Annotated in this window: 57 protein-coding genes, 1 tRNA gene and 1 other RNA gene (2 of these 59 cut by a window edge); 38 read left to right on the top strand and 21 right to left on the bottom strand. The window is 38.4% G+C overall.

The annotated features are described in order from the left end of the window. Together PKC55_RS05530 and PKC55_RS05525 are read right to left on the bottom strand one after the other, a co-directional pair. Nucleotides 1–1,484, bottom strand: the 5' portion of a protein-coding gene (locus PKC55_RS05530; protein ID WP_324372196.1) for an aminopeptidase P family protein. 289 nt of this gene lie to the left of the window's left edge; only the first 1,484 of its 1,773 coding nucleotides appear in the window; it begins with the start codon at nt 1,482–1,484; its stop codon lies off the left edge, out of view. 23 nt (nt 1,485–1,507) lie between these two features. Further along, nucleotides 1,508–1,888: a bactofilin family protein gene (locus PKC55_RS05525; protein WP_245530986.1), complete on the bottom strand. Its 381-nt coding sequence runs from the start codon at nt 1,886–1,888 to the stop codon at nt 1,508–1,510. A 104-nt stretch (nt 1,889–1,992) separates the two neighbouring features. Between PKC55_RS05525 and folB the strand changes: the two genes are divergently transcribed. The 5 genes from folB to PKC55_RS05500 all read left to right on the top strand — a co-directional run bounded on the left by folB (nt 1,993) and on the right by PKC55_RS05500 (nt 7,647). Continuing rightward, entirely contained in the window at nt 1,993–2,346 is a 354-nt protein-coding gene (folB, locus tag PKC55_RS05520) for a dihydroneopterin aldolase (protein WP_135103664.1), read from the top strand. A 4-nt stretch (nt 2,347–2,350) separates the two neighbouring features. Beyond that, the gene (locus PKC55_RS05515) at nt 2,351–2,878 is read left to right on the top strand and encodes an RNA methyltransferase (protein ID WP_291029242.1); all 528 of its coding nucleotides are present in this window, start codon (nt 2,351–2,353) and stop codon (nt 2,876–2,878) included. A gap of 54 nt (nt 2,879–2,932) precedes the next feature. Continuing rightward, on the top strand, nt 2,933–4,453 hold the full coding sequence (locus PKC55_RS05510; RefSeq protein ID WP_291124199.1) for a DUF4301 family protein: 1,521 nt from the start codon (nt 2,933–2,935) through the stop codon (nt 4,451–4,453). Nucleotides 4,454–4,681: 228 nt separating this feature from the next. After that, nucleotides 4,682–7,204: a T9SS type A sorting domain-containing protein gene (locus tag PKC55_RS05505; RefSeq protein WP_291124197.1), complete on the top strand. Its 2,523-nt coding sequence runs from the start codon at nt 4,682–4,684 to the stop codon at nt 7,202–7,204. A gap of 35 nt (nt 7,205–7,239) precedes the next feature. Then, nucleotides 7,240–7,647, top strand: coding sequence for a hypothetical protein (locus PKC55_RS05500; RefSeq protein ID WP_283686807.1), 408 nt, complete (start codon nt 7,240–7,242; stop codon nt 7,645–7,647). A gap of 123 nt (nt 7,648–7,770) precedes the next feature. Here PKC55_RS05500 and PKC55_RS05495 read toward each other — a convergent pair whose 3' ends face one another. Next, nucleotides 7,771–8,307, bottom strand: a complete 537-nt coding sequence (locus PKC55_RS05495; protein ID WP_291124195.1) for a glutathione peroxidase — start codon at nt 8,305–8,307, stop codon at nt 7,771–7,773. Nucleotides 8,308–8,479: 172 nt separating this feature from the next. Between PKC55_RS05495 and PKC55_RS05490 the strand changes: the two genes are divergently transcribed. The 4 genes from PKC55_RS05490 to PKC55_RS05475 are packed head-to-tail and all read left to right on the top strand — an operon-like array spanning nt 8,480 to nt 11,709. Continuing rightward, entirely contained in the window at nt 8,480–9,328 is an 849-nt protein-coding gene (locus PKC55_RS05490) for a sulfite exporter TauE/SafE family protein (protein WP_135103670.1), read from the top strand. Between the two features lie 4 nt (nt 9,329–9,332). After that, on the top strand, nt 9,333–9,749 hold the full coding sequence (locus PKC55_RS05485; protein ID WP_006842252.1) for a DUF1634 domain-containing protein: 417 nt from the start codon (nt 9,333–9,335) through the stop codon (nt 9,747–9,749). A gap of 1 nt (nt 9,750) precedes the next feature. Next, nucleotides 9,751–10,752 carry a M28 family metallopeptidase gene (locus PKC55_RS05480; protein ID WP_291124193.1) on the top strand — a complete coding sequence of 334 codons (1,002 nt, stop codon included), beginning with the start codon at nt 9,751–9,753 and terminating at the stop codon, nt 10,750–10,752. Nucleotides 10,753–10,755: 3 nt separating this feature from the next. Then, a complete protein-coding gene (locus PKC55_RS05475) occupies nt 10,756–11,709 on the top strand; it encodes a M28 family metallopeptidase (RefSeq protein WP_291124190.1) in 954 nt (317 codons plus the stop codon). On the opposite strand, the gene dprA is transcribed toward PKC55_RS05475, so the two are convergent. Genes dprA through PKC55_RS05460 form a run of 3 tightly spaced genes read right to left on the bottom strand, consistent with a single transcriptional unit; the run spans nt 11,710 to nt 14,831 of the window. Then, on the bottom strand, nt 11,710–12,831 hold the full coding sequence (gene dprA / locus PKC55_RS05470; RefSeq protein WP_291124188.1) for a DNA-processing protein DprA: 1,122 nt from the start codon (nt 12,829–12,831) through the stop codon (nt 11,710–11,712). Nucleotides 12,832–12,834: 3 nt separating this feature from the next. Then, nucleotides 12,835–13,506, bottom strand: a complete 672-nt coding sequence (locus tag PKC55_RS05465) for an ABC transporter ATP-binding protein (RefSeq protein ID WP_291124186.1) — start codon at nt 13,504–13,506, stop codon at nt 12,835–12,837. Between the two features lie 5 nt (nt 13,507–13,511). Further along, nucleotides 13,512–14,831, bottom strand: coding sequence for a UDP-glucose dehydrogenase family protein (locus tag PKC55_RS05460; protein WP_291124184.1), 1,320 nt, complete (start codon nt 14,829–14,831; stop codon nt 13,512–13,514). A 553-nt stretch (nt 14,832–15,384) separates the two neighbouring features. Between PKC55_RS05460 and purL the strand changes: the two genes are divergently transcribed. From purL to PKC55_RS05435, 5 genes are all read left to right on the top strand, one after another. Further along, the gene (gene purL, locus PKC55_RS05455; RefSeq protein ID WP_324372184.1) at nt 15,385–19,074 is read left to right on the top strand and encodes a phosphoribosylformylglycinamidine synthase; all 3,690 of its coding nucleotides are present in this window, start codon (nt 15,385–15,387) and stop codon (nt 19,072–19,074) included. Nucleotides 19,075–19,229: 155 nt separating this feature from the next. Further along, nucleotides 19,230–20,372 (top strand): ChaN family lipoprotein, encoded by a 1,143-nt coding sequence (locus PKC55_RS05450; protein WP_291124178.1) that lies wholly within the window; start codon nt 19,230–19,232, stop codon nt 20,370–20,372. A 66-nt stretch (nt 20,373–20,438) separates the two neighbouring features. Further along, entirely contained in the window at nt 20,439–20,858 is a 420-nt protein-coding gene (locus PKC55_RS05445) for an acyl-CoA thioesterase (protein ID WP_291124176.1), read from the top strand. Nucleotides 20,859–20,884: 26 nt separating this feature from the next. Next, the gene (locus PKC55_RS05440) at nt 20,885–21,292 is read left to right on the top strand and encodes an acyl-CoA thioesterase (protein ID WP_291124174.1); all 408 of its coding nucleotides are present in this window, start codon (nt 20,885–20,887) and stop codon (nt 21,290–21,292) included. 6 nt (nt 21,293–21,298) lie between these two features. Then, complete coding sequence (locus PKC55_RS05435; protein WP_291124172.1) at nt 21,299–22,012, top strand: histidine phosphatase family protein; 714 nt, start codon at nt 21,299–21,301, stop codon at nt 22,010–22,012. Between the two features lie 6 nt (nt 22,013–22,018). On the opposite strand, the gene PKC55_RS05430 is transcribed toward PKC55_RS05435, so the two are convergent. The 3 genes from PKC55_RS05430 to epsC all read right to left on the bottom strand — a co-directional run bounded on the left by PKC55_RS05430 (nt 22,019) and on the right by epsC (nt 24,880). Beyond that, on the bottom strand, nt 22,019–22,471 hold the full coding sequence (locus tag PKC55_RS05430; protein ID WP_135103681.1) for a hypothetical protein: 453 nt from the start codon (nt 22,469–22,471) through the stop codon (nt 22,019–22,021). A gap of 84 nt (nt 22,472–22,555) precedes the next feature. After that, entirely contained in the window at nt 22,556–24,037 is a 1,482-nt protein-coding gene (locus PKC55_RS05425) for a TlpA family protein disulfide reductase (protein WP_291124170.1), read from the bottom strand. Nucleotides 24,038–24,061: 24 nt separating this feature from the next. Continuing rightward, entirely contained in the window at nt 24,062–24,880 is an 819-nt protein-coding gene (epsC, locus tag PKC55_RS05420) for a serine O-acetyltransferase EpsC (protein WP_135103682.1), read from the bottom strand. Nucleotides 24,881–25,066: 186 nt separating this feature from the next. Here epsC and gdhA point away from each other — a divergent pair, with 186 nt between their 5' ends. The 3 genes from gdhA (at nt 25,067) to PKC55_RS05405 (ending at nt 27,949) form a co-directional block, all read left to right on the top strand. Next, on the top strand, nt 25,067–26,404 hold the full coding sequence (gdhA, locus tag PKC55_RS05415; RefSeq protein ID WP_324372180.1) for an NADP-specific glutamate dehydrogenase: 1,338 nt from the start codon (nt 25,067–25,069) through the stop codon (nt 26,402–26,404). A gap of 258 nt (nt 26,405–26,662) precedes the next feature. After that, nucleotides 26,663–27,394 (top strand): monofunctional biosynthetic peptidoglycan transglycosylase, encoded by a 732-nt coding sequence (gene mtgA, locus PKC55_RS05410; protein ID WP_324372179.1) that lies wholly within the window; start codon nt 26,663–26,665, stop codon nt 27,392–27,394. A 12-nt stretch (nt 27,395–27,406) separates the two neighbouring features. Next, on the top strand, nt 27,407–27,949 hold the full coding sequence (locus PKC55_RS05405) for a hypothetical protein (RefSeq protein WP_291129330.1): 543 nt from the start codon (nt 27,407–27,409) through the stop codon (nt 27,947–27,949). A gap of 97 nt (nt 27,950–28,046) precedes the next feature. On the opposite strand, the gene PKC55_RS05400 is transcribed toward PKC55_RS05405, so the two are convergent. After that, complete coding sequence (locus tag PKC55_RS05400) at nt 28,047–29,192, bottom strand: aldose epimerase family protein (protein WP_291129334.1); 1,146 nt, start codon at nt 29,190–29,192, stop codon at nt 28,047–28,049. A 16-nt stretch (nt 29,193–29,208) separates the two neighbouring features. Then, a complete protein-coding gene (locus PKC55_RS05395; RefSeq protein WP_252639192.1) occupies nt 29,209–30,201 on the bottom strand; it encodes a glycoside hydrolase family 43 protein in 993 nt (330 codons plus the stop codon). Between the two features lie 178 nt (nt 30,202–30,379). Here PKC55_RS05395 and PKC55_RS05390 point away from each other — a divergent pair, with 178 nt between their 5' ends. The 3 genes from PKC55_RS05390 to PKC55_RS05380 are packed head-to-tail and all read left to right on the top strand — an operon-like array spanning nt 30,380 to nt 32,857. Then, on the top strand, nt 30,380–31,357 hold the full coding sequence (locus tag PKC55_RS05390; RefSeq protein ID WP_324372175.1) for a polyprenyl synthetase family protein: 978 nt from the start codon (nt 30,380–30,382) through the stop codon (nt 31,355–31,357). A gap of 17 nt (nt 31,358–31,374) precedes the next feature. Further along, nucleotides 31,375–32,097: a hypothetical protein gene (locus PKC55_RS05385; RefSeq protein WP_283686790.1), complete on the top strand. Its 723-nt coding sequence runs from the start codon at nt 31,375–31,377 to the stop codon at nt 32,095–32,097. Then, a complete protein-coding gene (locus PKC55_RS05380; RefSeq protein ID WP_291127579.1) occupies nt 32,084–32,857 on the top strand; it encodes a TatD family hydrolase in 774 nt (257 codons plus the stop codon). Before PKC55_RS05385 ends, PKC55_RS05380 begins: the two co-directional genes overlap by 14 nt. A 92-nt stretch (nt 32,858–32,949) precedes the next feature. Here the strand turns inward: PKC55_RS05380 and PKC55_RS05375 are convergent, their stop codons facing one another. Beyond that, nucleotides 32,950–34,143: a saccharopine dehydrogenase family protein gene (locus PKC55_RS05375; protein ID WP_291127582.1), complete on the bottom strand. Its 1,194-nt coding sequence runs from the start codon at nt 34,141–34,143 to the stop codon at nt 32,950–32,952. A gap of 567 nt (nt 34,144–34,710) precedes the next feature. On the opposite strand from PKC55_RS05375, the gene atpD reads away from it, so the two are divergent. The 12 genes from atpD (at nt 34,711) to PKC55_RS05315 (ending at nt 44,348) form a co-directional block, all read left to right on the top strand. Beyond that, nucleotides 34,711–36,225 carry a F0F1 ATP synthase subunit beta gene (atpD, locus tag PKC55_RS05370; protein ID WP_291127585.1) on the top strand — a complete coding sequence of 505 codons (1,515 nt, stop codon included), beginning with the start codon at nt 34,711–34,713 and terminating at the stop codon, nt 36,223–36,225. Between the two features lie 11 nt (nt 36,226–36,236). Then, nucleotides 36,237–36,485: an ATP synthase F1 subunit epsilon gene (atpC, locus tag PKC55_RS05365; RefSeq protein WP_006842277.1), complete on the top strand. Its 249-nt coding sequence runs from the start codon at nt 36,237–36,239 to the stop codon at nt 36,483–36,485. Between the two features lie 4 nt (nt 36,486–36,489). After that, nucleotides 36,490–36,888, top strand: coding sequence for a hypothetical protein (locus tag PKC55_RS05360; RefSeq protein WP_291127588.1), 399 nt, complete (start codon nt 36,490–36,492; stop codon nt 36,886–36,888). A gap of 1 nt (nt 36,889) precedes the next feature. Further along, nucleotides 36,890–37,990 carry a F0F1 ATP synthase subunit A gene (gene atpB, locus PKC55_RS05355; protein WP_324372172.1) on the top strand — a complete coding sequence of 367 codons (1,101 nt, stop codon included), beginning with the start codon at nt 36,890–36,892 and terminating at the stop codon, nt 37,988–37,990. A gap of 45 nt (nt 37,991–38,035) precedes the next feature. Continuing rightward, nucleotides 38,036–38,287, top strand: coding sequence for an ATP synthase F0 subunit C (gene atpE / locus PKC55_RS05350; RefSeq protein ID WP_006842280.1), 252 nt, complete (start codon nt 38,036–38,038; stop codon nt 38,285–38,287). Nucleotides 38,288–38,301: 14 nt separating this feature from the next. Further along, on the top strand, nt 38,302–38,802 hold the full coding sequence (gene atpF, locus PKC55_RS05345) for a F0F1 ATP synthase subunit B (protein ID WP_006842281.1): 501 nt from the start codon (nt 38,302–38,304) through the stop codon (nt 38,800–38,802). A gap of 9 nt (nt 38,803–38,811) precedes the next feature. After that, a complete protein-coding gene (locus PKC55_RS05340) occupies nt 38,812–39,366 on the top strand; it encodes a F0F1 ATP synthase subunit delta (protein WP_006842282.1) in 555 nt (184 codons plus the stop codon). Between the two features lie 70 nt (nt 39,367–39,436). Further along, entirely contained in the window at nt 39,437–41,023 is a 1,587-nt protein-coding gene (atpA, locus tag PKC55_RS05335; RefSeq protein ID WP_291105516.1) for a F0F1 ATP synthase subunit alpha, read from the top strand. 6 nt (nt 41,024–41,029) lie between these two features. After that, nucleotides 41,030–41,914, top strand: a complete 885-nt coding sequence (locus tag PKC55_RS05330; RefSeq protein WP_135103697.1) for a F0F1 ATP synthase subunit gamma — start codon at nt 41,030–41,032, stop codon at nt 41,912–41,914. Nucleotides 41,915–42,381: 467 nt separating this feature from the next. Continuing rightward, nucleotides 42,382–43,299, top strand: coding sequence for an aspartate carbamoyltransferase (gene pyrB / locus PKC55_RS05325; protein WP_252639172.1), 918 nt, complete (start codon nt 42,382–42,384; stop codon nt 43,297–43,299). A gap of 15 nt (nt 43,300–43,314) precedes the next feature. Next, nucleotides 43,315–43,776: an aspartate carbamoyltransferase regulatory subunit gene (locus PKC55_RS05320; RefSeq protein ID WP_006842286.1), complete on the top strand. Its 462-nt coding sequence runs from the start codon at nt 43,315–43,317 to the stop codon at nt 43,774–43,776. Then, on the top strand, nt 43,773–44,348 hold the full coding sequence (locus tag PKC55_RS05315) for a flavin reductase family protein (protein ID WP_135103698.1): 576 nt from the start codon (nt 43,773–43,775) through the stop codon (nt 44,346–44,348). The genes PKC55_RS05320 and PKC55_RS05315 overlap by 4 nt, the downstream gene beginning before the upstream one ends. A 2-nt stretch (nt 44,349–44,350) precedes the next feature. Here the strand turns inward: PKC55_RS05315 and PKC55_RS05310 are convergent, their stop codons facing one another. Beyond that, complete coding sequence (locus PKC55_RS05310) at nt 44,351–44,857, bottom strand: thermonuclease family protein (protein ID WP_283686786.1); 507 nt, start codon at nt 44,855–44,857, stop codon at nt 44,351–44,353. Nucleotides 44,858–45,129: 272 nt separating this feature from the next. On the opposite strand from PKC55_RS05310, the gene PKC55_RS05305 reads away from it, so the two are divergent. Beyond that, nucleotides 45,130–45,522 carry a hypothetical protein gene (locus PKC55_RS05305; protein ID WP_291127594.1) on the top strand — a complete coding sequence of 131 codons (393 nt, stop codon included), beginning with the start codon at nt 45,130–45,132 and terminating at the stop codon, nt 45,520–45,522. 77 nt (nt 45,523–45,599) lie between these two features. On the opposite strand, the gene PKC55_RS05300 is transcribed toward PKC55_RS05305, so the two are convergent. Beyond that, nucleotides 45,600–45,687 (bottom strand) — tRNA-Ser (locus PKC55_RS05300). Between the two features lie 307 nt (nt 45,688–45,994). Here PKC55_RS05300 and ssrA point away from each other — a divergent pair. After that, nucleotides 45,995–46,391: a transfer-messenger RNA gene (gene ssrA, locus PKC55_RS05295) on the top strand. Between the two features lie 236 nt (nt 46,392–46,627). On the opposite strand, the gene PKC55_RS05290 is transcribed toward ssrA, so the two are convergent. After that, nucleotides 46,628–47,017, bottom strand: coding sequence for a hypothetical protein (locus PKC55_RS05290; RefSeq protein WP_291127597.1), 390 nt, complete (start codon nt 47,015–47,017; stop codon nt 46,628–46,630). 727 nt (nt 47,018–47,744) lie between these two features. Between PKC55_RS05290 and PKC55_RS05285 the strand changes: the two genes are divergently transcribed. Both PKC55_RS05285 and PKC55_RS05280 read left to right on the top strand, forming a co-directional pair. Beyond that, nucleotides 47,745–48,020, top strand: coding sequence for a hypothetical protein (locus PKC55_RS05285; RefSeq protein ID WP_324372161.1), 276 nt, complete (start codon nt 47,745–47,747; stop codon nt 48,018–48,020). Next, complete coding sequence (locus PKC55_RS05280) at nt 47,959–48,360, top strand: glycosyltransferase (RefSeq protein ID WP_291127602.1); 402 nt, start codon at nt 47,959–47,961, stop codon at nt 48,358–48,360. The genes PKC55_RS05285 and PKC55_RS05280 overlap by 62 nt, the downstream gene beginning before the upstream one ends. Before the next feature lie 126 nt (nt 48,361–48,486). Here the strand turns inward: PKC55_RS05280 and PKC55_RS05275 are convergent, their stop codons facing one another. From PKC55_RS05275 to gap, 6 genes are all read right to left on the bottom strand, one after another. Then, nucleotides 48,487–48,993 carry a flavodoxin gene (locus tag PKC55_RS05275; protein ID WP_135103702.1) on the bottom strand — a complete coding sequence of 169 codons (507 nt, stop codon included), beginning with the start codon at nt 48,991–48,993 and terminating at the stop codon, nt 48,487–48,489. Between the two features lie 26 nt (nt 48,994–49,019). Further along, on the bottom strand, nt 49,020–51,050 hold the full coding sequence (locus PKC55_RS05270) for an alpha-ketoacid dehydrogenase subunit alpha/beta (RefSeq protein WP_283686188.1): 2,031 nt from the start codon (nt 51,048–51,050) through the stop codon (nt 49,020–49,022). A 25-nt stretch (nt 51,051–51,075) separates the two neighbouring features. Continuing rightward, complete coding sequence (locus tag PKC55_RS05265; protein ID WP_291127605.1) at nt 51,076–52,413, bottom strand: dihydrolipoamide acetyltransferase family protein; 1,338 nt, start codon at nt 52,411–52,413, stop codon at nt 51,076–51,078. Between the two features lie 35 nt (nt 52,414–52,448). After that, nucleotides 52,449–53,219 carry a lipoate--protein ligase family protein gene (locus tag PKC55_RS05260; protein WP_135103705.1) on the bottom strand — a complete coding sequence of 257 codons (771 nt, stop codon included), beginning with the start codon at nt 53,217–53,219 and terminating at the stop codon, nt 52,449–52,451. Nucleotides 53,220–53,223: 4 nt separating this feature from the next. Continuing rightward, nucleotides 53,224–54,573 (bottom strand): dihydrolipoyl dehydrogenase, encoded by a 1,350-nt coding sequence (gene lpdA, locus PKC55_RS05255; RefSeq protein ID WP_324372157.1) that lies wholly within the window; start codon nt 54,571–54,573, stop codon nt 53,224–53,226. 379 nt (nt 54,574–54,952) lie between these two features. Continuing rightward, nucleotides 54,953–55,963 (bottom strand): type I glyceraldehyde-3-phosphate dehydrogenase, encoded by a 1,011-nt coding sequence (gap, locus tag PKC55_RS05250; RefSeq protein ID WP_291127613.1) that lies wholly within the window; start codon nt 55,961–55,963, stop codon nt 54,953–54,955. Nucleotides 55,964–56,124: 161 nt separating this feature from the next. On the opposite strand from gap, the gene PKC55_RS05245 reads away from it, so the two are divergent. After that, complete coding sequence (locus tag PKC55_RS05245) at nt 56,125–57,138, top strand: GlxA family transcriptional regulator (RefSeq protein WP_291029300.1); 1,014 nt, start codon at nt 56,125–56,127, stop codon at nt 57,136–57,138. Between the two features lie 351 nt (nt 57,139–57,489). Further along, nucleotides 57,490–57,671 carry the start of a Gfo/Idh/MocA family oxidoreductase gene (locus PKC55_RS05240; RefSeq protein ID WP_291127615.1) on the top strand. Its footprint extends 1,075 nt past the window's final position, so the window shows 182 of its 1,257 coding nt (coding positions 1–182); it begins with the start codon at nt 57,490–57,492; its stop codon lies beyond the right edge, outside the window.

Raw genomic sequence — 57,671 nt, 5'->3', positions numbered from 1 at the left:
CCTGGTTGCAGAGTTGTAGGGTTCTCATTCATTCTTATGTTTTGAGGGCCTTCGTGTACATTCAGGAAATGTCCGATACCATGCCCTGTTCCGTGCAGGTAGTTTAGTCCTTCATCCCACAGCGCCTTGCGAGCCAAGATATCTAACTGGCTTCCTCTTGTACCTTGAGGATATATAGCTGTTGCCAGATTGATATGTCCTTTCAGTACCATGGTGTAGTCCTTTTTCATCTGGTCGGTAAGCGGGCCTACTGCCAGTGTACGGGTTATATCAGTCGTGCCGTCGAAATACTGAGCACCGGAGTCTACAAGCAGCAAACCTTCGGGTTTAACCGGTAGTGAGCTTTCATTGCTTACATGATAGTGAACGATTGCCCCGTTCGGACCATAGCCCGAGATTGTATCAAAGCTTTCTCCTACAAAGTTTTTCTGTTGACTTCTGTATTCCACCAGTTTTTCGGGTATCATAATTTCCGTCACATTTCCACCGGGTACTGCTTTTTCGAGCCACATAAAGAAGCGTACCAATGCAACACCATCGCGCTCCATTGCATTGCGGATACCTTGAACCTCTGTATCGTTTTTGATACTCTTCATCAGGTCTGCCGGAGATGGCATATCGATAATGCGGCATCCATCGGGTATCGTATTATATAGCTTGAAAGTTACTTTGTTCGCATCCAAACAAACAGGAGTGTTTAGTTTCGATACATAATCAAATACCTTATCGTATTCGGCAATTGTAACCCCTTCTGCTTTCAGGTAATCGGAAATTTCCGATGTTAGTTTTTTAGGATTGATAAACAATACTGTTTCTTCTTTCGAAACATAGGCGTAACTAACAGCTACAGGGTTGCACTTTACGTCGTTACCTCTGATATTGAAAATCCAGGCGATTGTATCTAATGATGCCACAAGCAAAGATTCTGCTCCATTTTTCTCTACAGCATCGCAAATACGTGCTATTTTTTTATGTGCCGCTTCGCCCGCATATTTTTCAGGTAGTACGAAGATTGTATTCGTAGGTATTTCGGGTCTGTCGTTCCATATTTTGCTGAACGGATCGTAATCACTAATAAGGTGCAATCCTTTCATGTTTAATTTGTGGGTAAGGTTCATGGCTTCCTTAGCTGCATACACAGTGCCATCTATACCAACGTATTCTCCTTTTCCCAGTTCGGTGGTTAGCCACTCTTCTATACTTGGGGTAGAAGGAAGTCCTTCTTTGAATAATTCGATATCAGCTCCTTCCAGTTCTTTTGCCCCTTGCAGAAAATAGCGGGAGTCTGTCCACAGCCCTGCTTTTTCGCGAGTGACTACAACTGTTCCGGCCGACCCTGTGAATCCACTGATCCATTCGCGCGAAGCCCAGTGCGAAGCCGGGTATTCACTTAGATGGGAGTCGGTGCTGGGGATGATAAAAGCATGTAAGCCTTTTTCTCCCATAAATTCGCGTAGTGCCGCAAGTCTTTTATTTATATTCATAACTATATTGTTTTGGTATTATCTTACTCATCCAAAGATCCAGTTGCGCTATTATTTAACATCGAACAGGTTCCTTCAAAATTGGCTCCGGGCTCTATCTCAATCGTACGTGTTTTAATCTCGCCGGTAAGAAGGGAACTCGCCTTCAGAACAATATTTTCGGAACATATAATGTTTCCTTTTACTTTGCCGAATAAGTCTATATTCGAACAATTTATATTGCCGATAACGCAGCCGCTCTGACCTACGATAATTTTACCACGACACTGGATATTGCCTTCTATTGCGCCGTCGATACGGAAATCTTCCTCCGAAGATATATCTCCTTTTAGTTGTGTGCCCGACGCTAAAATGTTGTGTGTGCCGGATGTTGTGTAAGGTGTTGTTTCTCTTGATTTACTCATAATTTTCATTCTCTGTTTTCACAAGGTTTTATATCTTTGTAAACTCAATAACGAACAAATATAGATAAAAAACTTAGCTTTGTGCCGTTTTATTTTGACTCTTTATGAAAAGTTTTATTTTGCTTGAGAATGTTGTTTTTTATGCTTATCACGGCGTACAGCCTCATGAAACCACGGTTGGAAATGAGTTTGTGATCAATCTGAAATTAGAAGTAAACCTAACAGATGCTGCTCAATCCGATTCGTTGGAAGATACGGTCAGCTATGCAGATATATACAATGATGTGAAGGAGCAAATGCAAATTCCGTCCAAGTTATTAGAGCATGTTGCATATCGGATCGTTCGATGCCTGAAGCAGAAGTATAAAAAAATCGAACATGTGGAAATTAAGCTTTCGAAACGAAATCCACCGATGGGAGCTCAGTTGGATTGTGCCAGTGTTGTTTTAATAGATTAAGCGGATGAGAGTAAAAAAAATAACAGAGTTGAATAGGCTTTCGGTCGAAGAGTTTAAGTCTGAACCTAAAATCCCGCTTATCATTGTATTGGATAACGTAAGAAGTCTTAATAATATTGGATCTGTGTTTCGCACTTCGGATGCATTTCTTGTAGAGGCTGTTTATCTATGCGGAATTACGGCAACTCCGCCCAATGTGGAAATCCATAAAACAGCTTTGGGAGCTGAAAATTCGGTTGCATGGGCATATTACTCAGATACAGATCAGGCTGTAGAAGAGCTGAAGAAAAATGGCTACACCCTTTGTGCTGTGGAGCAAGCTCAAAATAGCATAATGCTGGATGAATTGCAACTGGATTCTAAAAAGAAATATGCTGTTGTTTTAGGAAATGAGGTAAAGGGTGTACAGCAGGATGTTGTGAGCCGTTGCGACTGCTGTGTTGAAATCCCTCAATATGGAACAAAGCATTCCCTTAATGTTTCGGTTGCTGCCGGGATGGTAATATGGGAATTTTCTAAACAATTGAAGTAAGTTACCAATATTTTTCCTAGTTTTGCATATAAGACGTATATAACACACTATGCTATGATAACCGAATCAGATAAAAACCATCTCGCAGAAAAAGGTATTACCGAAGACCAACTGAACAAACAATTGGATGACTTTAAACAAGGATTTCCTTTCTTGGGTATTGCCGCTGCAGCGTCAGTAGAAAAAGGTATTAAGGTGATATCTCCTGAACAAGAAAAAGAATATCTGGCGGACTGGGATGAATACAAAGCGTCATCGGGAAAACAAATTGTTAAATTTGTTCCTGCCTCGGGAGCCGCAAGCAGGATGTTCAAAGACTTGTTCGAGTTTCTCGATGCGCCTTATTCCGTACCGACTTCAGGCTTTGAAAAGAAATTCTTTGAAGACATAGAGAAGTTTGCGTTTTATAATGATCTGGATGCCATGTGTCTGAAAAATGAAGGGCAAACTCTTGCTGCTTTGCTTTCGGAAGGAAAATATAAATCAATTGTTGAGAATTTGCTGAAGCCAAAAGGGCTTAACTACGGAAATCTGCCAAAGGGACTTCTTAAGTTTCATAAATATAGTGATACATCCCGTACTCCGGTCGAAGAGCATTTGATGGAGGGGTATCTTTATGCAAAGAATGATAAAGAAGAAGTGAATATTCACTTTACTGTATCGCCTGAGCATAGAATATTGTTTGATGACCTGATAAAGGCAAGAAAACAAAAGTTTGAAAACGAACTGCATGTAAAATATGACGTTACGTTCAGCGAACAAAAATCGAGTACAGATACAATTGCGGTGGATGCCGATAATGAGCCGTTTAGGGAAAATGGAAAATTATTGTTTCGCCCGGGAGGACATGGCGCACTGATAGAAAATCTGAATGACTTAAATGCGGATATCGTTTTTATAAAAAATATAGATAATACTGTCCCCGATAAATATAAGCAGACAGAGACCAAATATAAAAAGATACTAGCGGGTGTATTGGTTGATACTCAGAGAAAAATATTTGAATATTTGAAACTTCTCGATAGCGGGAAATATACACATGATCAACTAATAGAAATTCTTTATTTTCTACAAAAAGAATTAAATATAAAAAATCCCGATACAAAATTGCTGGAAGATGCAGAGCTTGTGCTTTATCTGAAAAGAAAACTCGATCGCCCTTGCCGTGTCTGTGGTATGGTGAAAAATGTAGGAGAACCGGGAGGTGGCCCTTTTCTAGCCGTAAATTCAGATGGAACGATCTCTCCTCAAATCTTGGAAAGCTCGCAAATTGATATGTCCGATCCTGCGAAACAGGAGATGTTTAAAAAAGGGACTCACTTCAATCCTGTTGATTTAGTTTGTGGGATTAAAGACTACAGAGGTAATCATTTCAATCTGAAAGACTATGTAGACTATAATACCGGATTTATATCAATCAAATCAAAAAGCGGAAAGGAACTTAAAGCTTTAGAACTTCCCGGCTTATGGAATGGTGCGATGTCTGATTGGAACACAATATTTGTTGAAGTTCCGGTCGAAACTTTCAATCCTGTAAAAACTGTAAATGATTTGTTAAGAGATTGCCATTTGTGATTTTTTTTGTCATTTATTCTGTTTTTTCAAATGTAAAAGATTGTGTATGTAATTCTTAAAAAAATATAGCCAAAGTTTTTATTTAAAGAAAAAAGGATTATCTTTGCTCGGGAATAAGAATTTTTACATTATTACAATATAGCTTTTCCTAAAGCTAGGATCGAGTATAACTGCTTGACCATTACAGACTTTTATTAGACTATTACTGACTTTATTAAAACTACAATAATGAAATTTCGATTAGGATTAGTTGTACTACTCTTCTTGCCTTTACTTATAAAAGGGCAATCTACTTCGCCAGATGTCGTGTTTTACTCGAAGGGTAAAATGTACGTTAAGTACGGAAGTGAGACTGATGGAACGCAGTCTAAGTCAACAACTTTGTATGTTAAAGGTTCTGCTGAGTTTGCTGATGGTTCAGGCATAATTCAGAATGGCCGTACAGAGTTGACCGGGGATTTTATTAATGGAAAAGATCCCGGAGTTCAAGGTAATGGTGCTGATGTTGGCGGTGAGTATGCGCATCTGTTTAAAGACCCCAATACGAGCAGCGGTGTGGTTGCTTTTGTTGGTAAGGATAATAAACAAACGATTAAAAGGTCTCCAAGTCTTTTAGCTAACAAAGGTTCTCAAAAAAAATACAATTATATAGCTTTCCCGACGTTGCATGTTGATAAAACAGTAACAGATATTAATGCTGCTGATCCTCGATTGGTAGGGTTTGTGGCTGTTGATACATCTGCTGCCGTTGTCGTGAATAAATTATTATCACCACTCAATGGTTCTAATGTTTTGGGAGGTAATAGATTTGTTGTAGAGGGAGGCTATGATGCGACGATTACGCAAAAAATGAATCTGGGGCAGGCACTTATCGTAAGTGATACCGGTTCAGACCTTCCCGGATATAGTCAGGTAAATTTAACATATTACAAATATAATGGTACCAGTGAGGATGATGGAGCTATAAATTCTTCGACTCATGAGGCTGCTACCGGAGCTAATACACTCCGTAAGACAGTAAATGGGAAAGTATGGAATTACTTGACAGGGTTTACTCCACCATTTGAAGAAATGGGTACAGACTATTTGTTTTATCATGTATTTATGAAACCAAACAAAAATAGTCTGACTTCTAATCAAGGAACTATCCTTGATCCTCTATACAAGATGAAAGCCGGATACGGGTACTTTATGAGTATGGATGTGACGGATTACGGAAGTAAGAATGTTGATGACAGATGGGCTGCTTTGAATGTCAAATCTGCCAATAGAGCAAGAGGAGGTTTTGAATTCAATCGTCGATTGATGAGATATCATTTCACTAAAATAAGTGGTAATACAATTACCGGTGGAGTTCCTAATCCAGAATCTACCGATTATTTAATGGGCTTTGCTCGCTTTTCACCGGATTTGGCAGGTACAAAATCAGGAGGTTGGAAGGGTTTAGGGGATTGGCCTGATTTTGGAAGAGATAGGATCGAATTGCTCGAGACTGAAAAGTTTAAAACGGATGCTGTAACGGTGACTCTGGAGCAAGGACTTAACTTCTTAGGGAACCCCTTCATGGCGCCAATCAGTTTGAATCCGTTATTAGGATATGATATCAAAGGAACTTCACTTGGCACAGATTTAAGTGACGGCGTTTTGGATGTGTCGCAATACTTTGGGCAAGATGTAAATACATCTGTTAAAAATGAAACTACAAAAAATGTGTTGAGGTCTAAATATTGGATTGTAAATAATGGGTTGATCAGATATGACAATAGTGACAAGCTATATCATATGCAGGTTAGCTATGATTATATCAGTACAGATGGAGTTACTGTAACAGGTGGACCGGTAGATCCGGCTGATCTAGGCAGGAATATTGTAGATCCTCTACAATTCTTAATTGCCCCTATGCAAATGTTTATTGTACAGGCTAACAAAAGTTTTGATATTTCTTTAAGCCCTGCTTTAAGAACATTTGGAACAACACGATATTTGAAAAGTGGTGCTACATCGAATCTATTATCAGACTTCTTTGTGGTTGAAGTTGCCAGCTCTGCGGATAAGGCGGCAGATAGAACTGCAATCGTACTGCGTGATAACGCAAAAATGACAAGTGATGATAATCTGGATACGCCGAAGAATTTCTCTAAGTCGATTACTGTACCAAATGAAAGTGATAAAATATATCCTGAAGAAGGTTCTACTTTTATCTACACAAAATCGAGTGACGGTGTAAATATGTTAGGGAATGTAGTTCCGCTAAATATTAAAGAGTTAGCATTGTACGTAACTCCTCCGGCTACACAACAGACAATGTCTTTGAATTTTTACAACTTGGAGAATGTTACATCTGTTCAGGATGTTTGGTTGATAGACCGTTACCAGAATAATAAAACAGTGAAATTGACACCTGGCACATCTTACAATTATTCTTCTGGGCCGTCTGATCTGAAAAGTGTAGACGAAAATCGATTTATATTACGCTTTTTCGAAACTAAAGATATTCTAGAAGACGAAACTACCGAAATAACCTGCTATTACAATGAACCGGTATTGCATATTTCCGGCTTGAATGAGAAAGATGTGAATAGCGATGTGTTGATTTATGATATGCAAGGACGATTGATGGGAAAAACCAGAGTAGGTAAAAATGACTATCCATCAATGGAATATTCTAAAACATTAAACTTAGGAACATACATAGTAAAAATAGCAGGAAACAGAACTTTTACAACAAAAGTTGTGAACTTACACAACTAGCTTTTTAGAACACAGACGTACGAAAAATATAACAAATGAAAACAAAACTAGTGATATTTGTGTTTTTGATAACATGCTTTGGGCTCTCTATACCAACGATTTCAATAAATGCTGCAGAGACGGATGCGATGGATGCGCAAGTAATATCCAGCAAGTCTCCTTCTGCCGTAACTTTATCAAAGATTGAGAATTTATCAATTGCAAGCAGGACAGATAATTCTTCGATGGCTACAACACTAAATAAAGTAGGTGGTACAAGAGCTCTTACAGACTGGGGGACAGATCCGGACTTGCCAGGACAAGGAGGTGAAGTAACAGACCCGGGTCAAGTGGGAGAAGCAGCTCCGATAGGAGATATTACACTTCCTATAATTCTATTTGCGTTAGTTATTTATTTCGCTTATAGAGGAGTTACGACTTCAAAAAGAAGAAACAATCTTTAATGCAATACAAGTCTATAAAGATAAAATAGGAGAGTGCTAATCAATACTCTCCTATACTAATATCATGAAAGTCCCATTTATCATACGACAAATGGGACTTTTGTATGTTTACATCAATAAAAATTACTTTTCTATCCAATTTATGATTTTATCACAAAAAGGGTCTTCTCGTGGAGTAACAAAATCTACAAGTTTGCCATTCTCATCAATCATAAATTTCTGAAAATTCCATTGTACCTCTGCATCCATTTTCCCGTTCTGTGATTTTTCTGTCAGCCATTTGTAGAGTGGTGCTTTTTTGTCGCCTACTACGTCTATTTTGCTCATCATAGGGAACGATACATTATAATTTAGTGTACAGAATGTTTTTATTTCTTCATTTGTACCAGGCTCTTGTCCATTAAAATTATTAGCAGGAAAACCTATTACGACAAAGTTCCTGTCTTTATATTTTTCGTAAAGGTCTTGTAACTTGTTATATTGAGGAGTAAGCCCACATTTAGACGCAACATTTACCACCAAAACTTTTTTACCTTTTAGGCTTGAAAGATCAAAATTGTTACCGTCAATATCTTTTACTTTAAAATCATATAAGGATACTTGCGCTATCATAACTGTAGAAATTATACTGAATAGAGTTGTTAAAATTAAATGTTTCATCTTGTATTATTATTTAGTGACTGTAATTAGAACAACTAGTATATGCAGAATGTTTTGTTAATAAATATAGAATAGATGTGCTGCATCTTCATTATATTTAATAGTATTTGAAGCTGTGTTTCGTTGTATCTTTTCTAAAAAGATTACCTTTACGGCGTCAAAACAAAATAATATGGATTTTAATTTAGAGATATTTTCCCTGGTTTTATTTATCGGGGCATGTTTTGCCGGATTTATAGGTTCGCTTACAGGTTTAGGAGGAGGTGTGATTGTAATCCCTATCTTAACCCTTGGATTTGGTGTAGATATCAGATATGCAGTAGGAGCTGCATTGGTTACATCTATTGCCACATCTTCCGGAGCTGCCGCGGCATATATAAAAGAAGGGATAACCAACGTGCGCATTGGTATGTTTCTCGAAATAGCAACAACGACGGGAGCTGTTGCAGGTGCAATTGTAGCTATGTATCTTGATAAGATGTATATCGCTATAATTTTGGGTGTTGTTCTTATTTTTTCTGCGATACGTTCTGTGTCAAAGAAAGAAGATGGCATCGATTACTCTGCTCCGGGCGATAAGTTGGGCGAAAAGTTGAAACTAAATGGTTCTTACCCAACCAAAGATGGGAAGGTAGAAAAATATAATGTTCATAATGTAATCGGAGGGTATTCTCTGATGACGGTTGCGGGTGTTTTATCAGGGCTGCTTGGTATTGGCTCGGGATCACTGAAGGTATTGGCTATGGATACGGCAATGAAAATACCTTTCAAGGTATCTACAACAACCAGTAATTTCATGGTTGGTGTTACAGCTGCAGCCAGTGCTGTGATCTACTTTCAACGAGGATATATCGATCCGGGATTAGCTATGCCTATTGTTGTGGGAGTCCTTTTGGGCGCATTCTTTGGCTCTAAAATACTACCTAAAGCAAATGTAAGAAATTTAAGACTGCTATTTAGTGTCGTCATTTTCTTCTTGGCTGTTTCTATGATTTATAATGCTTTAACCGGTAAAATGTAATAAGATGAAGAAAGTTTTTTCTAAAGAGTTTTGGGAAGAAAGAGACATGGAGCTTCTTATTGGCAAGTTGCTGCGATATGGAGTTATGTTGGCATGTGGTATTACCGTATTTGGAGGTTTGATCTATTTATTCCAAAATCACGGTTTGCCTATCGAGCATTATAAACCTACACCCGATGATCAGCCCTTTCCGGGAGTCTCTCAATATCTACGTGAGTTGTCAACGATTATTCCCCGGGTATTAGAGTTTGATGGTGCGGCCATCATACAATTAGGCGTTTGTGTACTCATTGCCACGCCTATTTTGCGTGTAGCATTTTCGGTGATAGGTTTTCTTATTGAGAAAGATTATATGTACGTGGCGATAACCATCGTCGTTTTATTAATTATTGTAGCCAATATGGTTTTAGGATTACATTGATATGAAGAACACAATATTTCCTTTTTTATTATTTATATCTATTTCTTTATTTTCTCAGTCAACGAAAGAGAAAGGTTTTGAAACAATTAATAAAGAAAGCGCAAAAGCATATATTGGCTTTCTGGCAAGCGATGCAGTAGAAGGCAGAGAAGCCGGTAGGCATGGTGGACGTGTTGCCGGAGAATATGTGAAGTCTGTATTGCAAGATATGGGACTTAAACCTCTGAATGAGGATTCCTATTTCCAGCCTTTTGAAGCATATAGTCCCGAGAGACAAAAAAGAGTGCGTTTTTCTGTTAATCCCGATTCTATTCAGAAGTATAGTCAACTTCCGGCTCATCGTAAGTTAGAGTTAAGGAATGTATTGGGCTATATTGAAGGTGAAAATAAGAATGAATATGTTGTAATGGGTGCTCATTACGATCACTTAGGTATGGATGAAGTCCTCGATGGGGATAAGATATATAATGGAGCCGATGATAATGCTTCGGGAGTTTCTGCTGTATTGCAAATAGCGAAAGCTTTTCTTGCGAGTGGAGAAAAGCCCGAGCGTACAATTATTTTTGCACTATGGGATGGTGAAGAGCTGGGGCTGTTAGGCTCGGAGTATTTTATGCAAACATGCCCTTTCGCATCAGAGATTAAAGGATATGTTAATTTTGATATGATTGGACGAAACAATGACGAGCAGAAACCAAAGTATGTTGTGTATTTCTATACCGAAGCACACCCTCATTTTGGTGAATGGCTGAAGAGCGATATTAAGACATACGGGCTAGGCTTGGAACCTAATTATCGCGCTTGGGATAAGCCTATTGGTGGTAGTGACAATGCTTCATTCGCAAAAAGAGATATTCCTGTGATTTGGTATCATACAGACGGACATCCCGATTATCATCAACCGAGCGATCATGCCGATAAAATAAATTGGGATAAACTTGTCGAAATAACGAAAGCTGCTTATCTTAACCTCTGGAATTTAGCAAACTTAAAAACATATTAAACTATGAAGCTGAAACTTATCCTTGTCGCACTCTTTTTTATGCCATTTTCTTTATTTGCACAAACACCTAAAGAAAAAGGTCTGGCAGAAATAACTTTGCAAAAGGCAAAGGAGTATATAGGGGTTTTGGCTAGTGATAGTTTAGAGGGGCGTAAAGCCGGTGAATCGGGCGGTTTGAAGGCTTCAGAATATATAAAAAGTACACTTCAAAAAGTAGGCGTTAAGCCTTGGAGAGATACTTATTATCAACCTTTCGAAAGCGATCGTTATCCTTCTCTAAAGATGCGCAACGTATTGGGATATATCCCCGGAAAGTATCAGGATGAGGTTGTGATAGTTGGTGCACATTACGATCATATAGGTGTAAAAGCAAACAAAACGAATGACAGTATATACAACGGAGCCGATGATAATGCTTCGGGGACATCGGCGATTTTGCAGATAGCAGAAGCCTTTTTGGCTTCAGGCGAAAAACCATTGCGCACTGTCATTTTTGCTTTGTGGGATGGCGAGGAATTGGGCTTGTTGGGTTCATCTTATTTTGTTGAAGATTACTCCAAGAACATAACTTTTCCTTTACTCACAGCTCCTAAAATAAGAGGCTATATCAATTGCGATATGATTGGTAGAAATAAGACGGAGGCTGATTATAATTATGTAGCATGTTTTTTCTCTCCTGAGAAACCTGTGTTTAAAGAATGGTTGCAGAACGATATTGCTGCATATAATTTGAATCTGGTTCCCGATTTTCGCTCTATGGATGATTCTCCGGGAGGAAGCGATCATATTCCTTTTTCGATGAGGAAGATACCTGTTATATTTTACAATACCGATTTGCATGAAGATTACCATAAGCCGACCGATCATGCCGATAAAATTAATTATGAGAAAGTTGTAAATATTACTAAAGCCACCTATCTTAATTTGTGGAATATGGCTAATCTGAAGGATTTCTAGTTAAGATATCGTGTATAAATTTCCTGGGAGCGTTCTTATCATTCCTTTCATTTCCATCTCCAGTAATGTAGAAAACAGTGAGTATGCCGGAACACCAAGCTCTCTGGCTAACTGATCAATATGTATAGATTCTTTTTCTGACAATTTATTAACGATGGTTTGCTCATCATCTGTCAATATGGAGAAAAGACTTTGTTGAATGGGTGCTTTCTTCTTTTTGGGCGGTTCGTTATCCCAACCCATTTGTTGCAGGAAATATTCTGTTGATCGGAATAGATCGGCTTTGTGTGACGAGATAAGCTTGTTACACCCTTGAGAATATTTGTCAGTCATTTTTCCCGGAACGGCAAACACATCTTTACAATATGAATTCGCAATTTCCGCCGTAATCAACGAACCCCCTTTTACGTCAGACTCAACAACAATAACAGTATCGGCAATGCCTGCTACTATCCGGTTTCTTTTTACAAAATTGTATCGGTCGGGTTCTGTATTGCTTCGGAATTCAGAAAGCAACCCTCCTTTAGCGACCATTTCTCGAGCTATTTGCTTGTGTACATGCGGGTATATTCTATCTAAGCCATGAGCCAGTATACCGATTGTTGGCAAATTATTTTTCAGAGCGGCTCTATGTGCATTAATATCTATTCCGTAAGCAAGTCCGCTTACAATTAGGGTGTTAGGTAGCAGGTGTGCAATTTCTTCGAGAAAAGTATCGCAAAAAGTATTACCATAATTTGTGGAGTTTCTTGTCCCTACTATGCTTATTATCTTCTCGGTGTTGAAATCAACATCCCCCTCAAAATAAAATAAGACAGGAGCGTCTGCGCACTCTTTTAGTCGTTTAGGGTAGTCTGTCTGATTGATGAAGTAGGTTTTGAGCTTGTTCTTCTCTATAAAAGAGAGTTCTTTTTCTGCTTTTATAAGAACTTCAGGATTGAGTATGCCATCAACCAGCTTATGAGAGATTCCTGTTTTAGAGATCAGAGTTTTTCTGTTTGTTTTGAATATAGCTTCCTCGTCACCCATAATCTGTAAAAGATTGCGAGCAGTAATATCACCCACTCCCGGAATGAGGGTGAGGGCAATCTGATAAATACGTTTATCAGAGGAAAGGTTCATTTCTTAGATAGATTCTTTTAAAGGGTCAAAGATCTGACCATCTTTCATATGTACGGTTCTGTCTGTTATAGAAGCCAGATTTTCGTCGTGAGTTACTATAATGAATGTTTGTCCTAATGTATCGCGAAGCTTAAAAAATAATTGATGTAGTTCTTCTTTATTCTCAGTGTCGAGGCTACCCGACGGCTCATCAGCCAAGATAATCGCGGGATTATTAATTAAGGCACGTGCTACAGCAACACGTTGCTTTTCGCCTCCCGATAGTTCATTTGGTTTATGTCCGAGTCTATCGGCTAAGCCCAGCATGTCGAGTAATTCTTTTGCCTTTTGCTTTGCCTGAGAATCCTTAACTTTTCCTATCAGTGCAGGGATCATTACATTTTCCAGCGCTGTAAATTCGGGTAAAAGCTGATGGAACTGAAATACAAATCCAATATTTTTGTTTCTGAAATCAGACAGTTGGCTATCTCTCAGTGAGTTCAGTTTTTGCCCATTAATGTGTACTGTACCACTGTCAGACTTATCCAGTGTCCCTATAATTTGCAGAAGGGTCGTCTTTCCGGCTCCACTAGCACCTACAATCGATATTATCTCCCCTTTTTCTACATGAAGATCTATGCCTTTGAGAACTTTAAGCGAGCCAAAACTTTTAGTTATTCCTTCTACAGTAATCATTTGTTTTATTTTATACCAATACCGAAATAGTCAAATCCTATTTCGTTCATCTCTTGTTTGTTGTATATGTTTCTTCCATCAAAAACGACAGGTTTCTTCATGGTTTTCTTTATTACTTCCCATGTAGGCAAGCGGAACTCGTTCCATTCGGTAACCATCAATATCGCATCCGCTTCTAATGTAGCATCATAGATATCTTTTGCGTATGTAATGCTGTCGCCTAGAATTCGTTTAGCCTCTTCCATTGCTACAGGGTCATAAGCCTTAACTTTTCCTCCTGCTTCTAAAATCTTATCAATGATAACCAGCGATGGCGCTTCTCGCATATCATCCGTTTTGGGTTTAAATGCTAATCCCCATACGGCAATAGTTTTTCCTTTTATATCGTTATCATAGTATTTCATTAGTTTCTCGAAGAGAATTTTCTTCTGGAACTCATTCACTTCTTCAACCGCCTCAAGGATTTTCATTTCATAGCCTAGATTTTGAGCTGTATGTATAAGTGCTTTTACATCTTTTGGAAAGCAGCTTCCACCATATCCGCATCCGGCATATAAAAACTTAGAACCGATGCGCACATCTGCTCCGATTCCTTTTCGTACCATATTGATGTCAGCTCCTACAATTTCGCACATATTAGCAATATCGTTCATAAAACTGATTCGGGTAGCCAACATAGCATTCGCTGCATATTTTATCATCTCGGCCGAAGGAATATCGGTATATATAATGCGGTAGTTGTTCAATGTGAAAGGTTTGTATAATCTTTCCATTAATTGCTTGGCTTCGTCAGACTCAACACCAACTACAACACGGTCGGGTTGCATAAAATCTGTAATGGCTGCACCTTCTTTTAAGAATTCAGGATTTGAAGCCACATCGAATTTTAGATCCGTTAAACCTCTATTGTCTAATTCACCCTGAATGGTTTTCTTTATCAGCTTGGCTGTGCCTACAGGTACGGTACTTTTGGTTACAATAACCATATATTTGTTTAGTTCTTGTCCAATAGTACGTGCTACATCAAGCACATATTTCAGGTCTGCACTCCCATCTTCATCGGGAGGTGTGCCTACAGCCGAGAATACAATATCAACCTCGTTGAGGATAGAGCTAAGGTCGGTCGTGAAATTAAGGCGTCCTGCTTTATGATTGCGTTCTACCATTTCGTCAAGTCCCGGCTCGAAAATAGGAATGATACCATTCTTTAGTTTATCTATCTTGTTCTGATCGATATCAATACAAAAAACTTCTGTTCCCATTTCAGCAAAGCAGGTTCCCGTGACGAGACCTACATAACCTGTACCAACAATCGCGATTTTCATGCCTGAATTAAATATTATAAATAACTAAATATTTGTAGTGCTTAATTTTGAAATACAAATATAGTATTAATCTTTTATCTTAAATCTATATTTGGCTCTGTCTGTTAAAAGAAATATGTAACACTCAGCTTTAGGGTTCTGTTGTATAAAGGATATTGGTCATATACAATATTATATAAATCATGAAGGTAATTGAGAGCAAACTGATAATTGTTGTGTTCTATTCCAATTAATATCTTTCCCTTACGGACTCTCAGTTACTCCTATTAATCCCATAATATTCATACCAACGTATGGTTCTAATCCAAATATCAAGCGATAATCGTTTTTAATAGCCCATTTTGCTCCGAAGTTAAACGTTAAGTTTGCATAGGATCTTCTCCGTTTTAAGGTTCTGTCGTTAAGACTTCGCTTTACTGCAAAGGTTTAATATGTATATTATAAAGCTGTAATAAAAGGCGTTTGCTATTTTTCCTTTTTCTTTCTATATATTGTCAGTTTTCATTACCTTTGTATGCCTATTATAAGTCAATCATTAACTTGAAATAAAAATATGGTTTCTTTCTTTCAAACCCCTTCCGGGAACATTATTGCTGTTCAAACAAGCTCCACCCTCAACGATGATTTTATCCAACGCCTGACATGGGCATTCAGTGGTGCAACTATGCTTGATTCTGATGAAGTTTCAGGCTTTTTTGTTGGTCCCCGCCGCGAGATGATAACCCCATGGAGCACAAATGCTGTGGAAATTACCCAGAATATGGGAATAGAGGGAATCGTGCGTATCGAAGAATTTTTTTCTGTCGCAAGTACTGATGCAGAGCATGATTCTATGCTCCAACGTATATACAATGGGCTTAATCAGCGTATTTTTACAATAGATAAGACGCCGGAACCTATTATAGAAATAGATGATATCGAAGCATATAACCAGCAGGAAGGTTTAGCCTTAAGCGAAGATGAGGTTGAATATCTGAACAGTGTAAGCCAACGATTGGGGCGTAAGTTGACAGATAGCGAGGTTTTTGGATTCTCTCAGGTGAATTCAGAGCATTGCCGCCACAAAATATTTAATGGAACATTTATCATTGATGGTGAAGAAAAAGAAAGTTCTTTATTTAAACTGATAAAAAAGACATCTCAAACCAATCCGAACAAATTAGTTTCAGCATATAAAGATAATGTAGCCTTCAATATGGGGCCTCAAATAGAACAGTTTGCTCCTACAGAAGGTGACAAGCCAAGTTATTTTGAGGTAACACCGATCAAATCGGTTATCTCACTGAAAGCCGAGACGCATAATTTCCCTACAACCGTAGAGCCGTTCAATGGTGCTGCTACCGGTTCGGGTGGTGAAATACGTGATCGTCTGGGTGGTGGTAAAGCATCCTTGCCTATTGCAGGAACAGCTGTTTACATGACTTCTTACCCAAGAACCAAAAAAGGAAAAGCATGGGAGGAAGCAATTGAAGAAAGACCTTGGTTATATCAGACCCCGGAGGAGATATTGATAAAAGCATCTAACGGAGCTTCTGATTTCGGTAATAAATTTGGTCAACCGCTCATTTGTGGGTCATTACTTACATTCGAGCATGAAGAAAACAGAAAGAAATTTGCTTTCGATAAAGTGATTATGCTAGCCGGAGGGGTAGGCTACGCCAACAAGCGCGATGCGCTCAAAGGTGAACCTAAACCCGGAGAAAAGGTAGTAATACTGGGAGGTGATAATTACCGTATCGGTATGGGCGGTGGAGCTGTTTCTTCTGTTGATACAGGTCAGTACTCAAGCGGAATAGAACTGAATGCCGTACAGCGAGCAAATCCCGAAATGCAAAAGCGTGCAGCTAATGTTATTCGTGCTTTAGCAGAATCGAAAGAAAATCCGATCGTGTCTATTCACGATCATGGAGCAGGAGGGCATTTGAATTGCTTATCGGAACTCATAGAAGCTACGGGAGGAAAGATAGATGTATCTAAATTACCTGTGGGAGACCCTACTTTGTCTTCGAAAGAGATTGTAGGAAATGAAAGTCAGGAACGTATGGGCTTGCTTATCCCCGAAGAAGCTGTAGACAAAATAGAACGAATCGCTCAACGTGAGCGTTCACCGATGTACGTAGTAGGTGAAACTACTAACGATATGAAGTTGGTGTTTGAACAGGCTGACGGAAAACGTCCTATAGACTTGAAGCTGGAAGACTTTTTTGGTAAAGCGCCTAAAACAATAATGCGCGACGATACCCTTGAAGAAGAATATACGAATCCGGAATATGATCTCTCAAGGCTTGAAGACTATATAAAAAATGTACTACAACTAGAGGCTGTTGCTTGTAAAGACTGGTTAACAAACAAGGTTGACCGTTCGGTGACAGGTAAAGTTGCACGCCAGCAAACTCAAGGTGAAATTCAGTTGCCATTGAGTGATCTTGGGGCTGTGGCTTTAGATTATAAAGGAAAAGCAGGGATTGCAACATCTATAGGACATGCGCCTCAGGCTGCGATGGTAGACCCGGCAGCAGGTTCGGTGCTTGCTATTGCCGAATCGCTTACAAATATAATATTTGCACCTATCGAAGATGGGTTGAAGGGTGTTTCTTTGAGTGCTAACTGGATGTGGCCTTGCAAAAATCCGGGAGAAGATGCACGCTTATACAAAGCCGTAGAAGCATGCTCTGAGTTTGCTTGCGAACTGGGAGTAAATATTCCTACTGGTAAGGACTCTCTTTCGATGACACAGAAATACGGAGACGAAAAAGTATATTCACCGGGTACTGTGATCATTTCGGCAGCAGGTGAAGTAAAAAATATACGCAAGATTGTTTCTCCTGTATTGGCATATATAAAGGGAACATACCTCTATTATATAGATTTCTCTTTCGATACCTTCAAACTTGGAGGTTCTGCTTTTGCTCAGACTATGAATAAGCTGGGAGAGGAAGTGCCAACCGTTCAGGATACTGAATATTTCAAAAATGCATTTAACGCTGTTCAGGAGTTAATAGACAGGGGATTGATACTTGCAGGACATGATATCTCAGCCGGAGGTCTTGTTACCGCAATGCTTGAAATGTGTTTTGCAAATCCTCAGGGAGGTCTTGAATCTCGCTTAGATAAGCTGCATCATGCAGATATAATAAAAGTATTGTTCTCCGAAAATCCGGGTATTCTTATTCAGGTAAAACATCATCATCTGGTAGAAAAAATCCTTGATGATTATGGTATTGGTTTTGCTATTATTGCCAGACCAATAGAGGAGAGAAAACTGGTAATTCAGAAAGATGCGTTTGTTCAAGAATTTGATATAGACGAGCTGCGTGATGTATGGTTCGAATCTTCATACTTGCTCGATAAAAAGCAAAGCGGAGAGAAATTAGCCACAGAGCGTTTCCAAAACTATAAAAATCAGCCATTACAGTTTAACTATAATCCATCTTTTACAGGCAAATTTGCTCAGTTTGGTATCGATCCGGACAGAGTAAAACCTACCGGACTAAAAGCGGCCATTATCAGAGAGAAAGGAACTAATGGAGAACGTGAGATGGCATATTCCTTGTATCTTGCAGGGTTTGATGTGAAGGACGTACATATGACAGACTTAGCTTCTGGTAGAGAAACGCTTGAGGATATCAATCTGATTGTATTCTGCGGAGGCTTCTCTAATTCGGATGTACTTGGTTCGGCTAAAGGTTGGGCAGGAAGTTTCATGTACAACGAAAAAGCGAAAGAAACTCTTCGCAAATATTATCAGCGTAAAGATACATTGAGCCTTGGTGTGTGCAACGGTTGTCAGTTGATGATGGAGCTTGGGCTGGTATATCCAGACCATGATGTGAAACCTAAGATGGAACATAATGCTTCTCATAAGTTTGAATCTACTTATGTGAGCGTAGAAGTTCCACAAAACGAATCGGTAATGTTTGGTTCTCTATCGGGCAGTAAGCTTGGTATATGGGTAGCGCATGGTGAAGGACGTTTCTCGATGCCAAAGGCTGAATCGGAATACAATGTTATAGCTAAATATATTTACAGCGAATATCCGGGTAACCCTAATGGTTCCGATTATGATATTGCAGGTGTTGTTTCTAAGGATGGGCGTCACTTGGCTATTATGCCTCACCTTGAACGCTCTTTATTCCCTTGGCAATGTGCATATCTGCCATTCGAACATCGTAGAGATGATTTTACTCCTTGGATAGAAGCATTTGTAAATGCAAGAGAGTGGGTGAAAAACGTAAAGAAGTAAACTTATAAAATAAATTGATAGAGGCTGTTACGGAAGTAGCAGCCTTTGTTTTTTTTGCAATCGTTTGCGAAGATAAAGAATTATTATTTATATCCTCTTGGATATGATGTGTATGTTAAATGACTAGTTTTACTTAAACTAATTCAGTATATGTCATGAAAAACAAATGCCTCTTTCTTTTTGCTCTTGTTCTTTTTTCTTCATTCTTGAAGAGCCAGACCTTATATAATTCAGAATATAATTATATCCAAGAAAAAGGAATGAATCCTTCGCAGTATCTTGTCTCTAAGTTTCAGCGTTATGATCTGGTTTTGCTTGGCGAAGATCATGCTGTCAAAGATCATTTGGACTTTGTGAAAGATTTAATCCCCCGACTGTATGAAAACGGAGTGACGAATCTTTGTATGGAATTTGGAGCTTTTGAGATGCAAAACAAATTAGACTCTTTAATGAATGCAGAGGAGTATAATGAGCAACTTGCCCGGGATATGATGTTTTACTATAATGTAGGGTGGGCATATAAAGAGTATACAGATATATATAGAAAGGTTTGGGAGTTTAATAAGACATTGCCTGCCGACAAGAAGAAGTTCAGGATCGTTAATCTCAGTTATCAGTATGATTGGACTAAATATAGTTTTCCCCGAACTCCTGAAAATATGAGTAAGGTGTTTTATCTGGGAACTCCGGATGATTTCAGAACTAAGATTATAGAAAAAGAAATAATTGCTAAGCAGGAAAAGGCTCTTGTCTATATGGGATCGGTACATGTTTTTACGAAGTATTATTTACCGATACTAAAAATGAATAACGATAATTTTTGCGATTATGACACCGGTTTTGTCGGAAATAGACTTTATCGGAAATATCCCCAAAAAATATTTAATATAATGTTGCACTTTCCTTTCCAAGCTAAAGACAAATCAAAAGTTAATTGGGTATCTCCTGCAGATGGTGCGATTGAAGCCATTATGGCTATGAATAATGATAAGCCTGTCGGGTTTGATCTGAAGGATACGCTATTAGGCAAACTATCCGATAATAGTTTTTTCAGTATGTGTTACAATGATTTTCGCATGGAAGATTTCTTTGATGGCTATATATTTATAAGTCCATTCAAAAATTTGCAGGGATGTACTATAGATTCTTTATACTTTGAGAATAAAGATTGGGCAGAAATCAAAAAGCACATGCCCGATCCCGATTGGCGTGCGGCAAAAGATGTCGACGAATATATTAAGCAAATAAGTGAATATGTAGATGTTAAGAAACGATACTCGGATGTAATACAGAAATAGCAGCATCCTGATTTTTAATGCCAAGAGAATAATATTAACTTTGTATTGAGAAATATAAGATTAATAATGGCAAATATAAAAGATACCTTATTCGAACAGGCAATGAAGGTGCGCGACTATGAATGTGATGCACAGGGTATTGTCAATAATGCGAATTACCAACATTACTATGAAGTTGTGCGCCATGAATTTTTGGAAGAGCATAATCTTAATTTTTATGAACTGCATCAGCAAGGTGTAGATGCAGTAGTAGTGAGTGTATATATACGCTACAAGCACTCTTTGCGTGGTAGCAACGACTTTGTTTGTACCGTTGATTCTATCGAAAGGGAAGGAATTCGATATATTTTCAATCAGAAAATAGTTCGTTTAAGGGATAACAAGGTTTGTTCTACAGCTCGGTTTGAGATTGCCTGTATGGTGAATGGTAAAGTAGGAAAGCCTCAAATTTTTGATGAGATTTTGGGTAAATATATTTTACAGTAGATAACGCAATATTCGCTGATACGCTTATGGCACTCACATTTGAAAACAAGATGAAAGTTCGCGACTATGAATGCGATTCGCAAGGTGTGGTTAATAATGCTATTTACTTGCATTATTTTGAGGCTACACGTCACGAGTTGATGGAGAAGTGTGGACTATGTTTGCGTGATCTTACCGAAGCAAATATACTACCTGTGGTGCGTAATGTAAATATTAGCTATAGGAATTCTTTACGGGGATCGGAAGAATTTGTGTGTAGTATTAAGATTATGCGCAAAGGTCTTCGGTATCTGTTTCATCAACAAATTATCCGTTTGGGCGACAACTCTTTGTGTGCCGACGCTGTTATAGAGGTAGTTTGTTTGATGAATGGTAAAGTGGCAAAGCCAGATATGTTTGACAAGGCTTTTGCTGATTATATAAATTGGGAATAAGAAAAAATGAATTCGAAAATAACATTATATGTTGCCCGTCACGGCAAAACGTTGATGAATACTCTTGATAGAGTTCAAGGGTGGTGTGATTCTCCTCTTACAGATGAGGGGATTGATGTAGCACGTTATTTGGGACATGGTCTCAATGATGTGGTATTTAGAACTGCATATTGTAGTGATCTTCGCAGGACAAAACAAACTGTAGAGGTTATCCTGGAAGCCAAAGGGCAAAAAGATATACCTGTATATGAACTGTCCGGACTGCGTGAGGCGTGTTTTGGTGGTTTCGAAGCCGATTTCAATCATACGATGTGGAATAGTGCGGCTCTTTATCTGCATTACACATCTGTAGATGCAATGTATAAAGATATATTAGCAAAGAAAATCAATTACAGAGATGTGCTGAATGCCATAAAAAAAATTGATAAGCTGGGCTTGGCTGAAAATTTTTCTCAGGTAGAACAACGTACTCAGGCTAGTTTGAAAGAGATTGCCGAAAAGGAGATGCGAAAAGGAGATGGTAATATTCTTGTTATATCACACGGAATGAGTATCTTGGCAATGCTTCTCAGTTTGGGCGGCGACAGATTATTTACCAAGCCATTGGATAATGCAGCGGTATGTAAAGTCACTTATCAGAATGGTGAATTTACAGTAGAATCGATGGCCGATATGAGTTATGTAGAAAAAGGGAAACTGATGATAGGAGTAGAGGTGTAAAAACTTCTACTCATTCAATAACTTATTAAGAAAGTCGTCGAATTCACGATCAAACTTTTCCATCAGGTCGTTGTCTAACTTGATTGTTGAATCTTCGTTTATCAGCAACAACTCTTCTATTACCTCAAGATTGTCGTCGGCATAATTTACAGAAAAAGGCTTGTATAGATCTAAAGATGAAAACATTTCTTCTTTATCCAAGTCTTCTGTAACTTCTCGTAGAATAGAAATAACCTTATCGTCGCTCAACTCTTCAACTTTATCTACCCAGTCGAAAATAACGATTTCAGCGACTTTGTTCTCTTCATCATCATAGAATGCAACTTCACCACTTTCTTTATCTACAGTAATAAATACATCGGTGAGTGAGCTGCCTTGATAATCTTTTGATAGGGTATCTATTGCCTCTACAAAAGTGCTTTTGATCAGTGATGACGGACTTTTATGAACTTCTTCCATTGGCTTTTTTTCAGCTACAAAGTTATTTTATACGAAAGTACGAAAAATATTCTATTATTCTATTTCTTTGGATTTCAAAATGTATTACAATAATTCATTTATCCACTTTCTCATTTTGTTCGGCTCCATCGAGTTACTCTTATGTTTCAGTGCTCCTGATTTATCATAAATGAGATAGGTAGGAACTCCTATTAATTGTAAATCATTTTTGAGATAATCCCATGTTTTTTCCTCCAGATAATAATGCTCACCTCCTATTTGCGAAACTTTTTCTTCCCAAGTCTTCCGTACAGAAGTATGATTTGTTATATATACAAATACAACATCTTTTCCTGTTAGTTCTTTTTTTACAGGCTCTATTTGTTTCATGTTTTTCAAACATGGACCACACCATGTTGCCCAAAAGTCAATGAAAACAACTTTGCCTTCATATTTTTGTAATATTGTGCTTATCAACAGTTCTTTTGAAACTTTGGGTGTTTCATTAATCTTAAAATCTTTCGAAGAGCTATCGGATTGAATGAGTTTTATTACTTTACTGTTCTCCGTAAATAACATCTCAGAGAAAGCTTCTTCTTTGTAATAAGATTTTATATCTTCTTTTTGCGATTCACTCAGAGGTTTTAACTCATTCAATTGCTTTGTATATGTATTTAGAATTAACATCTTGTCGAAAAAAGAATGATCATCATCAATAATATATTTTAGAATAGAGTCTGTTTTATCTTTCCATACCTCAAGAGAGTACATATCGATAGGCGGTATTCCAATGTTGTTGATATTTAGTAAGTTCTGGATTAATATTTGATAAGAAGGTGAATATAGATAATATGGGTTGTTCAACTTTAAGTCTTTCAATATAGAATAATACGAAATATCAGGCTCGGTTGGCGTGTAATTACTCTCGCCTTCATGTAACTTATATTTATTCTTTATTGTTTGAGAGTAGTTTAAAATATAAAAATTAGAAAAAAGAGCTTTTAACTCACAGCCCATAATAAGCTTCAAGTTTTCAGATAAGTCATTTCTTTCTTCCAACTTTTCTAGGATGTTAGATAATGCTTTCTTACTAATTTGTGCATATTCGTTAGGGGTAATATTGTAATCATTTACATCTACACCAAAATCTTTACTCATACATATTTCCAGCAGCTTGCCTCCCATATCCATATAATTAAACGGAGGACTTAGGCTATTTTCTATACTGACGTGCTTTTCGCCATTATTATCAAAAGAAATATTAAGTTTTGTATTTTCATTTGGTAACAGATATATAAGCCCACTGTAAATAGGAGATTCTATAACGCAGAGGCTAACTGTAAATATAGGTATGTTGAAACTAAATGTACCGTCGTCCTCAATTGGTATTTCAGAGCCAATATTGTCGAAGCCTATTCTATTTATTCGGATATTAAGTGTTTCAGTTTTTTGTTCTTTTGGTATATTTCCGAGTATCTTTCCTGAAAGAGTTCCTACCCCGTATTTAAATTCAGGGATGGGGAGCTGTGCCTGAATCATACAAGCGTATAAAACCAAAAAAGCAATTAAAACAATAAGCTTTTTCATTGTATTAATATTGGCTGCTTTGAACTATATATTAAAATCCAGAAAATGTTCACCTGTTTTTAGGGTATTGTGTATCCTGATTTCTGCATTTTGTTGTACTAATGAATATGGTACCACACTCTTTGTCAGCCAAGCATTACCTCCGATGGTAGAGTCGTGTCCTACAACGGTATTACCTCCCAAAATTGTAGCTCCTGCATATATAACCACATTGTTTTCGATGGTCGGATGCCTTTTTTCGTTCGCCAATCCTTTAGTCACAAATAAAGCTCCGAGAGTAACGCCTTGATATATTTTTACATTATCGCCGATGATTGTTGTTTCGCCGATAACGATCCCTGTGCCATGGTCTATATAAAAAGCTTTTCCTATCTCAGCCCCGGGGTTGATGTCTATTCCCACTTTCGAGTGTGCATATTCAGAAAATAGGCGAGGGATAATCGGCGTTTTCATCTTGTAGAACTCATGCGATATACGGTAAACTACCTGCGCAAAAAAACCGGGATAAGTTAAGATTACCTCTTCTATCGATTTTGCTGCCGGATCGTTTTTGTAATATACTTCCGCTTCGTCATATAGTTGGTCTTGTAGTTCCGGCAGATGAGAAATGAATTTTCCGACTGTTTCTTCTGCTTGAGCCCTATCCAGCAAAGCCGAAATATTCTCCACCATAATGGAGTAAAAGTAATACAGTTTTTTCTCTCTCGATTTCTCCTGATCGCAAATTGGGAATAGTACACGGTGTATCAATGTGTTCAAAGCATCTTCCAGTTCTATTCTGTTAATTGGTAAATGTTTTGATTCTGCTCTTAATTTATTCGCTATTTCGTAAATATTAGTCATGATTTTCAGTGTTGTGGAAAACAAAAATAAGAATTAAAACAATATCTCTGGAAATTTGATAATGTTAAATTATTATATGTTATAAATCATGCTATTATAGATGAATTTTTTAAAAATAAATTGATATAAATAGCTTCTTTATTTATATTTTTGTATAGTAAAATAACCGACATGATCCTTTATATTATGAATATTAATGACATTTTATCATCTTTAGAGGCAAGACATCCAGGAGAATCCGAATTCTTGCAAGCAGTAAAAGAGGTGCTTGTATCCATCGAAGATGTTTATAACCAACACCCCGAATTTGAAAAGAACCGGATTATAGAACGTCTGGTAGAGCCAGACCGCATATTCACATTTAAGGTGCCTTGGGTAGACGACCGTGGCGATATTCAGGTGAATATCGGCTATCGGGTACAATTCAATAATGCAATTGGCCCTTATAAAGGAGGTTTAAGATTTCACGCTTCGGTAAATCTTTCTTCTCTCAAATTCTTAGGGTTTGAGCAGACGTTTAAGAATGCGCTCACTACTTTGCCGATGGGTGGAGGTAAAGGAGGATCAGACTTTAGTCCGAGAGGAAAGTCAAATGCCGAAATTATGCGTTTCTGTCAGGCTTTTATCCTCGAGCTTTGGCGCAATATTGGCCCTGATACAGATGTTCCTGCCGGAGATATAGGTGTGGGTACTCGCGAGATAGGCTATATGTATGGTATGTACAAAAAGCTGGCTCGTGAAAATACCGGTACTTTTACCGGAAAAGGATTGGAATATGGAGGTTCATTGGTACGTCCTGAGGCAACAGGATTTGGCGCTCTCTATTTTGTGAATGAAATGCTTAAAGCAAAAAATATAGACATTAAAGGCAAGACTGTCGCTGTTTCGGGTTTTGGTAATGTGGCGTGGGGTGCAACACTCAAAGCTACTGAGCTGGGGGCAAAAGTGGTGACTATCTCCGGACCTGACGGTTATATATATGATGCAGACGGAGTGAGTGGTGAAAAGATAGAGTATATGCTTGAATTGCGCGATTCGGGTAATGACATTGTAGCGCCCTATGCAGAGAAATTCCCGAATGCAGTATTCCATGCAGGCAAAAAACCTTGGGGTGAAAAAGTGGACATTGCTTTACCTTGTGCTATACAAAATGAACTGAATCTTCAGGATGCTCAGGCTTTGATAGCTAATGGGGTAACATGTGTAGCCGAAGTATCTAATATGGGCTGTACGGCAGAAGCTGTAGACTTTTTTATTGAAAAGCAAGCTCTCTTTGCTCCGGGTAAGGCTGTGAATGCAGGCGGTGTTGCTACATCGGGTTTAGAAATGAGTCAGAATGCAATGCATATACAATGGGGTGCCGAAGAGGTTGACCAACGTTTGCATGGTATTATGAAAAATATACATGGACAATGTCTCAAATTTGGAAAAGACAACGGTGAATATATTAATTATGTGAAAGGAGCCAACGTTGCCGGATTTATGAAAGTAGCCCGGGCAATGATAGCACAAGGAGTTATATAATAACTGATTTTGTAAATCAATCGTTTGAAAAGCCTTTTAAATTCATGTAATTTAAGAGGCTTTTTAATTTGTAGTTGGAAACTGTATTATTCAGAACGCTTTCGATATTATTTGTAACTAAGAGGGTGGGAATTCTTTGTTATACTTCTTATGGTAAGGTAAAATAGCATTAAAAATATATTCTTAATTACTTCCTCAATTATTGAATTTTTGTTTACTTTGTCTTTCAAAGTGAGATGTTTATACTAAATTTCGTATATGGTAAAGAAACTGTTGAAATGGGCTAAAAGAATTGTAATATTTCTTTTTCTGTTCAGTATATTTCAAGTCGTTTTATTCAAATTTGTTCCTGTATACTATACTCCGTTGATGGTATGGAACAATATGGGGCAATTGTTCTCGGGAGAAGCTGTCGTTTGCCATCACAAATGGGTTTCGATAGATAAGATTTCAGGTTACCTGCCACTTGCCGTAGTAGCTTCCGAAGATAACTTATTCCTCGACCACTCAGGATTTGATTTCGATCAGATAGAAAAGGCTCTGAATGAGGCTGAAAAAGGAAAACGACAGAGGGGTGCAAGTACAATTAGTCAGCAAACAGCGAAGAATGTTTTCCTTTGGTCGGGTCATTCATATATTCGCAAAGGACTGGAAGTATATTACACATTCCTTATAGAACATATCTGGGGTAAAGAACGTATTATGGAGGTCTATCTCAATTCTATCGAGATGGGTAAAAATATATATGGTGCTGAGGCTGTCGCTCAGGTGAATTTCAGGAAATCGGCAAAAGCTCTTACAGCAGGAGAATCTGCGCTGATAGCGGCAACGCTTCCTAATCCTATCCGATTTAATTCGGCAAAACCATCTGCTTATATACAGAGGCGTCAGGCTAAAATATTAGACCTGATGTGGAAAGTAAAGCCTGTAGAATTTGATAAAGAGGAAACGAAAGAAGTAAAGAAGAGTGTAAAGAAAAAGAAGAAATAAACAACCTGCCCTATGAAAGTAAACGAAGCTATACAAACACAAGAGAAGAGATTGATCCTAAAAATTAGGGTATTAGTTATCTTCTATATATTTGCTTTGTTCTTTTGGGGGATAACAGCATTTCCGATAGAGGCGGAACTGAAAATTATATGCGGTCTGCTTGGTATATCATTGGATGTGTCTCCTGATGTGTATACAGGATTTACAGGATGGATTGCTACAGTAATGAATGGTGTGATTCACACAAATCATAATTACCCATTCCTTTCTTATGGTACAGACTGGCTGGCATTCTCACACCTTGTTATAGCTGTGGCTTTTATAGGTCTTTACGTCAAACCTGTACGAAATATTTGGATTGTATATTTTGCAATGATAGCTTGTGCAGGAGTTATTCCCTTAGCTTTAATTTGTGGCGCAATACGAGGACTTCCTCTTTGGTGGAGATTAATCGACTGCTCTTTTTGTGTGTTCGGATTAATACCGCTATACTTCTTGCATGTATATATAAAGAGGCTCGAGAAGCTCATCGACTATACGCCTACAAAATATTGATGAGAAATTAATTGTATATCAACAGCAATGAGCTGATTAATATAAAAAAAGAGAAAGATTCAATCTTTCTCTTTTCTTGTTCTTTAAGCTCAATCTCTTATTTCTTTACAGAGAATTTATAGATTGTTTCACTTGTATATTTCTCACCCGGGCGTAGAGTTGCCGAAGGCCAGTCTTTTTTGTTCGGTGTATCAGGATATTTTTGAGTTTCTAGACAAACAGCAGCACGGTATTGATTCGCTTTGCCTTTTTTCCCTTTGTCTTTACCATCCATAAAGTTGCCCGCATAGAATTGCAGCCCCGGTTCGGTAGTATATGTCTCTAATACGATCCCTGTTTTAGGCGATTCTAGTGTGGCTGCTACTTTATTGATGTCTCCACCTGTATTTAATACCCAGTTGTGGTCATACCCTTTTCCGTTTTTCAACTGAACAAAGTCGTAATTGTCTATTCTTGCACCAATAGCAGTCGGTGTGCGGAAATCCATATCTGTTCCTTCTACAGGAAGTATCTCGCCTGTAGTCATAAATGTAGAGTCTACCGGAGTGTATTTGTCAGCATTCAGCATGAGTAACCAATTCGTATTTTTTGAGTCCGGATCTCCATCCATATTGAAGTATGTATGGTTTGTCAGATTTACCACTGTTGGTTTATCTGTTTCAGCTTCGTACTTGATGTCAATAGCGTTGTCATCTTTCAATGTATAAGTGATTTTGGTTTTTAAGTTTCCCGGAAAACCTTCCTCACCATCTTTCGAAAGATAAGTCAGTTCGATTGTTTTATCATCTATTTGATTTGCATCGAATACTACAGTATGAAAACCTTTGTCGCCGCCGTGTAGCGTGTGACCAAAGTTGTTTTTAGGCAAGTCATATTTTACACCGTCAAGTTCGAAAGTTCCGTTTCCGATTCTGTTTCCGTAGCGACCTATTGCCGCTCCGTAATTATTTCCGGGTACATTAATATAATCTTGTATAGAGTCGAAGCCGATTACGACATCTTTCTTATTACCATCTTTGTCCGGTACAAGTACAGAAACAATGCGTCCTCCGTAATTGGTGACACATACTTCCATTCCATTTGTGTTTTTTAAGACAAACAGGCCTACTTTTTTACCATTTACTTCTGTTTCAAAATTCTTTTTGTCGAGTCCCGACTCAGTCAATTTGCTTACGGGAGCTTTTTCTGTACAACTAACAGCCAACAGTAATACTGTTAATACAGCTAAACACGTTTTCTTCATAACTTAGATTTAATTATTATTTAAGAGGATTTGCTTTTACTCCTTCGTTGGTGATAACCACAGGTTTTATGTATCCGTTTTCGTCAAACTGCATTTCATCGATACAGGTAACTCTGTGGTTTCCGTCTGTCTCCGTAAGAGGGCGACGATGATATACGATATACCATTTGTCCGATTTCGGTTCATGTATCACAGAGTGGTGTCCTGCTCCTGTAGCCACTTTCGGATCTTGCTGTAGAATCTTGCCTATGCGTTTGAATGGGCCGAACGGACTGTCAGCGATGGCGTAAGCTACGCTATAGTCAGGGCCTGTCCATCCACCTTCCGACCACATAAAGTAATATTTATTGTTATGTATAAACATAAATGGACCTTCAACATAGTTTTCGGGTGTTACTTCTTTATAGATTGTTCCATCTTCGAATGGAACTAGGCCTGTAAAGTCATCATTCAATTTGGCGACATTACAATGTTTCCAGCCACCATAATAGATATAGTAGCTACCATCTTTATCCTTAAACACAAACTGATCGATAGGTTGTGCTCCATTGTAAAACTTGTCGATCAGAGGTTTGCCAAGGTAGTCCTTGAATGGCCCTTCCGGTTTGTCGGCAACGGCTACACCAATGCCGCCGTACTCGTTATCACTTTGTATATCATTCCCACCAAAGAAAAGAAAATACTTGTTGTCTTTTTTGAGAATTGCCGGAGCCCACATGGCTCGTTTAACCCATTTAACAGATGCAGTGTCGATTATCCGTTCGTGTTTAGTCCAGTTTACGAGGTCTGGCGATGAAAAGGCATCCATAAAGACTTGCTCGTCATATGGTGCAGAATAAGTCGGGTATACCCAATATTTGTCATCAAAGATTATGCCTTCAGGGTCGGCATACCATCCTTCGACGATTGGGTTTCCTGCAGTGACTTTTTGTTCAGGGTTGGCTTGCTTGGGCGTACAAGCCTGCATGATAGAGAGACATGCAAAAATAAGTAAATAATTGTTTTTCATTTAATAATACATTTTTTATTACCGAACCATAAAAATAGGACTTTTTTGATTAGATAGATTCAGTTTTTATAATATTTTGATTTTTCTAGCTAAAAAGTTATCTTTGTTGAGATCAAGATAAGCAAAATTTATCGCACGAAAAATCACGGTGTCCAACCTCTAAAATCCAGACGAAATCATGGCTTCTTTATATACTTTTGATGAGATATTGAGTATAGTAAATACAGAGATAAAAAAGATAGAATACGGTTCTGCTCCTAAGTCTCTTTTCGAGCCAATATCTTATATTCTTTCTTTAGGAGGGAAGCGTGTTCGTCCGGCATTAGCCCTGATGTCTTACAATCTATATAAGGAGGATGTGGAACATGTGATCCCAATTGCTCTGGGTATAGAGATCTTTCATAATTTCACATTGCTTCACGATGATTTGATGGATAGAGCCGATATGCGCAGAGGAAATCCAACGGTGCATATCAAATGGAATGACAATACTGCTGTATTATCGGGCGATGCCATGTTGATAGAGGCATATAAAGAGATCGCAAAGATAGACTCCCAATATTTAAAGCCTGTTTTAGATTTATTTTCTACTACTGCAACCGAAATATGTTGCGGGCAGCAATACGATATGGAGTTTGAACAACGTATGGATGTAACTATCGCTGAATATTTGGAGATGATACGTTTGAAGACTGCCGTGCTCTTGGCTTGCTCACTTAAGGAAGGTGCTATCGTTGCCGGAGCCTCGGCTGAGGATGCTGAAAATCTATATAATTATGGCATTCATGTAGGACTCGGTTTTCAGCTTATGGACGACCTGCTTGATGTTTACGGAGATAGTTCCAACTTTGGGAAGAAAATAGGAGGAGATATCCTTTGTAATAAGAAAACCTTCTTGTTTATCAATGCTCTATTGAGCGAAGAAGTGAAAGATGATCTGATTAGCTGGGTTAATAAAGAGAATTATGATGCTGCGGAGAAAATAAAAGCTGTGACAGCCATATATAATAAACTGAATTTGAAACAGAAGTCAGAAGATCTAATAAATGATTACTATAAACAGGCGGTGACATGTCTGGACAAAGTAAGTATAGATGCCTCACGGAAAAAAGAGCTTTATAAATTAGCCGAAAGCCTCATGACAAGAATTTCATAACACAAAACATTACAACTATGCCTTACAGACGCTTACCCAATACTGATAATGCTCGGATAAGGGCTTTGAAAACGGCAATAGAAAAGAGCAATACATTTTTTAGTCAGAATGTAATTACTCTGGATATTTACAAACTACAACATTTACTACGCAACTTTGAAACAGCTCAGGTGAGATATCGTGATAGCCTCGAAGTACAGGCTACCGCTAATCGTAAATTTCAACGATTAGTAAAAAATGCAAGATTGTACATATCACATTTTATACAAGTTTTCAACTTCAGTGTTATCCGCAATGAGATAAAAAAAGAAGTGAAACAACTATATGGAATTGATCCGAGCGATTTTACTGTGCCCGATCTTACCAGCAACGATTCGTTACTCTTTTGGGGTGAAAATATAATAAAAGGTGAGCAGACCCGTATCTCACAAGGAGGAACGCCGATCTACAATCCTACAATTGCCCGGGTGAACGTAGCATTTTCGCTTTTTAAAGATGCATATTTTGCACAAAAAACATATCAAAATACGACTTCCCGCCAGCTGGAAAGCTTAAGTCAGCAACGTGAGGATATAGACGCTACTTTGACTTTGGTGTGGAACCAGATAGAGAAAGCCTTTGCCGGTTTGCCGCCCAAAGAACGCTTGGAGAGGTGTAAGGAGTACGGAGTTGTATATTATTTGAGAAAAGAAGAAAAAGAAAAATTTGAGAACCAGACAGATCGAAATGAGAATTATTGATACGCACTCACATATTTATTCTGAAGAATTTGACAACGATATAGATGATGTTATTAAACGGGCAAAACAAGCCGGAGTAGAGAAAATACTGCTACCTAACATCGATGCTTCTTCTATAGATCGCTTGCACAATATATCTGATCGATATACTGGCTACTGTATACCAATGATGGGGTTGCATCCTACCAGTGTAGGTGAAAACTGGAAAGAGGAGTTAGATATTATCCGAAAAGAGCTTTCTAAACGCACATATATTGCAATAGGAGAAATCGGGATTGATCTTTATTGGGATAAAACCTTTGAGGAGCAACAGAGACTGGTTTTTGAAGAACAACTGCGTTGGAGTATCGAATATGATTTACCTGTAGCAATACATTCGAGGGATGCAATAGCCGAATGCATATCCTGCATTAAGAATGTCGGCGAACAGCACTTAAGAGGAGTATTTCATAGTTTTGGAGGAACGCTAGAAGAGCTTGACGGGATTCTTTCGTTGAAGAATTTTATGTTGGGTATCAACGGTGTTGTCACGTTTAAGAATTCTACATTGCCAACAGTTCTTAAAGAAACGGATTTGTCTTCTATAATCATCGAAACAGATTCACCTTATTTGGCTCCCGTTCCTTACAGAGGAAAAAGGAATGAGTCTTCTTATACATTGAATGTTGTAACTAAGCTAGCCGAAATATATGGCTTGCCAGCCGAAGTGGTTGGACAAATAACAACAGAAAATGCTGAGAAGCTTTTTGCTCTTAAATAACAGATTCTTAATAGTCAACCTTTTGGTGTAAAATAAAACAGCCCTACCGAGAAATTAATCTTTGTAGGGCTGTAAGTTTAATATCGTTGTTATTACATTTCCAAATCTATATCAAACAACTCGTGCCAAGGCAAACCTTGTTTGTTTAGTTGCTCCATAAACGGATCTGGATTAAATTCTTCAACATTGAATACACCCGGTTTGCGCCACAGACCTTTCATAAACATGATACCGCCTATGGTAGCCGGAACTCCTGTGGTATAGCTCACGCCCTGTGTGCCTGTTTCCTTGTAAGCATCTTCGTGCGAACAGTTGTTGTATACATAGTAGGTGCGTTCTTTTCCATCTTTGATTCCTTTTATGCGGCATCCGATAGAAGTCTGCCCTTTATAGTTTTCTCCAAGTTCGCCCGGATCAGGCAGTACGGCTTTCAGGAATTGGATTGGGACAACCTCAACACCATTGTAAATAATAGGGTCGATACGTGACATACCGATATTTTGAATTACACGAAGGTGAGTAAGATACTCTTGTCCGAATGTCATCCAAAAGCGAGCTCTTTTGAGGGTAGGGTAATTCTTTACCAGAGATTCCAGTTCCTCATGATAGATAACATACGATTCTTTTGGCCCAATTTCAGGATAATTTAATGGCTTGTGTATTTCGTGTGGCTCAGTTTCTACCCATTCTCCGTTTTCCCAGTATTTGCCTTTTTGGGTTACTTCGCGAATATTGATTTCCGGGTTAAAGTTTGTCGCAAAAGCTTTTCCATGATCTCCGGCATTACAGTCTACAATGTCAAGATAATGTATTTCATCGAAATGATGTTTAGCTGCATAAGCAGTAAATACACTTGTTACACCGGGATCAAAACCACAACCTAATATTGCAGTAAGTCCGGCTTCTTTAAATTTATCCTGATATGCCCATTGCCATTTATATTCGAATTTAGCTTCCTCCTTCGGCTCGTAATTAGCAGTATCAAGATAGTTTACCCCACATGCCAGACATGCGTCCATAATGGTAAGATCCTGATAAGGTAATGCCACATTGATCACAAGTTCAGGCTTAAAGGAATTGAATAGTCTTTTAAGATCTTCCACGTTGTCAGCATCTACCTGTGCTGTTTGTATCTTGTTGCCGCCTATGGCCGCAGCAATAGCATCACATTTCGATTTTGTACGGCTGGCAAGCATTATTTCGGTAAACACATCCATGTTTTGTGCGACCTTATTTGCAACTACGGTTCCGACTCCTCCGGCTCCGATAATTAATACTTTTCCCATGTCTCTATTTTTATTTATTGATAATTATTTTGTACAACCTGTAATTTGTCTATTTCAAAGTTCAAAGATATTCTAAAAATAATCATTAGGATATTTCTTTTCTTGAAAACGATCATATTCTTCTTTATAAATGTCAATATTTCGGTTAAGAATATCTATAAACTCTTTCTTTGTTCTAAAACCATACTGAATATCATGGCCCTTTGGCTCTATTGTCTCAATGCCCTGTATCTATCGCTGGCATTTGTTCCAGACTTTATTATTTATGGTTAAATTAGGTTTAAAAAAAATAAGTTTACTTATAAAATCTGCCAACAAAAATACTATTAAATATTAATATTGCTTATATTTGTCTTCGGCAATTGATAGAGGGGTCTGGTACCATATTGATTTCGCATAGATACCTCAAGCTTTTATTAATTCACACAAAATCCCTGTAGATAAGGAGGTTTTTGAAATATTTATAGGATTATAGGATTATAGTTCTTCTTACCTTATTTAGTTAATAAGGCTTTATTTGTTGAAGCAAAAGAAATTAGAAATAAACAATAATAAATACAAAAGCTTATGTCACAATTAGTCGGGCACATATCCCAGGTTATCGGGCCGGTGGTGGATGTATTTTTTGATACAGCCAATCCATCCCTAAACCTGCCGCAGATCAATGATGCCCTTGAAGTTAAAAGACCTGATGGTCGCTCTTTGATTCTCGAAGTAAAGCAACACATAGGCGAAGACACAGTGCGTGCCGTAGCTATGGACAGTACAGACGGATTAAGCCGTGGGCTTGAAGCGATTCCTCTGGGATCACCCATTCGAATGCCTATCGGTGACCATGTAAAAGGACGTCTGATGAACGTTGTAGGTAATTCTATTGACGGTATGAAGCCTTTGAGCAATCAAGGTGGTGCGCCTATCCATAGAGAACCGCCTAAGTTTGAAGAACTGCAAACAACGCGCGAGGTGTTATTCACCGGAATCAAAGTCGTGGACTTATTAGCTCCATACGCAAAAGGAGGTAAGGTGGGTCTATTTGGCGGAGCCGGTGTGGGTAAGACTGTATTGATTATGGAACTTATCAACAATATTGCAAAAAAACATAATGGATATTCTGTATTTGCCGGAGTAGGAGAGCGTACCCGTGAAGGAAACGACCTGCTAAGGGAAATGATAGAGTCAAATGTTATCCGCTATGGAGAAGAGTTCAAGAAAAGCATGGAAGAAGGCAACTGGGATTTGTCGAAAGTTGACTACGACGAACTTCAGAAGTCACAGATTTCCCTTGTTTTCGGTCAGATGAACGAACCGCCGGGAGCCCGTGCCGATGTAGCCCTTTCGGGGTTGACTATAGCCGAGTCTTTCCGTGACTCGAAAGCTGAAGGTCCTAAAGATATCTTATTCTTTATCGATAATATATTCCGTTTTACTCAGGCAGGATCTGAGGTGTCGGCCTTGTTGGGACGTATGCCGTCTGCCGTAGGGTATCAACCTACATTGGCAACAGAGATGGGTGCCATGCAGGAACGTATTACTTCTACACAAAACGGATCCATCACTTCGGTGCAAGCCGTGTATGTGCCTGCCGACGACTTAACAGACCCGGCTCCGGCAACAACATTCTCTCACTTGGATGCCACAACGGTGCTCGATCGTAAGATTACCGAAATGGGAATTTATCCGGCGGTAGACCCTCTAGGTTCCAGCTCTCGAAGCTTAGACCCGAACGTTGTAGGTCAGGAGCATTACGATACAGCTCAACGTGTGAAGCAAATATTGCAGCGCAACAAAGAGCTTCAGGATATTATTGCAATTCTCGGGATGGAAGAGCTTTCGGATACCGACAAGCAGACTGTAAACCGTGCGAGACGTATTCAACGATTTTTGTCTCAACCGTTTAATGTTGCAGAACAATTTACAGGTGTTCCGGGGGTAATTGTTGATATTCAGGATACAATCAAGGGCTTCCAAAAAATTCTGGACGGTGAAGTTGATCACCTCCCTGAACAAGCATTCTTGAACGTGGGTACAATAGAAGATGCAATGGCTAAAGGCGAGAAGATTCTTGCCCAAGTTGCAGGATAAAGAATTTACATATGAAAAAATCAGAACTTCAACTAAATATTATCTCACCTGAGGCTAAGCTATTCTCCGGAATGGTTGCTTCAGTTGTAATTCCGGGGATTCAAGGCAGCTTCGGGGTTTATCCCGACCATGCTCCTTTGATCTCGGCCTTGCAAAAGGGGGTTATTACCTATACCGAAAACGGCGTGGAAAAATCTCTCGAAGTAGGCGGTGGCATGGTGGAAGTGAATAATGGGGTTGTGACAATCTGTGTATCTTAAAGGGATGGATGTAAAAGTAAAATTAATTCTTTCTATTACCCTCTTTGGGATTGTTACAGGAGCTCTTATACAGGCTTTGCTCAACTATCAGTTTCCTGAGTTTTATCCCAAATGGTACGAAGGTATTCTGGCTTTCTTTATAATACTGGAATCATTGGTTGTCTTGTATGCAGACTCATCGAGCCGCAAAGCGACACAAAGGCAGATGCTGAATGTATACATGCTGACTAAAGTAGTTAAAGTATTCGCCTCGCTTATCTTCATCGCAACCTATGCCGTGGTAATAAAAGAAAATATTAAAAGCTTCGTCGTTATTTTTATGATTTTCTATCTTCTTTTTCTGGCCTTCGAGGCATATTTGTTTCTAAGGATAGAAAAACGGTTAAAGAAAAAACAACAATAGTATGAAACACTATTTAAAATACATTTTAACTTCGGTTCTTTTACTTACTGTAATGGGCTTTCAACCTCTGGCAGCAGAAAATGCATATGAGGCTCAGCCCGAAAAAGAATTGAACGTTAAAGAACTTATTCTCGATCACCTTGCTGATGCATACGAGTGGCATCTAACTTCGTTTGGCGATACACATATTTCCATACCGTTGCCAATCATCGTGAAAGGAGAGACTTCAGGCTGGCATGTTTTTATGTCATCTAAGTTCCATCATGGGCATGAGGCATACGAAGGCTTTTATATTGCACAAGAAGGTAAATACAGGGGTAAGATTGTAGAAAAAAACGCTTCGGGTGAAGAAATACGTCCTTGGGATATTTCGTTGACGAAGAATGCAACCAGTTTGATAATCAGTTCTACACTTCTTATAATCATAGTCCTTAGCGTATCCAAATGGTACAGAAGACAAGCCAAGACGGGAGAGAAGAAAGCTCCGAAAGGTTTTGTAGGATTTATGGAAATGTTTATAATGAGTGTGCAGGACGATATCATTAAGCCGTGTGTAGGAAAAAATTATAGAAAGTTTTCGCCCTATCTGCTTACTGTTTTCTTCTTCATCTTGTTCAACAACCTATTGGGATTGATACCCCTCTTTCCGGGAGGTGCAAACGTGACAGGTAATATTGCAGTCACTTTGGTGCTTGCCGTGTTTACATTCTTTACCGTAAACCTTTTCGGATCGAAAGAATACTGGAAAGAAGTCTTTTGGCCTGATGTGCCTACCTGGCTCAAGGTGCCGATACCTATCATGCCAGCGATAGAACTGGTGGGGGTATTTACCAAGCCTTTTGCGTTGATGATTCGTCTCTTTGCTAATATTCTAGCAGGACACTCGATTGTACTCGGTCTTACCTGTTTGATATTCGTTACGGCAAATCTAGGAGCGGTGATCAATAGTTCGATGACTGTTGTATCTGTATTGCTGACTATATTTATCAGTCTGGTAGAAATATTAGTCGCATATATTCAGGCTTATGTATTTACTATGCTGTCGGCCGTATTTATCGGGTTGGCACAGATAGAGCCACACCATCATGCAGAAAAACATTAATATTAAAAGTAAATTAACAATTAAATAATTTTAAACTAAAGAATTATGTTACTATCAACTTTATTACAAGCAGCAGAAGCTGCAACAAGCTTAACAGGTTTTGGTGCTGCACTGGGTGCAGGATTAGCTGTAATCGGAGCAGGTATCGGTATTGGTAAAATCGGTAGTTCTGCTATGGAAGGGATAGCCCGTCAGCCGGATGCAGCAGGAGATATTCGTACATCTATGATTATCGCCGCAGCTCTAGTAGAAGGGGTAGCTTTGTTTGCTGTTGTAGTTTGCGGATTTATTCTATAAATTAGTAAATAGATATGAATTTACTATTACCTGAATCCGGCCTTCTTTTTTGGATGCTCCTATCTTTTATAGTAGTTTTCTTCGTTCTGGCCAAATTTGGTTTCCCTGTGATAACCAAGATGGTGGAAGAGCGCAAAAACTATATACAAGATTCGTTGGATGCAGCCCAGAAAGCCAATGAGCAATTGGCTTCGATAAAAGAAAAAAGTGATGAGATACTTTCATCAGCTAAGGCAGAACAGGTGAAGATCTTGAAAGAGGCGGCTGATACACGCGATCGTATTATAAACGAAGCACGTGAACAAGCCAAGATAGCCGGGGCAAAGGAAATGGAAGAAATAAGAAAGCAGATCCAAATGGAAAAAGATCAGGCTATACGCGACATTCGTCGTCAGGTAGCTGAACTATCTGTGGATGTTGCCGAAAAAGTTCTTCGAGATACCTTGAAAGACCCTAAAGAACAAATGTCAATGATTGATCGCCTAGTGGATGAAGCTATGGTATCTAAATCTTAATCAACTGTTATGAATGAAGGGATGATTTCTAAGCGATATGCTAAAGCTCTGTTGCTATATGCAGTGGATCAGAAAGCGGAGGATGTATTGTTTGCCGAAATGAAAAAGGTAGCATCGTCATTTGTCCGCGAACCCCGTTTGCGTATGGCAATGGATAATCCTACGTTGAATGCCGAAGATAAGCTTGCGCTGGTAAAAGCTGCTGTGGGTGCAAAACCGAGTAACGAGTATATTCGTTTTGCCGAGTTGGTAGTGAAAAAAAGACGTGAAATGTATCTTCGAAATATTGCGCTCAGTTACATCGATTTGTATTGTGAAGCCAAGCACATCAATACCGGGAAGCTTGTTACTGCTACCCCTGTGGATGATGCTACAAAACAGAAAATGAAAAGCTTACTACAGAAGATTAAACCGGGGACGCTTGATTTTGAAACAAGTGTAGATCCGGATATCGAAGGAGGCTTTATTCTGTATATCGACACATACAGGTTGGATGCCAGCGTAAAAAGTCAGTTGAAGCGTATCAAGCAAAAGTTTGTCGCCGAAAACAGTAAGATTGGATAATCGATACTCTACCTATTTGAAAAGAGCTATCCACGTATAGCTTTATAGTAACTTATAATTTGAATAAAATATGTCTGAAAATATAAAAGCAAGCGAAGTCTCCGATGTGCTGAAAATGCAGCTAGAGAATATCAGTAGCCGCGTACAGTTCGAGGAGGTGGGTACAGTTCTCTATGTAGGAGATGGTGTTGTTCGCATATACGGACTTAAAAATGCAGAGGCAAACGAACTTCTTGAGTTCGACAACGGTATTATGGCTGTTGTGATGAACCTGGAAGAAGACAATGTCGGTGCTGTATTGTTAGGCCCGTCAGACCAGATCAAGGAAGGATTTACCGTAAAACGTACAGGCCGTATTGCATCCATCAACGTGGGTGAGGGCATGTTAGGACGTGTAATCAATCCTCTGGGCGAGCCTTTGGACGGAAAAGGCCCGATTACCGGCGAACTGCTGGAAATGCCACTGGAACGTAAAGCTCCGGGGGTAATATACCGTCAGCCTGTAACCCAGCCTCTACAGACCGGATTGAAATCTGTAGATGCTATGATCCCCATCGGACGGGGGCAACGTGAGCTTATCATCGGTGACCGCCAGACAGGTAAAACTGCAATTGCGATAGACACCATTATCAATCAAAGAAGCAATTATGATGCCGGAGATCCTGTATACTGTATTTATGTAGCCATCGGACAAAAAGCATCTACAGTTGCCAATATCGTAGAAACACTAAAAGAAAAAGGTGCTCTTGACTATACGGTTGTAGTTTCGGCTACAGCAGCCGAGCCGGCAGCAGTTCAGTACTTTGCTGCGTTTGCAGGTGCAGCTATCGGAGAATATTTCCGCGACACAGGACGTCATGCCCTTGTGGTATATGATGACTTGTCGAAACAGGCGGTTGCATATCGTGAAGTATCCTTGATTCTTCGTCGTCCACCGGGACGTGAAGCCTATCCAGGTGATATCTTCTACTTGCACTCACGTTTGTTGGAGCGTGCGGCTAAAATTATCAACCAACAGGAGGTTGCCGAACAGATGAATGACCTACCGGCAAGTCTTAAAGGAAAGGTAAAAGCGGGAGGTTCTCTTACTGCCCTTCCTATTATCGAAACTCAGGCCGGTGACGTATCTGCTTATATTCCTACCAACGTTATTTCTATTACCGACGGACAAATATTCCTCGATATAGACCTCTTCAATGCGGGTATGCGTCCTGCCATCGATGTGGGTATATCTGTATCTCGTGTGGGAGGTTCGGCTCAGGTGAAAGCGATGAAGAAAGTTGCCGGAACATTGAAGATTGACCAGGCTCAGTATCGTGAACTGGAAGCATTTACCCAGTTCGGTGGCGATATGGACCCCGTTACGGCAATGACTATCGATAAAGGTAAGAAGAATACTGTATTGCTAGTTCAGCCTCAGTATGCGCCGGTACCTGTTGAAAAACAGATCGCCATACTGTATTGCGGAACAAATGGCTTGCTTCGTCAAGTGCCGGAAGATAAAATACATGAGTTCGAAACCGAATTTCTGAGAACATTGGAAATGCAATATCAAGCAGATGTGCTGGATGTCCTGAAAAAAGGAGTCATCAACGAAGATGTGGAAACTAAAATCAGGAAAGTAGCCGCGGATATTGCTTCTCAGTACAAAAAATAATGAATTATGGCATCTCTTAAGGAAATAAAAAATAGAATTGGCTCTGTAAAAAGTACCAAGAAGATTACTTCTGCAATGAAGATGATAGCTTCATCTAAGTTGCACAAGGCACAAAATGCAATCAGCAACTTCTTGCCTTATCAGCAGAAGTTGGATGTCATTCTGACTAATCTTCTGTCTTCTGATACAAGCTATGAGTCTCCTTTTATCCAAAAAAGAGAAACAAAGAGAGTCGCTATAGTTGGTTTTGCTTCCAACTCTTCGCTTTGTGGTGCATACAACTCGAATGTAATAAAAGAGTTTAGTACCGTTTACGCTAAAAAGAAAGAAGAGATAGGAGCAGGGAATATCTTGGTATATCCTATCGGTAAAAAATTGGCCGACGCCCTAAAGAAACAAGGAATAGCGGCGCAAGGCGATTACAGGGATATGGCTGATAAGCCTACCTTCTTAGCCGTACAGGATCTTGCTAAAGAATTGATAAAGAAATATATTGATGGAGAAATAGATGAGGTGATCTTAATTTATCATCATTTCATATCTACCGGATCGCAGAAACTAAAGAAGACACAATTCCTTCCTTTCGATTTGGAAAGCGCTAAGCCCGAAGGTCAGCAAGACGAAAATATGTTTGCAGACTATATCTTGGAGCCATCGAAGGAGGAAATTCTCGATTCTTTAATTCCTACTGTGCTTTATTCACGCTTGTATGCTGCCTTGCTCGATGCTAATGCTTCGGAACATGCTGCACGTATGATTGCTATGCAAATAGCATCAGACAATGCGGACGAATTGGTACAGGATCTGACTATTCAATACAACAAGTCGCGTCAACAAGCTGTTACAAACGAGTTGTTGGATATTATCGGTGGTGCTTCGGCATTGCAGTGATAGGAGAAAATTCTTTATAAAATATAGCCCCGGACTTTTATAGTTTGGGGTTTATTTTTTTCGTTTTTTTGATTCGTAAAAAATTGTATCTCAAAAAAAGTGACTACCTTTGTTGTAATATATAGAGAATTATGATGGAAAAAATAGCTTATATGCAACAGTATTATTTTCACGACAGTGGTTCCTGTATTTCCAATGAATTATTATTGATATAGATAGTATCCTCGAAGAAGTATTCTTTTTCGGGGATTTTTTTTGAAATAAATTGTCTTATATAGAGATCTTTGCGGTAGTTGACTGATAATAGAAAAGTAACAATAAAAAGCAGCTGTAAAACTGTCACTTTTGTCACCTCTTGGTATATATGGTGTTGTTTATGAGTTGTTTGTGCTTTAGTGGAATGTGTCACTTTTTTCTGTTATCTTTTTGTTGAATATGAATTTTACTCTTACAAAATATAAATAGTTATGTGCAATAAAAGCTTGGTTTCAATTACAGATTATTCGAAGGAAGATATTCTGAGAATACTTAATCTGACTAAAAAATTTGACGAGCAACCTAATCGTAGGTTATTGGAAGGCAAAGTGTGTGCTACACTTTTTTTTGAGCCGTCAACACGGACACGCCTTAGTTTTGAGACTGCAGTAAACCGCTTGGGCGGGCGCATCATAGGCTTTTCTGATGCGGCTACTACCAGCTCATCGAAAGGAGAGACGCTGAAAGATACCATACTGATGGTAAACAACTATGCGGATATTATAATCATGCGACACCATTTGGAAGGGGCTGCACGTTATGCTTCGGAGATTTCTTCTATACCTATCATTAATGCCGGAGACGGAGCCAATCAGCACCCTACGCAGACAATGCTTGATATCTATTCTATATTTAAGACACAAGGTACTCTCGAGAATCTGACAATAACGATTGTTGGTGACCTGAAATATGGTCGTACTGTGCACTCCCTGATCATTGGAATGTCACACTTTAATCCAACCTTTATATTCGTTGCACCCGAAGAACTGCACCTTCCCGATCCGTATAAAGCCTTCTGTGATGAACATGGAATAAAGTATTCGGAACACACAGATTTTGATTCAGAGGTGATAGACAAAGCGGATATCCTGTATATGACACGTGTACAGAGAGAACGTTTTACCGACCTGATGGAATATGAAAAGGTAAAGAATGTGTACATTCTCAAAAATGATATGTTGGCAGGAGCAAAAGATAATCTGAAAATATTGCATCCCCTACCTCGTGTAAACGAGATACAGCAGGATGTGGATGATAGCCCTAAGGCTTATTACTTCGAACAGGCTAAGAACGGGATGTTTACCCGTGAGGCTGTGATATGTGATGCGTTGGGAATAGAAGTTGAATAAATAAAATATCAAGATATGAATGAACGTAGAAAAGCAATGCAGGTAGCAGCATTATGCAACGGAACAGCCATAGATCATATTCCTCCCAGTGTAGTGTTTAAAGTAGTATCATTGTTGGAGCTCGAAAAGCTGGATAATCCTATTACAATCGGAAATAATCTGGAAAGTAAGAAGATGGCTTCGAAGGGAATTATCAAGATCACAGGTAAATATTTTGAAGAAAGTGTGATCAATAAGATTGCGATCATAGCACCGAATGTAGTCCTCAATATCATAAAGGATTACGAGGTTGTAGAAAAGAAGAGGGTGGTTTTACCTAAAGTAATCAATGGAATTGTAAAGTGTAACAACCCGAAGTGTATTACAAACAATGAGCCTATGACTACACGTTTTGAAGTCATTGACTGTAATAACACAGAGCTGCGCTGTCACTATTGTAACATTAAAATTCAGAAAGACGAGATTATCCTGAAATGAAGCAAGATTGGAAGCCGGGAACATTGATATATCCTTTGCCTGCCGCCATGATAAGTTGTGGCAGCACTCCTGAAGAATATAATATTATAACTCTGAGTTGGCTCGGTACTATCTGTACCAATCCCCCGATGTGCTATATTTCGGTAAGACCCGAAAGGCATTCGTATGAGATTATAAAGCGGGATATGGAGTTTGTAATAAATATAACAACAGAAGATTTGGCTTTTGCAACCGACTGGTGTGGAGTGAGATCGGGTAAGGATTTCAGTAAATTTGACGAAATGAAACTTACTCCGGGGAAGGCATCAATTGTTCAGGTTCCCATCATCGAAGAATCTCCGTTAAACATCGAGTGTAGAGTGCGGGAGATACTCAGTTTAGGTTCGCATGATATGTTTATCGCCGATGTGGTAAATGTAAAAGCTGATGAAAAGTATATTGATCCGGAAACCGGAAAATTTAGTCTCGAAAGCGCAAAACCGATTGCATATTCTCATGGTCAGTACTATGGCTTAGGAGAAAAGATAGGAGGCTTCGGCTGGACTGTCAGAAAAAAGAAAGAGGAACTGTAAACTCAGTTCCTCGCTTCTCTATCTGACTTTTCGGATCTTTGCTTTTTTCTATATTCATAGGGAGGTGTTGGGTTTTTCAAACTCCAGATATTCAACTTCTGTTGTCGGGCAGTCTTCTCCAATTCTTCGAGTACCGGGTCTTCAACATAATGATTGTAGTACCATGCTAAACCTTCTTTGACCATCTCCTGATTTAAATTCAACTCGTCGAGATAAACGATACCTAAAAATCTATCATATTGATCGATACCTTTTTTATCGACTTTTACGGTTTTCCCGTAGCATAGGTCATTTAAGTAGGTTCTGGCTTTGCTGCTGAAGTCTTGTCCTTTTTCGGGAGCATCAATACCATAGAGTCGCACTTTTATTCGTTCCTTGCTATCTGTCAGAATTGTCATTGTATCTCCATCTGCAACACTGACTACCTTTCCTTTTATTGTTTCGGCGGGTTCAGTGGAAGGCGGGTTACAGGAGATAAAGAGTAATAGTATGAATATAAATTTTCTCATTCGTTATAAAAGTTCATTTTTATCTTTAAATAGGATTAGCATATTATAAACTAGAGATCTAAATTAACTAAAAAGAGACAGAAAGAAATAGGGATTTCTAATATATTGTCTTTATTGCTTTTATCGATAAGCGAGTAGATAGATAAATAATTCAATGACTAAGCCTTATAAAATAAGTTCTCAGAGTTGTTAAAATATATAGGCAGAAATAAACGAAAAATAAAAATGATTTCATAGATTTGTCTAAATCTATCAATATAAAATTACATATTATGAAAAAATTAGTTGTATTCGCATCTGTTGTCTTTTTGTTTTCGTCTTGTGCTACAATATTTACTCCATCTAAGCAAAGCATAACGTTTTCGGGGATTGAAGGTACAAAAATTTATGATGCAAATAATAATGTGAAATTAGCAGAAATAGGAAGTGACAAAACTGCGACTATCTCCGTTAAAAAGAAAATGAGCGACAAGCAACTTTTGGCTAAAAAAGAAGGATATAAGACATTGCCTTTTATTTTAGAGTCTACTTTCAATACGACCTCTCTATGGAATATCCTATTCTGGCCTGGTTTTATTGTAGATTTAGGAACAGGACAAATGAACAAATGGGATAATACAACAGTTAATCTTGAGCTTGAAAAAGATGATTCAGCATCCAAGTAAATAGGAATCTATAAAAATAGAAAAAGGACTGAATTTTATTTTAGTCCTTTTTTATTCTTGATAATCATTGTTTTAAGCGGAGAGGAAGAGATTCGAACTCTCGATACCCTTTAGGGGTATACACGCTTTCCAGGCGTGCCTCTTCAACCACTCGAGCACCTCTCCTTTGTCCTCCGGTTGTAGCGTGTGCAAAGATAAAGGATATTTTTGAATTGACAAGAAGAGAGAAATTATTAGTCGTTTAGGGGGAGATGATTTTAGAGGACTTTGAAGTGTTTAAAGTAGTATACCTTTTATTTACAATACGTGAAATTGTAATAGCTTTGGCTTGATATGTTGTATATCCTAAAAAAGGATTATCTTTGTATCAGATATTGTTTAGACAAACTTTTACCATTTTTTGTTACTCGTTTGTTACTCGATATCTAAAGTTTGATATTAAAGCGTTATATATCGACGCGAATAAACCAATGGGGCTGACTGGCTTTGACAGCGAGATGAAGTGGTTTGTAAGCATGCAGTGCGTAGTCGGCTGGCACTATAATCTCAGACGTCACAAATTTAACTGGCAATAACAATTACGCTCTTGCTGCTTAATCGAAGTATAGTAGATATAGCTTAATCCTTGCACAGGTGTAAGGACAAGACATCACCCGGAAGCTGTGGCTTCGAAGCGTGCCGATAAGGTGGTGCAGGCAAATCGGAGATAGGATAGGAGAGTCTTCGGCTTTTATCTGAAATAAAGAAGCTAAGGTTTAGATTGGTGGCTTCGGTCTTGTCTATTCCCTACAATTAAAGCGAAGATAAGCATGTAGAAAGCAAATTAGTTCCTTGTTTGGACGAGGGTTCAAGTCCCTCCAGCTCCACTTTTTAATTCTAATTGTAAGAATTTTATAAAATAAACACCCAATTTACACCCTAAAATGTAGAGTTGGGTGCTATTTTTTATATTTTAGGATTATTGTTTTTTGAAGCTTCTGTATAATTGTTAATTTTATCAATAACATATTGATAACATGATTTTTTATCTTTCATTGTGGTTCTACGTTGGAATTTTTTTTACTATTTCGAGTAATCTCTTCTCATTTTTCTTACACCTCTCTTTTTAATAATTTTTGATAATTTCCGACAATTTCCGACAATCTTCAGTTTGCGCTTGTAAAACATCTTTGTTTAATAATGGTTTATATTTGTTGAAATCTAAAAAGCTACTATTAGATTGTTTATAAACTGCAACCACTTCTATAGAAGTGAATAGAATTATACCGAGTAAAGCAAAAATTTGCAATATGTTAGAATTCGTAATTAGCTGTTTATATAAAGAGTTTTTATCTATCAAGTAATAGACAGTCAGAGATAAACATGATAATAGTATCCATATTATAAGATTTACTATACCTATCAAAATATTTACTTTTGATACATAATAAGCACCATCACTTGTAGATAAAATATTATAATTTGATTGGTAGCTTGGATGATAGTTTTTACCCATGTCAAATACTTCGGAAACTTCGGTCAGGTAGCATCTTTCATAATCAGAAATAGCCTCTCCATAAATTTCATACTAAGCTTTTGACCCTTTAGTCATAAAGAAATAACAATAATAAATTATATTTGTAATAATATTTCAACTATTTTGCAAACTAAAATTATATAATCAATAAAAGGTAATGAGCCCACAGAAAAAGATTACATTACTCTGGAGAAGGCTTAATGTCTTTGAGTTGGGTAAAGATGTTGTACTTGTACCCTATTATTAGGGAAAAGCGTTAAACTATCAAATTGAAATATGTTGTGACTATTCCGAAGACATTGCTAACCAAATTCGGAAGACCCCTAAAGAGGGACTAAGCTTTATCAAAATGAAATTAAGTCACAATTTTATACTTAGATCCTTTTCATATGCAAATTATTTGAGGCAACATGCTTCGAATATAAATATATTAATGTGTTTTCATTGGAGATTTGAAACATTTATTAATATCCTATTATACAATTTTTTTAATAAAGGAGGACAGATATATATAAAACTGGATACAATATCGGGTGAAGAATGGAATCTTTCTCAACGCTCGTTAATCAGCAAATTGATAAGAAAATTACTTTATAAAAATTGTCTTCAAAAGGTCAATGTATTAAGTTGCGAAACATCGCAGGCTTACAATTTATTATGTAATAATAAATATTTTGGTAGTCAACTAAAAGAGAGACTTGTCCTCATGCCAAACGCATTTGATGAAGGATTATTGAAAAAGACCAAAATACGAGAAAGAGATTTTTGTGAAAAAGAAAATTTAATAATAACGGTTGGACGATTAGGTATTTCTCAAAAAAACACAGAAATGATTATAGAAGCTCTAAAAGAAATAGAATTAAAAGATTGGAAATTTTGTTTTATAGGAACAGTTGATAGAAGTCTTGAATATGCTATAAATGAGCTTTACAAAAAAAAATCCGGAAAAAAGAGAACAAATATATTTTGTTGGAGAGATTAAAGATAAAGAAGAATTATGGGGATGGTATAATAAATCGAAGGTTTTTGTACTAACTTCACGATGGGAAAGTTATGGATTGGCATTAAATGAAGCGAAGCGATTCAAAAATTACATCATATCTACACGTGTAGGAGCCGCTGAGGATATAATAGATAAAGAGAAATATGGCCTTTTCATAGGGCAAGAAGATAGTGTAAATTTAGCCAATATTCTATCCCAAATAATAAATAAAGAAATCAATATTGATGTTTACCAAGATTACAAAGGTGAACAATTATCCTATGAAGATACAGTTCAAGTACTGCTAAGATTATTGCCGAAAAATAACAAATTAAATTAAACTCATTTTATTTTTCTTGTGACAGTTTATCAAAGAAGTAGTCTTGTGATTATAATTAAAAAGGAACTTAATCGTTTAGGGAAATCCTCGATTAAGTTCCTTTCTTATAATAAACGAATTCGCTGTTTAATCAAATTCTTTTTTCAGTTGTTCTACCCAGCTTTTTATCCGATCGTTTGTTAGTTTCGACTGGTTTTCTTTATCTATGGCCAATCCAACGAATTTGTGATCTCGAATGGCACGTGACATTTCAAAATTATAACCATCGATAGATGTAAAGCCAACTATTTTAGCTCCAACAGACTCGAATGTCTCAGCCAAAATACCTATTCCGTCAACAAAGTTTTCCGGATACCTCACCTGATCTCCAAGTCCAAAAATGGCAACTTTCTTACCTTTCAGATTCAAAGCCTCCAGTTCGGGTCTTACTTCATCCCAATGATTTGGAAGCTCTCCATCAAACCATGTTGCTACTCCTACAATAATATTGTCATAACTTTCAAAATCCTTTTTCCATGCATCTTCAACTGAAACAAGGTCAACATTTTCACTACCAAAAGCCTCTTTGATCTTTTTAGCAATAGAGGCTGTCTTGGTTGTAGTTGTTCCGTAAAACAATCCTATTTTCTTCATTGCATATATAGTGTTTTTTGTTATTGTTAAAATTCAAGTAATTTCTTAGCAGCTTCATAGATTTTATCCACATTCGGAAGTACAGCTTTTTCTAGTATCGGATTGAAGCCTACAGGGGTGAAGGTAGAACCTACGCGTTGTACCGGTGCATCCAGATATTGGAACATTTCTGAACCAATTATCGCGGCAATTTCTCCACCAAGACCTGCAAATACTTTGTCTTCATGTACAATAAGTGCTTTACTTGTTTTCTTTACCGATTCGAAGATAGTCTCTTTATCCAATGGAACTAAAGATCGCAAATCGATTACTTCGACATCCCAATCCTCTTTAGCCAAACGTTCTGCCACAGAGAGGCTGAGTAGTGTTGTGTTTCCATACGTGAAAAGGCTTAGATCCTTTCCGGGACGGCGAACACGAGCTTTGCCAAAAGGTACTTCAAAATCTTCAGGTACAACTGTTGCTGCATCTACAGAGTTATATAAAGCTTTTGGCTCTAGAAATACGGTTAATCCTTCCGAACGTAAACTTGTACGCAACAGACCTGCTGCATCGTCTGCAAAAGAAGGATAAACGATTCTGCATCCCGGCAATGTTGCCAATGCCGCTTCAATATTCTGAGAGTGGTATATTCCGCCTCCGATATATCCACCCGATGCTAGTCGTAAAGTGATATTCGGTGAAAACTGACCGTTGCTGCGCCAGTAATCGTGCGTACATTCTACAAATTGTTCCATTGCCGGCCAAAAATAATCGGCAAACTCAGCACCTTCTATAACAACTCGTATCTTCGGGTCGAAACGGCTCATACCGTTTGCTGTTCCCACGATAAAGTCTTCTGCAATAGGAGCGTTGAAAATACGTTTTTCTCCAAACTCTTGTTGCATGCCTTTCGAAACGTTGAACACTCCACCTTTGTCTTTGTTTGCCACATCTTGCCCCCACAAGAAAGTGTCGGGATTGTGTCTAAACTCAGCTTTGAGTGTTTCGTTAATAGCCGTTACCAGATTTTTCTTTTCGCCCTCTTCATTATGCGTTCCATCCACATACTTTTCAGGTTTATATGGTTCCGGTATAACGAAATCGAAAATAGATTTAGGGTCAGGATCGGGTGCAGCTAAAGCTTTTTTGTTAGCAGCACTCACTTCTTTTTTTACTTCGGCTTCTATGGCTTGCAATTCTTCTTCTGTAAAGCGTTTGTAACGCAATAGCATCCGACGGAATTTATGTAAAGGATCGGCTTCTTTTACATATTTCAATTCGTTTTCATCACGATACAGAGTATGCTTATCCGAGTTGGAGTGTGAGCCGATGCGTACGCAATTGGCGTGCATCAATACCGGCTTCTGATTTGCAATAGCATATTCGCGAGCTTCGGCCATTGCATTCATAGAGTCGAAAACATCCTTACCGTTGCAATACATTATTCTCAGGTTTTTTATACCTGAATAGTTATCTACAGCCTTTCTGTTTGCTGTCTGATCTTTTTTAGGAACCGATATCCCGTAACCGTTATCCTGTATGACAAATATTACAGGCAGTTCTTCTTTCGATGCACCGTTTATTGCTTCAAATACATAGCCTTCCGACATGGCGGATTCTCCGTGTGACGTGATAGCGACACCTTTTTTCTCATAATATTTTATGGCACGGGCTACTCCTACAGCATGTAAATCGTGATTACCTGTGGCAGAAGATACGTTTTCTATGTGCCATTCAGGTTTGGCAAAGTGGTTCGACATGTGACGTCCGCCACTAGCCGGATCAGTTGCTTTCGATATACCGTTCAGTATCAGTTCTTCTGCAGTAAGACCTGCAGAAAGAACGGTTAGCATATCACGATAATAAGGGAACATGAAATCTTCGCCTTTAGTAAATGCCTGCCCCACTGCAAGCTGGATCCCATCGTGTCCTGCATAAGGAGCATGGTACGACCATCCGAGAGATTGTAGCAAATAGGCCGGGGCTTTTTCGTCGATAGCCCGTCCTAATGTCATCAGGTGATACCAGTTTTTTAAAGTTTCTTTATCTGTTGTTTTTATATCATATTTTTTCATATCTGTTTTTCTGTTTTGAGTTAGGTTAGGCATTCCAGTTTTCCAAATATTCAGCTATGCGGTACAAGAAGTTTCCTCCCAGCATACCGTCTACCACACGGTGGTCGTACGATAATGAAAGGTACATCTTATGTCTGATAGCGATAACATCTCCTTCGGGAGTCTCTACTACTACAGGTTTCTTCTCAATGATGCCTACACCAAGTATTGCTACTTCTGGTTGGTTGATAATCGGAGTACCAAACAAGCTCTTGAATGAACCAAAGTTGGTAATAGTGAATGTTCCTCCTTGAATTTCATCCGGCGACAATTTATTGGCACGAGCCTTGTTTGCCATATTATTCACTGATACAGCCAAACCGCTTAAACTTAACTTATCCGCATCTTTTATTACAGGAACAATCAGGTTTCCATCATTCAGAGAAACAGCAACACCAATGTTGATACGTTTTTTCTCTATAATGTTATACCCATCAACAGAAGAGTTGATGCGAGGAAAATCCTTCAATGCTTTTGCTGTTGCTTCAACTATCGGCGACATATATGTGAGGCTTACCCCTTCACGTTTCTTGAAAGTATCCTTGTTTTGTTCACGCCAGTTTACTAGTTTGGTTACATCTACTTCTATCACATTGGTTACATGCGGAGATATCTTTTTAGAAGCAACCATTCGGTCGGCTATAATACGACGTATGGCATCCATCGGAATCACCTGATCCCCATCTGCAACTTGTACAGGCGCTGCCTTTGGTGCGCTTTCTTGTGATGGTGCGGGAGCTGCCGGTGTAGACGCTTTTGTTGCCGGTGCCGGTGTTGTTGATACTCCTTTTTTCTTATTGTCTATGTATAGCTCAATATCACGTTTGCTGAGGCGTCTTTCGTAACCTGTTCCGGGTACAGAATCAAGTTCACTTTGACTGATTCCCGCGTCTTTTGCTTTCTGTAGAACAACAGGAGAATACCATCTGTCTGCTGTGCCTTTACTTACTTTTTCTTCCGATACTTTCGCAGGTGCGGCCGGAGTTGCTTTTTCTTCAGCCTTAGCTGGTGCAGGAGCAGAAGCCGGTGTCGGTTCTTCTTGTTTTGCAGCTTCAGTACTTACTTCTTCTTCGCCTTCTTCACCTTCCAGTTCAACGATAGCTACAACAGTACCTACTGATACTGTATCTCCTTCTTTGAATAATATCTCAAGAATTTTTCCTGATACAGGAGATGGAATTTCCGCACTGACTTTTGCTGTATTTACTTCAAGCAAAATGTCATCTTCATTGATTGTATCCCCAACTTTGATCGACCACGAAATGATAGTCCCTTCGGTTATACTTTCGCCCAATTTGGGCATTTTAATTTCAAATTTTGCCATGGTTTATATTGTATTATATTTTATAGTAATTTCTTTTAAATTATAGATTGAAATGCTTGTTCCGAGACCTTGGGTTTCTTCCCGTCATAATTCCATTCATCTGTTCCATATTTCTCATTCACCAGTTTCTTTATATTTAAAACATCTTCACTCGTGAATTGATAAATAGAATTTCCCTCTTTCTCATTCATGAAATAAGCCATGATATAATCTTTGAAACGATTTATATTTAATGGCTTATCTATATGGTTCAGAATGTTCGTAACAGGACTTTTTACCGACTTGACATAAATCCGCTTATCGACTTTGTTTTCCAGTTGTTTCGGATCACTTTCAAGCGTAGTAGTGAGCCTGTTGAGATCGGATGAAAAAAGCAGTGTAGCATGAAACATAACCCTGTCTTTGTGTACACATTGCGCACTGCCCGATATTTTGAGTCCATCAATGTTTATTGCCAAGCGTGTGTCTACCTCAGCATGGATGCCCAAAGTGGATAAAAGCAAAACTATTCTTTCTGTGAACCGGTGAAAGCCTATGCCTTTATTGTTTTCTATAAAAGTAAGGTTCAGATTACCCAGATCATGAAATACAGTTCCACCACCCGATGAGCGTCGTGCTACTTTGATATTATTCCTTTGTATAAAGTCGAGATTAACCTCGGCCAATACATTTTGGTACTTGCCTATAACTACTGACGGTTCATTCTGGTATAACATGAAAAATTCTTCTGAGAAATTTTTCAGAAGATATTCTTCGCTGGCCATGTTGAACCATGCGTCGGTATGTGTATTGTTAATACAAAGCATTTTGTTAAGAGAATAAAGTCTCGTGTATAATTTCAGCTACAGTTGGATGCGGATAGACATGTTTACGGAACTCTTCTACAGTGCTGCCATTTTCTATCGCAATTCCGGCCAACAGAATTAATTCAGATGCCGGATTACCCAACATATGGCATCCTATAATGCGATCGCTATTGTCTACTATGATTTTACATAGCCCGCTTCCTGTTTCATTTTCTGCAATGAATCGCCCTGAATAGGCCATGGGTAGTTTGAGCACACGGAAAGGTTCATTCTTTGCAGTCAGCTCTTCCTCTGTTTTTCCTACTCCTGCTATCTCGGGATTTGTATATACTACACTTGGGATAGCCTTATAACTCATTTTGTCATCCTCGCCAAGAATATGACTGATAGCTACTTCTCCTTCTCTGATGGCTGTATGAGCAAGCAACGAAAAGCCGGTAATATCTCCTGCGGCATATACACGAGGATGGCTGGTTTGCATATACTCATTAACCTTCACTCCGTTTTTGAGAAGCTCCACGTTTAAAGTCTCCAGTCCGAATCCTGTGGTAATAGCTCTACGTCCCACACTTACCAGTATCTTTTCAGATTCAATTGTTTGAGTCTTTCCATTTTTCTCTACAATTACACCTTTCTTGGTAACTTCTGTAACTTTGGTGTTCAGATGGAATTTAATTCCTCTCTTTGCATAATCGCTGCGAAGCATGGCTGATGTTTCTTTATCCATTACTCCAAGTATTTCAGGCATCATTTCTATAACATTCACTTCTACACCCATGCTATTAAAGAAAGAAGCGAATTCGATACCAATGACACCGCCTCCAATGATTGCGAGTGATTTTGGTAAGTCATCAAACTCTAAGGCTTCTTTCGATGTCCAGTAATTTACTTCAGACAACCCCTTTATCGGAGGTATAACAGTTTCGGATCCTGTGCATAATAGCAAATATTTTACTGAATAGGATTCCTTACCACTCGAAATGTTGATCTTATTATCCTTCTCCCCGGTGATGGTTGCTGTATCTTTAACTACAGTAACACCGTATGATGATAATTTAAAGCTGACTCCCGCCGTTAATTTTTTTACGACTTTATCCTTTCTGTCAATTATTTTTGATACATCGAAAGAAGGGGCGTTGTCTAATGTAATTCCGTATTTGCTTGCATTTTTTATGCTATCCAGTGTTTTGGCTGAATATAAAAGTGTTTTTGTGGGGATACATCCTTCGTTGAGACATACACCTCCGATGTATTTCTTTTCAAAAAGGATAGTTTTTAATCCGTTCGATGCAGCTATTTCGGCTGCATTATACCCTGCCGGACCTCCACCGATAATTGCGATATCAAATTCCATAGTCTATCTATTGATTGTTAGTTGTCAAAAAAGTTCGTTTTGTAATGTGTATATTACACATCACCCTATAAACAAATGAGAACAAGATAAGTTTTATCGATTTTAACTATTACTCTTATAGATAATCAATATGAGGTGTTTCTATAAGAAAAAAATGGTATCTGTACTTAGTTTTAGGATTGTAGGGGTATGGATTAAATGTGTTTAATTCTTTCTTTTTAATATTTTTTTACTCTTTTCAAATAAAAGAATAAATATCCAAAATTATATTTTTTGAGAGTATTCTTATGAGCTTTATAAAATCAACCTAAAATAATAAAAGAAAAAGAGGCTATTCTATATAGAATAGCCTCATATTATCTGTCAGCTGTATTAACTCTTATCCGTTTACTTTTTTCATTGCAGCGATAGAATCCAATACTTTACAAGAGAATCCCCATTCGTTATCATACCACGCTACTACTTTTACAAATGTAGGACTAAGCATAATTCCCGCTTTTTCGTCAAAAATAGCAGTGTTCGGATTGCCTATCATATCAGACGATACAACTTCGTCGGCGGTATATGCCAAATAACCCTTTAATGATCCTTCCGAAGCCTCTTTCATTGCTTTACAAATTTCTTCGTAAGATGTCGGTTTAGACAAACGTGCAGTCAGGTCGATAACAGAAACATCAAGAGTTGGCACACGGAAAGACATACCGGTTAATTTTCCGTTGAGTTCGGGAATCACTTTACCTACTGCTTTTGCGGCTCCTGTAGTTGAAGGGATGATATTACCCGAAGCAGCACGTCCTCCTCTCCAGTCTTTCAACGATGGTCCATCTACTGTTTTTTGAGTGGCAGTGGTTGAGTGTATAGTACTCATCAAGGCTTCTTCTATGCCGAACTTATCGTTCAGTACTTTGGCTACCAATGCCAGACAGTTAGTGGTACATGATGCATTGGATATGAACTGAGTGCCTTTCACATACTTGTCGTCATTTACACCCGGAACAAACATTGGAGTATCATCCTTAGATGGGCCCGACATAATTACATATTTTGCACCTGCTGCAATATGTGCTTGAGCTTTCTCCTTCGTAAGGAATAACCCTGTAGATTCTACTATATATTCAGCTTCAACCTCATTCCATTTCAGATTAGCAGGATCTTTTTCTGCTGAGATGCGGATTGTATTTCCATTGACAACAAGTTTGCCGTCTTTAGTCTCAATAGATCCATCAAATTGTCCGTGGATGCTATCATATTTAAGCATATAGGCTATATATTCAACATCCATCAAATCGTTGATACCAACTATTTGTATATCACTTCTGCTTTGAGCAGCTCTAAACACCAAACGTCCGATACGTCCAAAACCATTAATACCTACTTTAATTGCTTTCATAATGAATTGGTTTTTAAATGATAAAATATCTTGTTCTTTTTAGTACTACAAAGATACATTATAATATCTTTGTCTGAAATGACAAAAAATATACAAATCCTGCCAAGTCGGATTGATTTTACTAAATAATACTTATTTTTAGATTCTAAAATAAAAAACAGATGAGTAAACAGTTAAGAATAAGGCATATTGTGTTTCTGGTTCCTCCCAACTCCACACTGTTGACTATGGTTGGCCCATTGGAGGTATTTACCAAAGCAATCGAACAGTTTGATATGGTAGATAAGGATATTGATTTCACGTATCAGACGCATGTCGTATCTATGGGTAAGGGAAGGCAGATCGATACATCTTCGGGTTTATCGATATTAAGTGAAGGATGCTATACCGAGATAGATTATCCGATTGACACGCTTATTGTAACAGGATTGGCTCGCCATCTTGAGGATAACCTGAAGGATGAGATGATAGAATGGATCAAAGATCAGGCAAAAACGACCCGTCGGATATGTTCGGTCTGTTCGGGTGCTTTTATTCTTGCCGAAGCAGGATTGTTGGATGGGAAAAAAGCAACTGCCCATTGGTCGAGAAATGAAGCGTTGGAACAGATGTATCCTTTAGTAAATGTGCAGATAGCACGTATTTTTATTAAGGATGGAAATATTTATACAGCGGCAGGTATTACCTCCGGCATGGATTTGGCTTTGGCTCTCATCGAAGAAGATCTGGGACAGTCGTTTGCCTTGCATATTGCTCGCTGGTTGGTCTTGTATCTCAAACGTCCCGGCAATCAGGCACAATTCAGCTCATATTTAGATTCTAGATTGATCGGTAACCCAACTATCCGAAGGGTTTGCGAATGGATACTTGAACACCTGAGAGAAGACATCACGGTAGAAAAAATGGCAGAATATGCGGCAATGAGCCCTCGTAATTTTGCTCGTGTCTTTGTGCGCGAACTACGTGTAACCCCAGCGAAGTTTATCAATAAGCTGCGTGTGGAAAATGCCAGTCAACATCTTATCGAAACGCAATTATCTCTTGACGAAATAGCCGATAATTGCGGACTAAAGACAGGTGAAAATCTTCGCCGTCAGTTTATAAGCTTTATGGAGATAACTCCGGCTCAATATCGGAAAAGCTTCCGATCTTCTTGGGCGGACGTTGCTGTGTAGTAGATATTGGAGATTTATTGAATCCCTATGGACAGAAAGTTTATAGGGATTTTTTATTTTAGAAAGGATGCTTCATAGCGTTAATTGTAGTATTCTGTTTTAGTCTTTATCATGTCGTTTTATTGAATTGGCAAATGAAGAAAATGTACTATTCTTTTGCACAAACTTTCGGTTGTAAATTTTGCCTATATAATTCTGATTTTAATTATTATTTTTGCTATACTTCGTTATCTTTGTAGTACATGTGGTGAATTCCATCTGTTTTTTGTGCCTGTCATCGGGTGAATATGACATAATGATATTTAGCCCGGTTATTCTTAAAATCGAAATATTATCAATTTATTTTATATCATGAAAACAAATAGGAGAGACTTTTTTAAAATTTTAGGAAGCGCAGCAGCTCTTACTATTATTCCTCGTCATGTGATGGGTAGAGGTTACATTGCTCCCAGCGATCAGTTGACTAAGGGGATTATAGGAACAGGCAGCATGGGGCGTGGTCATGTGAATTACGCAGGCACAAGGTTAGTTGC

The organism is Dysgonomonas sp., from assembly GCF_035323175.1.
Classification (GTDB): Bacteria; Bacteroidota; Bacteroidia; order Bacteroidales; family Dysgonomonadaceae; genus Dysgonomonas.
This window is presented reverse-complemented; position numbering and strand designations above follow the sequence as displayed.

Coding starts and splice junctions, on each gene's coding strand:
- PKC55_RS05490 (WP_135103670.1), top strand. CDS start 8,480: ATGGATTTTAATTTAGAGATATTTTCCCTGGTTTTATTTATCGGGGCA.
- PKC55_RS05285 (WP_324372161.1), top strand. CDS start 47,745: ATGCCAAACGCATTTGATGAAGGATTATTGAAAAAGACCAAAATACGA.
- PKC55_RS05320 (WP_006842286.1), top strand. CDS start 43,315: ATGAATGAACGTAGAAAAGCAATGCAGGTAGCAGCATTATGCAACGGA.
- PKC55_RS05245 (WP_291029300.1), top strand. CDS start 56,125: ATGAGTAAACAGTTAAGAATAAGGCATATTGTGTTTCTGGTTCCTCCC.
- PKC55_RS05330 (WP_135103697.1), top strand. CDS start 41,030: ATGGCATCTCTTAAGGAAATAAAAAATAGAATTGGCTCTGTAAAAAGT.
- atpE (WP_006842280.1), top strand. CDS start 38,036: ATGTTACTATCAACTTTATTACAAGCAGCAGAAGCTGCAACAAGCTTA.
- purL (WP_324372184.1), top strand. CDS start 15,385: ATGGTTTCTTTCTTTCAAACCCCTTCCGGGAACATTATTGCTGTTCAA.
- PKC55_RS05340 (WP_006842282.1), top strand. CDS start 38,812: ATGAATGAAGGGATGATTTCTAAGCGATATGCTAAAGCTCTGTTGCTA.
- PKC55_RS05460 (WP_291124184.1), bottom strand. CDS start 14,831: ATGAAAATCGCGATTGTTGGTACAGGTTATGTAGGTCTCGTCACGGGA.
- PKC55_RS05500 (WP_283686807.1), top strand. CDS start 7,240: ATGAAAACAAAACTAGTGATATTTGTGTTTTTGATAACATGCTTTGGG.
- dprA (WP_291124188.1), bottom strand. CDS start 12,831: ATGAACCTTTCCTCTGATAAACGTATTTATCAGATTGCCCTCACCCTC.
- PKC55_RS05485 (WP_006842252.1), top strand. CDS start 9,333: ATGAAGAAAGTTTTTTCTAAAGAGTTTTGGGAAGAAAGAGACATGGAG.
- PKC55_RS05270 (WP_283686188.1), bottom strand. CDS start 51,050: ATGAAAAAATATGATATAAAAACAACAGATAAAGAAACTTTAAAAAAC.
- PKC55_RS05515 (WP_291029242.1), top strand. CDS start 2,351: ATGAGAGTAAAAAAAATAACAGAGTTGAATAGGCTTTCGGTCGAAGAG.
- PKC55_RS05375 (WP_291127582.1), bottom strand. CDS start 34,143: ATGGGAAAAGTATTAATTATCGGAGCCGGAGGAGTCGGAACCGTAGTT.
- atpA (WP_291105516.1), top strand. CDS start 39,437: ATGTCTGAAAATATAAAAGCAAGCGAAGTCTCCGATGTGCTGAAAATG.
- PKC55_RS05405 (WP_291129330.1), top strand. CDS start 27,407: ATGAAAGTAAACGAAGCTATACAAACACAAGAGAAGAGATTGATCCTA.
- PKC55_RS05380 (WP_291127579.1), top strand. CDS start 32,084: ATGAGAATTATTGATACGCACTCACATATTTATTCTGAAGAATTTGAC.
- PKC55_RS05475 (WP_291124190.1), top strand. CDS start 10,756: ATGAAGCTGAAACTTATCCTTGTCGCACTCTTTTTTATGCCATTTTCT.
- PKC55_RS05390 (WP_324372175.1), top strand. CDS start 30,380: ATGGCTTCTTTATATACTTTTGATGAGATATTGAGTATAGTAAATACA.
- folB (WP_135103664.1), top strand. CDS start 1,993: ATGAAAAGTTTTATTTTGCTTGAGAATGTTGTTTTTTATGCTTATCAC.
- pyrB (WP_252639172.1), top strand. CDS start 42,382: ATGTGCAATAAAAGCTTGGTTTCAATTACAGATTATTCGAAGGAAGAT.
- PKC55_RS05265 (WP_291127605.1), bottom strand. CDS start 52,413: ATGGCAAAATTTGAAATTAAAATGCCCAAATTGGGCGAAAGTATAACC.
- PKC55_RS05430 (WP_135103681.1), bottom strand. CDS start 22,471: ATGGAAGAAGTTCATAAAAGTCCGTCATCACTGATCAAAAGCACTTTT.
- PKC55_RS05275 (WP_135103702.1), bottom strand. CDS start 48,993: ATGAAGAAAATAGGATTGTTTTACGGAACAACTACAACCAAGACAGCC.
- PKC55_RS05310 (WP_283686786.1), bottom strand. CDS start 44,857: ATGAGAAAATTTATATTCATACTATTACTCTTTATCTCCTGTAACCCG.
- PKC55_RS05525 (WP_245530986.1), bottom strand. CDS start 1,888: ATGAGTAAATCAAGAGAAACAACACCTTACACAACATCCGGCACACAC.
- mtgA (WP_324372179.1), top strand. CDS start 26,663: ATGGTAAAGAAACTGTTGAAATGGGCTAAAAGAATTGTAATATTTCTT.
- PKC55_RS05360 (WP_291127588.1), top strand. CDS start 36,490: ATGGATGTAAAAGTAAAATTAATTCTTTCTATTACCCTCTTTGGGATT.
- epsC (WP_135103682.1), bottom strand. CDS start 24,880: ATGACTAATATTTACGAAATAGCGAATAAATTAAGAGCAGAATCAAAA.
- PKC55_RS05290 (WP_291127597.1), bottom strand. CDS start 47,017: ATGGGTAAAAACTATCATCCAAGCTACCAATCAAATTATAATATTTTA.
- PKC55_RS05435 (WP_291124172.1), top strand. CDS start 21,299: ATGAATTCGAAAATAACATTATATGTTGCCCGTCACGGCAAAACGTTG.
- PKC55_RS05395 (WP_252639192.1), bottom strand. CDS start 30,201: ATGAAAAACAATTATTTACTTATTTTTGCATGTCTCTCTATCATGCAG.
- PKC55_RS05385 (WP_283686790.1), top strand. CDS start 31,375: ATGCCTTACAGACGCTTACCCAATACTGATAATGCTCGGATAAGGGCT.
- PKC55_RS05505 (WP_291124197.1), top strand. CDS start 4,682: ATGAAATTTCGATTAGGATTAGTTGTACTACTCTTCTTGCCTTTACTT.
- PKC55_RS05445 (WP_291124176.1), top strand. CDS start 20,439: ATGGCAAATATAAAAGATACCTTATTCGAACAGGCAATGAAGGTGCGC.
- PKC55_RS05400 (WP_291129334.1), bottom strand. CDS start 29,192: ATGAAGAAAACGTGTTTAGCTGTATTAACAGTATTACTGTTGGCTGTT.
- PKC55_RS05465 (WP_291124186.1), bottom strand. CDS start 13,506: ATGATTACTGTAGAAGGAATAACTAAAAGTTTTGGCTCGCTTAAAGTT.
- lpdA (WP_324372157.1), bottom strand. CDS start 54,573: ATGGAATTTGATATCGCAATTATCGGTGGAGGTCCGGCAGGGTATAAT.
- PKC55_RS05480 (WP_291124193.1), top strand. CDS start 9,751: ATGAAGAACACAATATTTCCTTTTTTATTATTTATATCTATTTCTTTA.
- PKC55_RS05450 (WP_291124178.1), top strand. CDS start 19,230: ATGAAAAACAAATGCCTCTTTCTTTTTGCTCTTGTTCTTTTTTCTTCA.
- gdhA (WP_324372180.1), top strand. CDS start 25,067: ATGAATATTAATGACATTTTATCATCTTTAGAGGCAAGACATCCAGGA.
- PKC55_RS05315 (WP_135103698.1), top strand. CDS start 43,773: ATGAAGCAAGATTGGAAGCCGGGAACATTGATATATCCTTTGCCTGCC.
- PKC55_RS05260 (WP_135103705.1), bottom strand. CDS start 53,219: ATGCTTTGTATTAACAATACACATACCGACGCATGGTTCAACATGGCC.
- atpC (WP_006842277.1), top strand. CDS start 36,237: ATGAAAAAATCAGAACTTCAACTAAATATTATCTCACCTGAGGCTAAG.
- atpB (WP_324372172.1), top strand. CDS start 36,890: ATGAAACACTATTTAAAATACATTTTAACTTCGGTTCTTTTACTTACT.
- PKC55_RS05440 (WP_291124174.1), top strand. CDS start 20,885: ATGGCACTCACATTTGAAAACAAGATGAAAGTTCGCGACTATGAATGC.
- atpD (WP_291127585.1), top strand. CDS start 34,711: ATGTCACAATTAGTCGGGCACATATCCCAGGTTATCGGGCCGGTGGTG.
- PKC55_RS05280 (WP_291127602.1), top strand. CDS start 47,959: ATGAGCTTTACAAAAAAAAATCCGGAAAAAAGAGAACAAATATATTTT.
- PKC55_RS05425 (WP_291124170.1), bottom strand. CDS start 24,037: ATGAAAAAGCTTATTGTTTTAATTGCTTTTTTGGTTTTATACGCTTGT.
- PKC55_RS05305 (WP_291127594.1), top strand. CDS start 45,130: ATGAAAAAATTAGTTGTATTCGCATCTGTTGTCTTTTTGTTTTCGTCT.
- gap (WP_291127613.1), bottom strand. CDS start 55,963: ATGAAAGCAATTAAAGTAGGTATTAATGGTTTTGGACGTATCGGACGT.
- PKC55_RS05510 (WP_291124199.1), top strand. CDS start 2,933: ATGATAACCGAATCAGATAAAAACCATCTCGCAGAAAAAGGTATTACC.
- PKC55_RS05495 (WP_291124195.1), bottom strand. CDS start 8,307: ATGAAACATTTAATTTTAACAACTCTATTCAGTATAATTTCTACAGTT.
- atpF (WP_006842281.1), top strand. CDS start 38,302: ATGAATTTACTATTACCTGAATCCGGCCTTCTTTTTTGGATGCTCCTA.